This window comes from Streptomyces sp. NPDC088747 (assembly GCF_044751025.1).
Classification (GTDB): Bacteria; Actinomycetota; Actinomycetes; order Streptomycetales; family Streptomycetaceae; genus Streptomyces.
On record NZ_JBIVKZ010000011.1, the window covers coordinates 57,672 to 115,342 of the forward strand.

Annotated in this window: 39 protein-coding genes and 1 pseudogene (2 of these 40 cut by a window edge); 13 read left to right on the plus strand and 27 right to left on the minus strand. The window is 71.2% G+C overall.

All coding sequences use genetic code 11. The annotated features are described in order from the left end of the window. The 5 genes from ACIP79_RS24920 to ACIP79_RS24940 all read right to left on the minus strand — a co-directional run. Positions 1 to 1,292 carry the 5' portion of a beta-galactosidase gene (locus ACIP79_RS24920; protein WP_401226782.1) on the minus strand. It extends 676 nt beyond the left edge of the window, so the window shows 1,292 of its 1,968 coding nt (coding positions 1-1,292); it begins with the start codon at positions 1,290 to 1,292; its stop codon lies off the left edge, out of view. Next, a complete protein-coding gene (locus ACIP79_RS24925) occupies positions 1,292 to 3,502 on the minus strand; it encodes a 1,4-beta-glucanase (protein ID WP_401226783.1) in 2,211 nt (736 codons plus the stop codon). Before ACIP79_RS24925 ends, ACIP79_RS24920 begins: the two co-directional genes overlap by 1 nt. A gap of 234 nt (positions 3,503 to 3,736) precedes the next feature. Next, positions 3,737 to 4,702, minus strand: a complete 966-nt coding sequence (locus ACIP79_RS24930; protein ID WP_401226785.1) for a carbohydrate ABC transporter permease — start codon at positions 4,700 to 4,702, stop codon at positions 3,737 to 3,739. Next, positions 4,699 to 5,811 (minus strand): ABC transporter permease, encoded by a 1,113-nt coding sequence (locus ACIP79_RS24935; protein WP_401226787.1) that lies wholly within the window; start codon positions 5,809 to 5,811, stop codon positions 4,699 to 4,701. The genes ACIP79_RS24930 and ACIP79_RS24935 overlap by 4 nt, the downstream gene beginning before the upstream one ends. 4 nt (positions 5,812 to 5,815) lie before the next feature. After that, complete coding sequence (locus ACIP79_RS24940; RefSeq protein ID WP_401226788.1) at positions 5,816 to 7,498, minus strand: extracellular solute-binding protein; 1,683 nt, start codon at positions 7,496 to 7,498, stop codon at positions 5,816 to 5,818. Between the two features lie 372 nt (positions 7,499 to 7,870). Here ACIP79_RS24940 and ACIP79_RS24945 point away from each other — a divergent pair, with 372 nt between their 5' ends. Further along, entirely contained in the window at positions 7,871 to 10,735 is a 2,865-nt protein-coding gene (locus ACIP79_RS24945; protein ID WP_401226789.1) for a glycoside hydrolase family 3 C-terminal domain-containing protein, read from the plus strand. A gap of 121 nt (positions 10,736 to 10,856) precedes the next feature. On the opposite strand, the gene ACIP79_RS24950 is transcribed toward ACIP79_RS24945, so the two are convergent. From ACIP79_RS24950 to ACIP79_RS24960, 3 genes are all read right to left on the minus strand, one after another. After that, on the minus strand, positions 10,857 to 12,302 hold the full coding sequence (locus ACIP79_RS24950) for an aldehyde dehydrogenase family protein (RefSeq protein ID WP_401226790.1): 1,446 nt from the start codon (positions 12,300 to 12,302) through the stop codon (positions 10,857 to 10,859). A gap of 332 nt (positions 12,303 to 12,634) precedes the next feature. Then, a complete protein-coding gene (locus tag ACIP79_RS24955) occupies positions 12,635 to 14,290 on the minus strand; it encodes a PucR family transcriptional regulator (RefSeq protein WP_401226791.1) in 1,656 nt (551 codons plus the stop codon). 261 nt (positions 14,291 to 14,551) lie between these two features. Beyond that, the gene (locus tag ACIP79_RS24960; RefSeq protein WP_401226793.1) at positions 14,552 to 16,678 is read right to left on the minus strand and encodes an ATP-binding protein; all 2,127 of its coding nucleotides are present in this window, start codon (positions 16,676 to 16,678) and stop codon (positions 14,552 to 14,554) included. A 321-nt stretch (positions 16,679 to 16,999) separates the two neighbouring features. Here ACIP79_RS24960 and gabT point away from each other — a divergent pair, with 321 nt between their 5' ends. Further along, positions 17,000 to 18,334 carry a 4-aminobutyrate--2-oxoglutarate transaminase gene (gene gabT / locus ACIP79_RS24965; RefSeq protein ID WP_383682727.1) on the plus strand — a complete coding sequence of 445 codons (1,335 nt, stop codon included), beginning with the start codon at positions 17,000 to 17,002 and terminating at the stop codon, positions 18,332 to 18,334. A gap of 327 nt (positions 18,335 to 18,661) precedes the next feature. Then, positions 18,662 to 19,369, plus strand: coding sequence for a phosphatase PAP2 family protein (locus ACIP79_RS24970; protein WP_401226795.1), 708 nt, complete (start codon positions 18,662 to 18,664; stop codon positions 19,367 to 19,369). Here the strand turns inward: ACIP79_RS24970 and ACIP79_RS24975 are convergent. The 8 genes from ACIP79_RS24975 to ACIP79_RS25010 all read right to left on the minus strand — a co-directional run bounded on the left by ACIP79_RS24975 (position 19,357) and on the right by ACIP79_RS25010 (position 29,122). Continuing rightward, a complete protein-coding gene (locus ACIP79_RS24975) occupies positions 19,357 to 21,084 on the minus strand; it encodes a chitinase (RefSeq protein ID WP_401227029.1) in 1,728 nt (575 codons plus the stop codon). The genes ACIP79_RS24970 and ACIP79_RS24975 overlap by 13 nt on opposite strands. A 193-nt stretch (positions 21,085 to 21,277) precedes the next feature. Further along, entirely contained in the window at positions 21,278 to 21,730 is a 453-nt protein-coding gene (locus ACIP79_RS24980; protein WP_383682732.1) for a hypothetical protein, read from the minus strand. A gap of 195 nt (positions 21,731 to 21,925) precedes the next feature. After that, complete coding sequence (locus tag ACIP79_RS24985; protein ID WP_401226797.1) at positions 21,926 to 23,344, minus strand: NAD(P)/FAD-dependent oxidoreductase; 1,419 nt, start codon at positions 23,342 to 23,344, stop codon at positions 21,926 to 21,928. Positions 23,345 to 23,381: 37 nt separating this feature from the next. Further along, the gene (locus ACIP79_RS24990; RefSeq protein ID WP_383682737.1) at positions 23,382 to 24,182 is read right to left on the minus strand and encodes an ABC transporter permease; all 801 of its coding nucleotides are present in this window, start codon (positions 24,180 to 24,182) and stop codon (positions 23,382 to 23,384) included. After that, positions 24,183 to 25,106 (minus strand): ABC transporter permease, encoded by a 924-nt coding sequence (locus ACIP79_RS24995; protein WP_401226798.1) that lies wholly within the window; start codon positions 25,104 to 25,106, stop codon positions 24,183 to 24,185. Continuing rightward, a complete protein-coding gene (locus ACIP79_RS25000) occupies positions 25,106 to 26,266 on the minus strand; it encodes an ABC transporter ATP-binding protein (RefSeq protein WP_383682777.1) in 1,161 nt (386 codons plus the stop codon). The genes ACIP79_RS24995 and ACIP79_RS25000 overlap by 1 nt, the downstream gene beginning before the upstream one ends. Positions 26,267 to 26,271: 5 nt before the next feature. Continuing rightward, a complete protein-coding gene (locus ACIP79_RS25005) occupies positions 26,272 to 27,519 on the minus strand; it encodes a spermidine/putrescine ABC transporter substrate-binding protein (protein WP_387186409.1) in 1,248 nt (415 codons plus the stop codon). A gap of 76 nt (positions 27,520 to 27,595) precedes the next feature. Continuing rightward, a complete protein-coding gene (locus ACIP79_RS25010) occupies positions 27,596 to 29,122 on the minus strand; it encodes a gamma-aminobutyraldehyde dehydrogenase (protein ID WP_401226799.1) in 1,527 nt (508 codons plus the stop codon). Positions 29,123 to 29,329: 207 nt separating this feature from the next. On the opposite strand from ACIP79_RS25010, the gene ACIP79_RS25015 reads away from it, so the two are divergent. Further along, positions 29,330 to 29,890, plus strand: a complete 561-nt coding sequence (locus tag ACIP79_RS25015; RefSeq protein WP_401226800.1) for an NADAR family protein — start codon at positions 29,330 to 29,332, stop codon at positions 29,888 to 29,890. 152 nt (positions 29,891 to 30,042) lie between these two features. Here ACIP79_RS25015 and ACIP79_RS25020 read toward each other — a convergent pair whose 3' ends face one another. Beyond that, positions 30,043 to 30,699, minus strand: coding sequence for a DUF4190 domain-containing protein (locus tag ACIP79_RS25020; protein ID WP_401226802.1), 657 nt, complete (start codon positions 30,697 to 30,699; stop codon positions 30,043 to 30,045). A 1,440-nt stretch (positions 30,700 to 32,139) separates the two neighbouring features. Here ACIP79_RS25020 and ACIP79_RS25025 point away from each other — a divergent pair. Further along, positions 32,140 to 33,257 (plus strand): annotated as a pseudogene (locus tag ACIP79_RS25025) (adenosine deaminase). Positions 33,258 to 33,278: 21 nt separating this feature from the next. Next, entirely contained in the window at positions 33,279 to 33,962 is a 684-nt protein-coding gene (locus ACIP79_RS25030; RefSeq protein ID WP_401226804.1) for a glycerophosphodiester phosphodiesterase, read from the plus strand. 123 nt (positions 33,963 to 34,085) lie between these two features. On the opposite strand, the gene ACIP79_RS25035 is transcribed toward ACIP79_RS25030, so the two are convergent. Beyond that, on the minus strand, positions 34,086 to 37,220 hold the full coding sequence (locus tag ACIP79_RS25035) for an AfsR/SARP family transcriptional regulator (protein WP_401226806.1): 3,135 nt from the start codon (positions 37,218 to 37,220) through the stop codon (positions 34,086 to 34,088). Positions 37,221 to 37,765: 545 nt separating this feature from the next. Between ACIP79_RS25035 and ACIP79_RS25040 the strand changes: the two genes are divergently transcribed. Further along, complete coding sequence (locus ACIP79_RS25040) at positions 37,766 to 38,929, plus strand: serine hydrolase domain-containing protein (RefSeq protein WP_401226807.1); 1,164 nt, start codon at positions 37,766 to 37,768, stop codon at positions 38,927 to 38,929. A gap of 93 nt (positions 38,930 to 39,022) precedes the next feature. Here the strand turns inward: ACIP79_RS25040 and ACIP79_RS25045 are convergent, their stop codons facing one another. From ACIP79_RS25045 to ACIP79_RS25065, 5 genes are all read right to left on the minus strand, one after another. Next, positions 39,023 to 39,550, minus strand: a complete 528-nt coding sequence (locus ACIP79_RS25045; protein ID WP_401226808.1) for a hypothetical protein — start codon at positions 39,548 to 39,550, stop codon at positions 39,023 to 39,025. 57 nt (positions 39,551 to 39,607) lie between these two features. Further along, the gene (locus ACIP79_RS25050; protein WP_401226810.1) at positions 39,608 to 40,132 is read right to left on the minus strand and encodes a hypothetical protein; all 525 of its coding nucleotides are present in this window, start codon (positions 40,130 to 40,132) and stop codon (positions 39,608 to 39,610) included. Next, positions 40,116 to 40,607, minus strand: a complete 492-nt coding sequence (locus ACIP79_RS25055) for an RNA polymerase sigma factor (protein ID WP_383682760.1) — start codon at positions 40,605 to 40,607, stop codon at positions 40,116 to 40,118. The genes ACIP79_RS25050 and ACIP79_RS25055 overlap by 17 nt, the downstream gene beginning before the upstream one ends. 152 nt (positions 40,608 to 40,759) lie before the next feature. Continuing rightward, positions 40,760 to 41,413, minus strand: coding sequence for a class F sortase (locus tag ACIP79_RS25060; RefSeq protein WP_401226811.1), 654 nt, complete (start codon positions 41,411 to 41,413; stop codon positions 40,760 to 40,762). Next, on the minus strand, positions 41,410 to 41,751 hold the full coding sequence (locus tag ACIP79_RS25065) for a sortase-dependent protein (protein ID WP_401226812.1): 342 nt from the start codon (positions 41,749 to 41,751) through the stop codon (positions 41,410 to 41,412). The genes ACIP79_RS25060 and ACIP79_RS25065 overlap by 4 nt, the downstream gene beginning before the upstream one ends. Positions 41,752 to 42,059: 308 nt before the next feature. On the opposite strand from ACIP79_RS25065, the gene ACIP79_RS25070 reads away from it, so the two are divergent. Next, positions 42,060 to 44,840: a hypothetical protein gene (locus ACIP79_RS25070; protein ID WP_401226814.1), complete on the plus strand. Its 2,781-nt coding sequence runs from the start codon at positions 42,060 to 42,062 to the stop codon at positions 44,838 to 44,840. A 120-nt stretch (positions 44,841 to 44,960) separates the two neighbouring features. Here the strand turns inward: ACIP79_RS25070 and ACIP79_RS25075 are convergent, their stop codons facing one another. Beyond that, positions 44,961 to 45,800 (minus strand): GntR family transcriptional regulator, encoded by an 840-nt coding sequence (locus tag ACIP79_RS25075; RefSeq protein ID WP_401226815.1) that lies wholly within the window; start codon positions 45,798 to 45,800, stop codon positions 44,961 to 44,963. A 419-nt stretch (positions 45,801 to 46,219) separates the two neighbouring features. On the opposite strand from ACIP79_RS25075, the gene ACIP79_RS25080 reads away from it, so the two are divergent. Together ACIP79_RS25080 and ACIP79_RS25085 are read left to right on the plus strand one after the other, a co-directional pair. Further along, positions 46,220 to 47,734 carry a beta-N-acetylhexosaminidase gene (locus ACIP79_RS25080; RefSeq protein ID WP_401226816.1) on the plus strand — a complete coding sequence of 505 codons (1,515 nt, stop codon included), beginning with the start codon at positions 46,220 to 46,222 and terminating at the stop codon, positions 47,732 to 47,734. A 48-nt stretch (positions 47,735 to 47,782) separates the two neighbouring features. Continuing rightward, the gene (locus ACIP79_RS25085) at positions 47,783 to 49,210 is read left to right on the plus strand and encodes a cellulose binding domain-containing protein (protein ID WP_401226818.1); all 1,428 of its coding nucleotides are present in this window, start codon (positions 47,783 to 47,785) and stop codon (positions 49,208 to 49,210) included. Positions 49,211 to 49,344: 134 nt separating this feature from the next. Here ACIP79_RS25085 and ACIP79_RS25090 read toward each other — a convergent pair whose 3' ends face one another. Then, entirely contained in the window at positions 49,345 to 52,356 is a 3,012-nt protein-coding gene (locus ACIP79_RS25090; protein ID WP_401226819.1) for an ABC transporter substrate-binding protein, read from the minus strand. Between the two features lie 147 nt (positions 52,357 to 52,503). Here ACIP79_RS25090 and ACIP79_RS25095 point away from each other — a divergent pair, with 147 nt between their 5' ends. Further along, the gene (locus ACIP79_RS25095) at positions 52,504 to 53,265 is read left to right on the plus strand and encodes a hypothetical protein (protein ID WP_401226821.1); all 762 of its coding nucleotides are present in this window, start codon (positions 52,504 to 52,506) and stop codon (positions 53,263 to 53,265) included. Between the two features lie 85 nt (positions 53,266 to 53,350). On the opposite strand, the gene ACIP79_RS25100 is transcribed toward ACIP79_RS25095, so the two are convergent. Both ACIP79_RS25100 and ACIP79_RS25105 read right to left on the minus strand, forming a co-directional pair. Continuing rightward, positions 53,351 to 54,559 (minus strand): PotD/PotF family extracellular solute-binding protein, encoded by a 1,209-nt coding sequence (locus ACIP79_RS25100; RefSeq protein WP_401227030.1) that lies wholly within the window; start codon positions 54,557 to 54,559, stop codon positions 53,351 to 53,353. Positions 54,560 to 54,948: 389 nt separating this feature from the next. Then, entirely contained in the window at positions 54,949 to 56,397 is a 1,449-nt protein-coding gene (locus ACIP79_RS25105; protein ID WP_401226822.1) for a gamma-aminobutyraldehyde dehydrogenase, read from the minus strand. A 196-nt stretch (positions 56,398 to 56,593) separates the two neighbouring features. Here ACIP79_RS25105 and ACIP79_RS25110 point away from each other — a divergent pair, with 196 nt between their 5' ends. Both ACIP79_RS25110 and ACIP79_RS25115 read left to right on the plus strand, forming a co-directional pair. Continuing rightward, positions 56,594 to 57,130: an Lrp/AsnC family transcriptional regulator gene (locus ACIP79_RS25110; RefSeq protein WP_401226824.1), complete on the plus strand. Its 537-nt coding sequence runs from the start codon at positions 56,594 to 56,596 to the stop codon at positions 57,128 to 57,130. Continuing rightward, positions 57,115 to 57,671, plus strand: the beginning of a protein-coding gene (locus tag ACIP79_RS25115) for an aspartate aminotransferase family protein (protein ID WP_383681711.1). It continues 826 nt past the right edge of the window; 557 of the gene's 1,383 nt are visible here — the first part of the coding sequence; it begins with the start codon at positions 57,115 to 57,117; the stop codon falls past the right edge of the window. Before ACIP79_RS25110 ends, ACIP79_RS25115 begins: the two co-directional genes overlap by 16 nt.

A 57,671-nucleotide genomic window follows, 5' to 3' on the forward strand; every position in this document is an offset into this window, starting at 1 on the left:
GCGCGGTGCCAGGCGCTCAGGACCTGGGGGTAGTCGACCTCGGAGGAGAGACGGCCGTCGTGGGCGCCGGCCCACCAGGAGTTCCAGTCGTGCAGGACGGCGATGTCGGCGGTGACCTGACTTCTCGTCACTTCGGGGCCGATAAGTGCGAGTTCGGCGCCGATCCGCTTGATCTCCTGGAAGGTGCGGCCCCGCTCCCCCGCGTGGCCGACCATCCCCGAGTGGAACTTCTCCGCGCCCTGCCGGGACTGGCGCCACTGGAAGTAGCAGACGGCGTCGGCGCCGCGCGCCACCGCCTGGAGGGACCAGAGGCGGTTGAGGCCGCGCGGTTTGGGGTGGTTGACGCCACGCCAGTTGACCGGTCCTGCCGCCTGCTCCATGAGCATCCAGGGGGCGCCCGCGGCCTGGGAGCGCGTCATGTCCTGGACGAGCGCCGCGCTCTGGGCGCCGAGGGGATCGCGGGGGTCGGGGTAGATGTCGACGGAGACGACGTCCTCCTCGGCGGCCCACCGCCAGGCGTCCTGGCCCATCCACATCGGCATGAAGTTGCTGGTCACGGGGGTGTGCGGGGTGTGACCGCGGACGATGTCCCGTTCAGCGCGGTAGCACTCCAGGAGCATGTCGGAGGTGAAGCGCCTGAAGTCGAGAACGTGCGTCGGGTTCTTCAGGTAGTGGGCGTGGCGCGGCGGGAGGATCTCGTGCCAGCCGTCGTAGCTCTGACCCCAGAAGGCCGTTCCCCAGGCCTTGTTGAGGACTTCGGGAGTGCCGTACTTGTCCTGGAGCCAGCGGCGGAATCCGGCGGCCGCCTCGTCGCCGTAGTCGAAGGTGCAGTACTCGTTGTTGATGTGCCACATCGTGAGCGCGGGGTGGCTGCCGTAGCGGGCGGCCAGGTCCTCGGTGATGGCGGCGGCGTAGCGGCGGTAGGTGGCGCTGGAGTGCGAGAAGTGCTGGCGGGAGCCCCACCACTCGGTGCGGCCCTCCTCGTCGCGGGGCAGCGTCTCGGGGTGGAGGCGGCCCATCCAGGGCGGGGGCGCGGAGGTCGGTGTGGCCAGCACGACACCGATGCCGCTGTCGTGCATCAGGTCCATCAGCCGGTCGAGCCAGCCGAACTCCCTTGCACCCGGGCGTGGTTCGAGTTTCGCCCAGGAGAAGACGCCGAGGGTGACGGAGTTGACGCCCGCCTCCTTCATGAGGCGTACGTCCTCGTGCCAGGTCTCCTCGGGCCACTGCTCGGGGTTGTAGTCACCGCCGAAGAGGATGCGGCCTCGGGTCGCCTCGCCGAGTTCGGGCATCAGGCGGGCTCCCCGTACTGGATTCCGCGGCCGTTGGTGCCGAGGTACACGCGGCCGTGGACACGTGGGTCGCCGACGATGACCTCACCGGTCCAACCCCACTGGTGGGCGTCGTCGTTGATCCGCACCCAGGTCCTGGCCTCGTCGTCGGAGCGGAGGACGGCGGTGATCGCCTCGGTGGAGCCGACCTGGTAGATCGCCGGGTAGCCCGCGCCGGGAGCCGCCTTACCGAAGCCGAGGGTGTACGAGGCCCAGCAGCTGTCGACCTTCGTGAAGGTGGCACCGCCGTCGGTGGAGCGGTGGAGGCCGTTCCACTTGGCCGAGAGCCACAGGTCACCGTTGCGGCCGGGCGCCGCGACCACCTTGAACTGGCTGTCCCCCGCGGGCAGCCCGGTCGCACGGGCTGTGAACGAGAGGCCACTGTCAGTGCTCGCGTACAGCGTTCCTGTGTCGGTGTCGTACGCGTAGAAGAGCGTCGGGTCGGCCGGGTCGGCGACCGGCGTGGCGCCCTTCGGGAAGGAGGAGATCTCGGACCAGGTCGTGCCGTTGTCCGCCGAGCGGTGAGCGGGGTACTTCGTGCCGTCCCAGTGCACGAAGGACCAGAGCAGGACGCTGCCGTCGGCGTCGGTGGCGATCGGCCCCGGTGCGTTCTTGGCGATGTCGGGTTGGGCCGCGAAGGGTGCCCAGGTCCTGCCTCCGTCGCCGGAGTGCGCGCCGTTGCCGTTGTCGCCCCAGCCCGCCCGGACGACGTACGCCGGCCTGGCCGCGGCCTGCGCGAGTCCCGTCGCCGACCCGGACACGGGGTTCGTCGCCATGCCGCGCGACGGAGACGCCGTGAGCCGCTCGTGGTACATCACGCCGATGTCCCCGAGTCCGCTGATCAGATGTGCCTCCCCGGCCGGGGGCGAGATCAGCTGGCGCACGGCCGTCTCCTCCAGACCGCGGACCCGCGGCGCCCAGTGCCTGAGGTCGCGGGTGCCGTAGAGGGTCGCGCCCGTGCCGTACACGACGTGTTTCGAGTCGTACGGGTCGACCGCGAGCGCCTGGATCCACCAGCCGAACTTCGGCTCGTCGCCGCCCCACTTGAGGAAGGGAGTCTCGGACACGTCGAACACGGCCACGTCCTTGAGGGACGTCCAGGTGCGACCGCCGTCGGTGGTCCTGAACAGCGTGTCGACGTCCGCCCAGCGGTTGTTGGTGGAGACGACGACGGTACCCGCGCGGCGGGCGTCGACGGCGACCCCGCCGTAGCCGAAGGTGTCCGAGGCGCCGTCCGGCCTCGTGCCGCCCGGCTCGACGGGGGTCACGTCGGTCCACCGGCCGGTGGTGGTGCGCAGCTTGTGCACGCTGCCGTCCGACTGGCCGTTGGGTCCGGGCGCGTCGGCGTAGGTCACGTACAGCTCGCGGGTGTGCGTGTCGTAGGCCGCGCGGACCGGGACCTTGGCGGCGGTACCGGAGGGCTGTCCGGGTACGGCCTGCCAGGTCGTGCCGTCGGTCGTGCGGTAGAGGTTCGCCGTACCGGAGGTGCCGTCGGCGTCGCCCCAGCCCGCGTAGACGGCGCGTCCGGCCGCGACGAGGAAGGTGATGCCCTGCCCGGTCGGGGTCGCGGTCGCCGGGAAGCCGGTGACGGCCGCCCAGCCGGCGCCGCGGTCGGTCGACTTCAGCAGTCCGTCGTGCCGGGTGCCGAGCCACAGGGTGTCGCTGTCGCGCGGGTCGACGAGGAGGCGTTCGCCGGTGCCGCGCCCGTCCTCGTTGGCGCCGAGTTTCACGTTCAGGTCGGTGCGGGTCCAGGTGGCTCCGCGGTCCTCGGAGCGCAGCACGGCGCCGTCGCCGGCCCACGACTGGGCGTACGTGCCGAGCGCGGCGTAGAGCCGGTCGGGGTGCGCGGGGTCGACCGCCAGCGCCTCCACCCCGAGGAGGTTCCAGTCGTCCCAGCCGATGTGGTCGGTGAGCGGGGTCCAGCGGGCGGCGCGCTCGTCCCAGCGGTAGGCGCCGCCGATGTCGGTACGGGCGTAGGCGAGTCCGCGTACGGCGGGGTGGAAGAGGACGCCGGTGACGAAACCGGTTCCGCCGATGACGACGTTGCGCCAGCGGTACGCGGCGCCTTCGGCGGCGACGGCCCGGCTCCCGAACGCGGGAACGGCGGTGAGCGCGGCCACGGCGGCGGTTCCGGCGAGAACGGCCCGTCTGCTCGGGCGGGGCGTGCGCATGACATACCTCGTTCGGAAGGAGGGGGTAGGGGAAGCGCCCCTTCAGGGGCGCGGGGAACCGCGCGGCCGGCCACAGCCGGACCCGCGGCCGAAGGACGGCCCCCGGCGCTAGGCGAACAACGCGGAGCGAACCCCGCGGAGCGAACCCGTTGGGGGCCGCCACGGCCGACCGCCGATCAGGAGCAGGTCGGCCGTGGCGACGACAGTGGGCCGGGGACAGCGGGCCGGCGCGAGTCAGCCCTTCACCGCCCCGGTGAGCATGCCCTTCTTGAAGTGCCGCTGGACGAAGGGCGAGAGGAACGCGACGGGCAGCAGCGCCAGCACCATGACGGCCATCTGCACGGCGAGCGCGGACAGTTGGCCGGTCTTGATGGCCTGCCCCATGCCGACCGGCGGCTCCTGCTTCTGGACCAGCTGGATCATGACGTTCTGCAACGGCATCATGTCCTGGTCGCTCAGATAGATCGACGCGTTGAACCAGGCGCTCCAGTAGCCGACGGCGTAGAAGAGCGTGATCACCGCGATGACCGCGCGGGAGAGCGGCATCACGATCGTCCAGAGGATCCGCCAGTCGCCCGCGCCGTCGATCCGCGCGCTGTCGGTGAGTTCCGGCGAGATGCCCATGAAGAACCCGCGCAGCACCAGGATGTTGAAGACGCTGATCGCGCTCGGCAGGATCAGCGCCAGATAGGTGTCCGTCAGACCCAGCGCCTGCACCAGCAGATACGTGGGGATGAGGCCGGCGCCGAAGAACAACGTCGCGAGCAGCGTCATCAGCATCCAGCGGTGCCCGACCGACCCGATCCGCGAGAGCCCGTACGCGGAGAGGATCGACACGGCCATCGAGAAGAGCGTGCCGACGAGGGTGACGCCCAGACTGACGAGGGTGGCCCGGGTGACCTGGCCGCCGCTCAGCAGTTCCTGGTAGGCGATGAAGGTGACGCCCTTGGGGATCACCACCAGTCCGCCGGCCTCCGTGATCGCCTGTTTCGTGGACAGGCTGGTGACGACGACGATCCACAGCGGGAACAGGACGGCGAGGCAGGCGCCGACCAGCACTATGCCCTTGCCGGCGAGACCGGCCCTGCCGGGTTCCTCCTCCCAGACGGGTCTGGGCGGGGCCGCCCAGCGGCCGGGTGCCCTCGGTGACCGTTCGTCGGAGACGGAGGCCGCGGAGGACTCCGTGATCGTGGCACTCACTTCTTGTACACCCCCTGCTCGCCCATGAGATGGGCCACCTTGTTCGCCGCGAGGACGAGGCCGAGACTGACCACGCCCTTGATCAGGCCCGCCGCGGCGGCGTAACTGAAGTCCTGGTTGCGGACGCCGTTCCACCACACGTAGGTGTCGAGGACCTCGGCCGCGCCCGGTCCGACGGCGTCGCGTTGCAGCAGGATCTGTTCGAAGCCGACAGTGAGGGCGTCACCGACGCGCAGCACCAGGAGCAGGGCGATCACCGGGCGCAGCGCGGGCAGCGTGACGTGCCACATCCGGCGCCACCGCCCGGCCCCGTCCATCGCCGCGGCCTCGTACAGGTCGGGGCTGACCGAGGCCAGCGCGGCGAGGAAGACGATGATGCCCCAGCCCGCGTCCTTCCAGATGCCCTCGGACGTCACCAGGAACTTGAAGATACCCGGGTCGGTCATCAGGTCGAAGCCCTCGTAGCCGTGCTGTCGCAGGGTCTGCGCGATGATGCCGGCGCCGCCGAAGATCTGCTGGAAGACGGTGATGACCAGCACCCAGGAGAAGAAGTGCGGCAGGTAGAGGATCGCCTGCGACACCGCTCGGACCCGGGGCCTGATCACGCTGTTGATGAGCAGCGCGAGCAGGATCGGGATCGGGAAGAACAGCAGCAGTTGGAGGGAGAACAGCACGAGCGTGTTCCGCACGGCGTCCCAGAACGCCGAGTCCTCGAAGAGCCGGGTGAACTGCTCCAGCCCCACCCAGGGGCTCTCGAAGATGGCGACGAAGCCGTTGTCGCTGACGTAGGGGTCGTACTCCTGGAAGGCGACGACGTTGCCCAGGATCGGGATGTAGTTGAAGACCAGGACCAGCAGGATCGCCGGCAGGGTCATCAGGATCAGCGTGCGGTCCCGCTTGAAGCGGTTCCTGAAGGTGCCGCCCCTGGCCGCCTTCCCGGACGTCGAGGCCCGGGCTCTCCCGGAGCCCTTGGTCACCCCGGAACCCTTGGCCACCCCGGACCACTTGGACGTCGGCGAGGGCTCGCCGTCGGCGGCGTCGGTCACCGAGGACGGGGCCGAGGCTGGCGCCGCGCCCTCGGCGGCGCCCGGTGTGGTGCTGTGTGCCACCTCGTCACCCCTGCGCCGAACCGTTGTCGTCGAGCAGCTTCTTGTACCAGTCGCGCAGTCCGTCGCCGCCCTGGCTCTTCCAGTCCGAGACCGCCTGCTGCATGTCGCTGATCTTCTTGCGGCCGCGGACGATGTCGTCCTCCAACTGCTCGAAGTCGTTGGAGAGGTTGGTGTAGCGGGCCGGCTCGGTGATCTGGAGGCCGTAGAACGAGGACTTCTTGGTGAACGCGCCCATCCGCTGCTGCCACTCGACCTGTTCCTTCGCGATATCTGGGAAGTCCGGGTGCGCGATGGTCGAGGCGGGGCTCGCGAGCATCACGAAGGCGTTGACGACCTCCTGGTTGCCCTTGTCGTTCTTGGTGGGCGTGCCGTCCTTGACGGTGTAATGCGTGCCCTCGACCCCGTAGTTGGTGAGCATGTACTCCTCGGTGCCGTACGGGGCGGCGGTGACGTTGGCGGCGGCCAGGATGTCGTGGACCGCGGCCTTCGACGCCTTCCGGTTGACGAAGGCGAAGATGCCGGCGGGCGATCCGGCCCACAGGGTGGGGTCGCCGCCGTCGTGGCCGATGATGTCCATGCCGCCGATACGGAACTGCTTGTTCTGGGTGGACTGTTCGGCGGTCTTGCCCCACCAGGTCGAGATGTCGTTGTTGAAGAAGAGCACCTCGCCCGAGGTGAAGCGCAGCCCGGAGTCGCCCTGGTTCTGCGCCCTGGCGTCCGGGTGCACGACGCCCGCGTCGTACAACTTCCGCGTCCACTCCAGCGCTTCGAGGTACTCCTCGGTCTCCACGCGGTAGACCAGCTTGCCGTCGACGAGGTTCCAGCCGAGCGGCTTCTCGCTGCCGGACAGGACGCCGAACATGTTGAAGGCGGTCCACTTCAGGTCGTCGCAGGCCCAGACCTTGGCCTTCGCGTTGGTGATCTCCTTGGCGAGGGACAGGAACTCGTCCGCCGTGGTGGGGAGTTGGTAGCCCTTCGCGTCGAAGATGTCCTTGCGGTAGTACGGCACGATGTTCGGCACGTACGAGGAGGGCATCGGCAGGCCGCGCAGCTTGCCGCCGAAGATCGAGCGCTGCCAGGCGTCGGTCGGGATCGCGGCGAGGTTCGGGTAGTCCTTGACCTTGTCGCCGGACAGGTACGGGCCGAGGTCGGCCATCTTGCTGATGATGGCGCTGGGTATCTTGCCGCCCATGTTCCAGCTGGGGATGACGACGACGTCCGGCATGTCGCTGGAGGCGAGTACCGCGCCCAGCTTCTCGTCGTAGGTGTTGCCGTCCTGGTTCTGCCAGACGACGTCGGCGCCGATCCTCTCGTTCATCGCCGTGTAGTAGGCGTTGTCGCCCTTGGGCGGCGAGCCCCAGAACGGCGACATGATCTTGATGGAGCCGCCCTTGCCGAGCTTCTGGGGCACCGAGGTCTTCAGGTCGTCGAGGACGAGCTTGCCGGTGAAGCCGAGGGAGGAACCGTTCTTCGACGGGATGTCCGGCGTCACCACGTTCTGTGCCACGAAGGTGGGGAGGATCTTCTGCGCGTCCTTGCCCGAGGTCGTGCCGTCCTTGGAGCCGCCGTCGGAGCCGCCGCAGGCGGTCAGCAGCGGCATCCCGCCCGCCACCGCTGCGGCGGCGACCGCCGTGGAGGCGAGGAAGCTTCTCCGGCTCGGAGCGGAGATGGCGGAGTTCGGCGTCATTGCGTCAACCCTTCATGGCGCACCAGGACACCCGGCGGTAGGGCCGTCGGCTGCGGTGTCTTGAGTGGAACTGGCTGAGCTGAAACGGTCCTCGGAGGACTGCACGCCCCAGGCGGCGATCCCGTTCAGTCGAAGCGCTTCGATGTTGCTGCGAGGTTAAGTGAACGTGTGGGGGTGCACAAGGGTCGATTCCAAGATTCCTCGGAGGCGTACCAGGGCTCCAGAGGACTGGATCGGCCCCGTGCGGCACTTGATGTGCCGATGAGGAGACGGAGTTGTTGCGGCTGGGTGTCTTGACACCCAGCCCTCAGTCGACTGAGCATCGAAGCGCTTCGAAAGCGCCCCGTCGCTCCATCGCAAAGGGATCACCACGTGACCGCACAAACGCCGCCTACGCCCCCTTTCCGTGATCCGCAGCTGCCGTTCGCGAAGCGCATCGACGACCTGCTGGCCCGGCTCACGCTCGACGAACGGATCGCGTTCCTGCACCAGTTCGCACCGGCCGTCGAGCGGCTCGGCGTCGCCGCCTTCCGCACCGGACAGGAGGCGCTGCACGGCGTGGCCTGGATGGGCCCGGCGACGGTGTTCCCGCAGGCCGTGGGGCTCGGCGCGACCTGGAACGACGAGCTCGTACGGCGTATCGGGGAGGCCGTCTCGACCGAGACCCGTGCCATGCGCGCCCGCGACGAGCGCGTCGGCCTCAACGTGTGGTCCCCCACGGTCAACCTGCTCCGCCACCCGCTGTGGGGCCGCAACGAGGAGGGCTACTCGGAGGACCCACGGCTCACGTCGGCGATCGCGACGGCGTACACCCGCGGTCTGCGCGGCGACCACCCGGTGTACTGGCGCACGGCCCCGGTCCTCAAGCACTGGCTGGCCCACAACAACGAGACGGACAGGGACACCTCGTCCGCCTCCGTCCGCCCGCGCGTTCTGCACGAGTACGACCTGCGCGCCTTCCGCGAGACGGTGGAGGCGGGCGCCGTGGCCGGTGTGATGCCCGCGTACAACCTGGTCAACGGCCGCCCCAACCACGTCTCCCCCTATCTGCGCGAGCACCTGCGCACCTGGACCGAACAGGACCTGCTGGTCTGCTCGGACGCGGGCGCGCCCTCCAACCTGGTCGATTCCGAGCACTACTTCGACACCCACGAGGAGTCGACCGCGGCCGCGGTCCTCGCCGGAGTGGACAGCTTCACGGACCACGGCACGGACGGCTCGCGGATCGCCGAACGCGTCCGAGGCGCTCTCGTCCAGGGCCTGTTGAGCGAGGCCGACATCGACGCGGCGGTACGCCGGCAGCTCGCGGTCCGGTTCCGGCTGGGCGAGTTCGACCCGGGGCTCGACCCGTACGCGGGCGCCGCGGACTTCGACACCCCGGCCCACCGCGCCCTCGCCCAGGAGGCCGCGGAGCAGGCGGTCGTGCTGCTCAAGAACGACGGCCTGCTGCCGCTGGCCCCCGGTGTCCGCGTCGCCGTCGTCGGACTCCTCGCCGACGAGTGCAAGCTCGACTGGTACAGCGGCACGCTCATCCACCGGTCCACTCCCCTGGAGGGCCTGTACGAGCGTTTCGGCGCCGAGTACGTCGACTTCGCGGAGGGCGTGGACCGCGTACGCCTGCGGACTTCGTCGGGCGCCTACCTGTCGGTGCCCCTGCACGGGGAGGCGGACGACGAGGCGGACGACGAGGCGTGCGGCGCGGAGGGCGCGCTGGACCCGGCGCTCCTCGCGGGCCGTACGGACCTGCCCCCGCTCACCACCGACGCGGCCGGCACCGAACTCGCTCTCATCGACTGGGGCGACGGAGTCCTGACGCTGCGCGCCCCCGACGGCCGCTATCTCTCGGTCGCCGACGACGGCTTCGTACGGGCCTCCGCGGACCAGCCCGGCGGCTGGGTCGTCCAGGAGACATTCCGCCTGGAACCCTCCGGAACCCACGAGAGCGGCCACCTCCTGAAGCACATCGGGACGGGTAGGTACGTCTCTGTCGCCGCCGACGGCGTTCAGGTTGCCGCCGAGGACGCGGCCGAAGGGGAAATCCTCCAGCTGGAGTTCACCGAGCGCGGCGAGGACGCGGTGGCGCGCGCGGCGGCCGGCGCGGACGTCGTCCTGGTGGTCGCGGGGAACGACCCGCACATCAACGGCCGGGAGACGCAGGACCGTACGACCCTGCGGCTCCCGGCCCACCAGGAGCGGCTGCTCCGGTCGGCCCGCGCGGCGAACCCGCACACGGCCCTGGTCCTGGTCAGCGCGTATCCGTACGCGGTGGACCACACGGACCTTCCCGCCGTCCTGTGGACCGCGCACGGCGGGCAGGCCGCGGGCACCGCCCTCTCCCGCGTGCTGGCCGGAGACGTCTCCCCCGCAGGCCGCCTCCCGCAGACCTGGTACGCCTCCGACGAGGACCTGCCCGGCCTCCTCGACTACGACGTGATCGGCGGCCGTCAGACGTATCTGTACTTCGAGGGCACGCCGCTGTTCCCGTTCGGACACGGCCTTTCGTACGCGCGGTTCTCGTACACCGGCCTCGAAGTCAGCACTCCCACCAGTGGGTTGCGGGTCTCCTTCACCGTCACCAACACGGGCACGGTGGCCGCCGACGAGGTCGCCCAGCTCTACACCCGTGCCGTGGACCCGTCCGTCCCGCGTCCCCGCCGGGAACTGGCGGCACACCGCCGCGTCCACCTCGCTCCCGGCGCCGCGACCACGCTGACCTTCGAAGTCCCGCTCTCCGCACTGGAGTTCTGGGATGTGGCACACGGCCGTCCACGTCTGGAGCCGGGCCCTCACGAACTGCTCGTGGGCGCCTCCAGCGAGGACATCCGGCTCCGCGCGACGGTCGAACTCGACGGCGAACCGGCCGCCCCTCGCCCGGTCCGCGAACTGGGCCTCGCCGCGGCCGACTTCGACGTGCAGCGGAACACCTCGATCGTCGACCGTACGAAGGTGACGGGCGACTCCGTGACACCGGTGGACGGCGGGGCGGGCGAACTCGTCTTCCACGCCTGCGACTTCGGGGACGGCGTCCGGCGGGTCACCGTCGAGGTGGCGGGCGAGGGCGTCGTGGAGATCTCCCTGGACGGCGGCTCCCCGATTACTCCAGTGACCCTCGACGCGACCAAGGGACCCTACGAGTACACGACGCTCGCCGCCGAGTTCACCGCCGCCGGCGTGCGTGACGTACACCTCGGACTGCGCGGCCCCTTGCGGCTCGCGCACGTCGGCTTCTCCGGTTGAGGGTCCGGGCAGGCCGGCACGACGGGGCCCGGCACCGGAAGGCATCGGCGCCGGGCCCCGCACCGGGAGCCTATATGAAAATGGTTCCCATGAGCTAGGGACGGAAAACTGAGGGCGGACGTCAGAGGGCGAGACCCGTCAGCACCAGCACCCGCTCGTAGGTGTAGTCGTCCATCGCGAACTTCACGCCCTCGCGGCCGACACCGGACTGCTTCACACCGCCGTACGGCATCTGGTCGGCGCGGTAGGACGGCACGTCGCCGATCACGACACCGCCCACCTCCAGCGCGCGGTGCGCGCGGAAGGCGGCCTGCAGGTCGTGCGTGAACACACCTGCCTGGAGGCCGTACTTGGAGTCGTTGACGGCGGCGAAGGCGGCGGCCTCTCCCTCCACCTTCCGTACCGTGAGGACCGGTCCGAAGACCTCCTCGCAGGAGATGGTGGCGTCCGCCGGTACGTCGGCGAGCACGGTCGGCGCGTAGGCGGCGCCGTCGCGCTTGCCGCCGGTGAGCACGCGGGCACCCGCCTGGGCGGCCTCCTCGACCCACGCTTCGACACGCTTGGCGGCGTCCTCGCTGACCAGCGGGCCCACGTCGGTCCTGTCGTCCGACGGATCGCCGGTGACCTGCGCCTCGACGGCAGCGACGATGCGCGGCAGCAGCCGGTCGTACACGGAGGCGTCCGCGATCACCCGCTGCACGGAGATGCAGGACTGGCCGCCCTGGTAGTTGGAGAAGGTGGCGATGCGGGTGGCGGCCCAGTCCAGGTCCTCGTCGCTCGCCCAGTCGGCCAGCACCACGGCCGCACCGTTGCCGCCGAGCTCCAGCGTGCAGTGCTTGCGCGGCACGCTGTCCATGATCGCGTAGCCGACCTTCTCGGAGCCGGTGAAGGAGATGACCGGCAGCCGCTCGTCCTGCACCAGCGCGGGCATCCGCTCGTTGGACACCGGCAGGATGCTCCACGAACCGGCGGGCAGCTCCGTCTCGGCCAGCAGCTCGCCGATGATCAGGCCCGACAGCGGGGTCGCGGGCGCCGGCTTCAGGATGATCGGCGTGCCGGCGGCGATGGCCGGGGCGATTTTGTGGGCGCACAGGTTGAGCGGGAAGTTGAAGGGCGCGATGCCCAGGACGACGCCCTTGGGGAACCGCCGGGTCAGCGCGAGCCGTCCCTGACCGCCCAGGTCGGTGTCGAGCCGCTGAGCCTCTCCGCCGTTGAACCTGCGGGCCTCCTCGGCAGCGAACCGGAACACCGACACCGCGCGGCCGACCTCGCCGCGGGCCCACTTGACCGGCTTGCCGTTCTCGGCGGAGATGAGCCGCGCGATCTCCTCGGTGCGTTCGACCAGGCGCCTCGACACGTGGTCGAGGGCGGCGGCGCGGACGTGGGCCGGGGTGGCGGCGAACTCGTCCCGTACGGCGTACGCGGCGGCGACGGCCTCCTCGACCTGGGCCTCGGTCGGCACGCTGACCTGGCCGACGAGGCGGCCGTCCCACGGGGAGGTGACGTCGAACGTGGTCTCGCCCGTGGCCTGGCGGCCGGCGAGCCAGAAGGCGTGGGTGGAAGTCATGTGTGGTCCCGGCCCTTCCGAGGTTGGGGTGTGGGCGTGGCTTTCTTCGTCCACGGTAGGGGTGGGGCGGCCGGGGGTCGTTTGTCCGAGTCGTAGCAGTCGGGGGGTGGGGTGTGCCGGTTTGGAACGGTGGGGGTGGCCGGGGGTGCTTTTTTCGCCCCCTCCGCCCCTTCCCGTCCCGTCTCTCGGGGGCTCCGCCCCCGAACCCCCGCTCGGGATCTTTCAGCCCGTCCGGCGTTTGAGGACGAGCGCGTCAGCGCGAAGCGGGGGTCTGGGGGCGGCAGCCCCCAGAAACAAGGGACGGGAAGGGGCGGAGGGGGCGAGAAAACCCCCTACTCCCCCGCCGCCGCCGTCGTCTTCAGCGCCAGCCACAGCTCCATGCGCACATCCGCATCGTCCAGCGACCGCCCGAGGATCTCCTCGACCCGCCGCATCCGGTACCGGAGCGTATGCCGATGCACCCCCAGATCGGCGGCGGCCGCGTCCCACTGCCCGTGCCGGGACAGCCACGCCCGCAGGGAGGCGACCAGATCCCCCCGCCCCGTCGCGTCATGCTCCCGCAGCGCCCGGAGCAACCCGTCGGCGAACGCCCGCACCGCGTCGTCGGCGAGCAGCGGCAGCACGGACCCCGCGGCCAGCTCCTCGTGCTCGACGAGGAACCGTCCCCGCCGCCGGGCGACGGACAGCGCCTGTTCGGCCTGCTTGTACGCGGCACCGGCCGCTATCGGCCCGGCGGGCGCCGACAGTCCGACCACCAACTCGTCCTCGTCCGCGGCGGCCTGCTCCCGCACGGACGCCCGCACGGCCTCCAGCGCCGCCGCGTGCTCTCCGCAGGCGGCGACGGCGGCACCGCCGTCGACGGCGAGCACGACGAGCCGGTCCCCGTCGGGCACGACGAGCACCGCCTCACCGGAGCGGGCCGCCGCCGACTCGACGACCTCGGCGAGCGCGCCGAGCGGATCGCCGCCGGTGTCGGGCACGGCGAGGGCGACGGAGGAGACGGCCGCGGCCACGCGAGTCCGGCCGTCGGCGTGCGCCCGAGCAGCCGAGGCGGAGGCCGACTCGGCGAGGATCAGCCGGAAGGGCGCGTCGAGGAGCGCGCCGAACAGGTCACCGGCGACGGCCCTGGCGTGGTCGGACTCCCCGGCGAGCAGCATGCGCAGCACCGCCGCGCCGATCCGCTGCTCGGCGGCCTGAAGGGAGCGCGAACGCTCGGTGGTGAGGGTGAGCAGGGCGATCGCCGAGTGCAGCGCGTACCGTTCGGCGGTGCCGAGGGCGGCGGCCGTGCCGACGGCGAGCGCGGCGCGCGGCCGGCGTCCCGTGCCCAGCGAGTGCAGCTCCACCCGGTCCTCACCGCCGACCACCGAGCTCGCGGGCGCGGGCCGGTCCCGCAGCCGCTCCACGTCCGGCGTCAGCCGGGCGGCCCGGCGGCCCGCCCAGTCCGGCGCGGTGGCGACGACGGCGCCGGACGCGTCGTACAGCGCGGCCCATCCGTCGACCTGCCCGGCGAGCGAGGCGAGCAGCCCCTCGGGCCCGTCGTTCAGGGCCTGCCTGGTCAGCTCGCGCTGTGCGGCGAACCCCGCGGTCACGGCCCGGTACTGGTCGGCCGCGATAGCGGCGGAGACGGCCTTGCTGATGGCCAGGAAGGGCGTACGCCGGGGCACCTCCAGGAGCGGCAGGGCCTCCTCCTGTGCCGCGTCGACGAGTGCCTTCGGGATCTCCTCGTAGTGCACCCCGACGGCGAAGCCGAGTCCGGCCACACCCGCCCCCGCCAGCCGCTTCACATAGCGGCGCATGGCCTCGGGGTCGTCCGCGTCCAGCTTGAGGGCGGTGATCAGCAGGAGCTCCCCGCCCTCCATGTACGGCACGGGGTCGGCGAGTTCGCTCGCGTGCGCCCAGCGGACGGGGGTGTCCAGCCGTTCCTCGCCCGCGCGCACGGTGAGCTTGAGCGCGGAGTGGTGGACGAGCGAGGCGAGCGTGGGGGGCATGGGACCTTCAGGCCTTCGGGTTCTCAGGTCTTCACAGGATCTTGGTCTTCACAGGATCTTCGACGATCACTGGCGGTGTGATCTTTTGGCCGCCACGTATGAACGACCCATGTCGATTCTGCCTCACCGTACGGTACGGGCGTGACCGTATGTCCAGACGTAGAGGTCAGGATGTCCAGGCGTAGAGGCCAGGATGTCCAGACCTACAGGTCAGCGCCGCACCCCCCGGGACGGGACCGTCGAACGCGCGGCCCGTCGGCGTCAGCCGCGCAGGTCCACCAGCAGCGGCGGCGCGTGCTCGCCCCGCACGCTCGTGAGCGACAGCACGGCGTGCCCCGGGGGCACCCCGTGCGCCAGCTCGGACGCGGACCACCGCTCCCGCTCGACCTGGCGCACGGTGACGGCACGGGCGGTCGGCGCGTGCCCGGTGATCACCCGGCGCACCATGTGCAGGGCCTTGCCCGCCGGGGTCTCCGCGATGATCTGCCGGTCGGTGACGTCGCGCGCCTCGATCCACTCCTTGCCCCAGACCTCGGCGAAGTCCTGCCCGTCCCAGGGCGTGAGGCCTGACAGTGCCATCCGGCACCCGATGGCCCCGAGCAGCGGAGTGCGCAGCGTGCGCGGCACGTCGTCGAGGGTGCGCAGCGTCAGGACGGCGCCGGCGTTGCCGGAACGCAGCCGCTGGATACCCCGTACGGCCTCGGGTGTGACGACGCCGGTCGCGTCGTCGAGGACCAGGCAGGCGAACAGCGACCGGTCCTCGCGCACCGCGACGCTCGCCGTGAACTGGGCGAGCACCAGCCGCGCCAGGATCCGCGAGGCGTCGGCGTGGCCGCGCGCGGGCAGGTCGATCCGTACCCGCACCGGATGGTCCAGGGCCCGCAGCGAGAAGGGGCGGGACTGACCCGACGTGTCGAAGAACCCCGCGAACGCCGGCCTGTCGAGCAGCGCGACGCGGTCCGAGAGAACACCGCCCAGATCTCCCGGCTGGCCCAACTGGCGCTCCCGCGCGTCGAGTTCGCGCAGCAGGGATTCCTTCCCGCTGTCTTCCAGGGCCTTGCGCAGCGCCCCGAGCGGACCGGGGGTGCCGTCGAGGAGCTGCCGCAGCTCGGGCACCGAGGGGAACCGCCCGTAGACCGAGCGGAAGGGGCCGAGGAGCTGGGCGAGGACGGTGGTGGACCGGCGGCTGTCGCCCCCGGGGTGGGGGTCGGCCAGATCGCCGACGAGCGCCTCCGCGAGTACGGCGGCGGCCTCGTCGGGGTCGGTGGTACCGCCGTACAGGTCGAGGTCGTACACGGATGCGGGGTTCCCGATCCGTACGACGACGTCGTAGGCGTCGGGGGCGCCGAGCCCTGCACCGGCGGCGCCGACCACGACCACGGCGGCCCGGCCGGCGAGCGCCTGGAGGCAGAGCGACTCGGCGAGCGGCCAGACGACGCCGCCGGTCTTGCCCGATCCGGGCGGGCCGACCGCGAGCAGCGAGGTGCCCAGCAGGTCGGGGCCGAGACCGAGTCCGGTGGCGCGGTAGGCGTACGGGTTGCGGGCGTCGTCGGCTGTCGTGCCGAGGCGCACCTGGCCGGTCACGAGGTCGTGGAGGGCGTGCCTGCCGGGCAGGTCACGGGCGCCGGAGGGATGCAGACAGGCGGCGGACCCGTCCTTGAGGACCGCACCGGTGAAGGTGGCGAGGCTGTGCCGTCCGCTCCGTACGCCCTGCCAGGCGCGGGTGATCCGGGCGTGATCGACGTCGCGCATCAGCCCCTGGCGGGCCTCGGTGGCGAGCCGGTCGGCGGCGTCGGCGGCTCCGGCGGCGCGGAGCTGGTTCCACTGGGCGGGGTCCTCCTCGGGTGCGGGCAGCCGCTCGTTCACGGGAGCGGCACGGCGCCAGGCGGGCGGTCCGTAGCGCCGCCAGACCTCGCCCCAGCGGCCGAGGCGGCCGACGCCGAACATGATCCCGAGGGCGATCAGCGTGTAGTAGCCGTACCAGAGGAACGCGTTGCCCACCGCGTCGTCGCTGCGGCGCCAGGAATCGGGGGTGAAGAGGTCGAGCGGGATGATCCACCAGCCGCCCAGGTAGCCGTTCCAGAGGAGCGACCAGATCAGCCACCCGACCAGGAACGCGATCACGGCGCCGCTCAGCAGCTGGCGCGCCGGGATCTCCTCGGGCTCCTCGTCCGGCCGCGGCCGGTGCCCGAACCGCCACACCCCGGGGGCCGCCTCCGGCCTGGCCGTCCGGACCCACGTCAGGAAGTCGGCGCCGTCCGGCAGCGGCGGCATGCCGGGCGCCCGGGTGGGCCTCGGCGGCGTCGTCGGCACGTCCGGCGGCCCCGCCGGACGCGGCACAGGATTCGCGTGCGTGCCCCGCGCGTCCCGCGTCCCGTCGCTGTCCATCGCCCTGCCCCCTGACCAGCCGCTCCGTGCGTCGTCCGCGAGCCAATCTAGTGCCCCTGCCCGGGGAGTTCACCGCTTACACGGCCGGACCTGCCCGAAGGCGCCCGCCGGACCGGGTCCCGCGCCGCCCCGCGGGCCCCTCCCCTCTATGTCCACCACGGACAACCGGAAGCCCGAACATCTCCCCCGTGGAGCATGCCCACCCCCCTCCCCCGGCCCTAACCTGCGAAGAAAGCAGTGAAGCGTCCGAAAACACCCCCACCCGGTGCGCCCCCGTCCGCCGGGGACCGTCCGGTTCGTAGGAACATCAGGGAGCCCCTCATGACCGCACTTCCGCAGGAGCGCCGCGTCGTCACCGCCATCCCCGGCCCGAAGTCGCAGGAGTTGCAGGCCCGCCGTACCGCCGCGGTCGCGGCCGGTGTGGGTTCGGTGCTCCCCGTGTTCACCACGCGCGCCGGCGGCGGCATCATCGAGGACGTCGACGGCAACCGCCTGATCGACTTCGGCTCCGGCATCGCCGTGACGTCGGTCGGCGCGAGCGCCGAGGCCGTCGTACGCCGGGCCTCCGCCCAGCTCCAGGACTTCACCCACACCTGTTTCATGGTCACGCCGTACGAGGGGTACGTCGCCGTCGCCGAGGCGCTCGCGGAGCTGACGCCGGGCGACCACGCGAAGAAGTCGGCCCTGTTCAACTCGGGCGCCGAGGCCGTCGAGAACGCCGTCAAGATCGCGCGGGCGTACACCAAGCGGCAGGCCGTGGTCGTGTTCGACCACGGTTACCACGGCCGCACCAACCTCACGATGGCGCTGACCGCCAAGAACATGCCGTACAAGCACGGCTTCGGCCCGTTCGCCCCCGAGGTCTACCGCGTGCCGGTGGCGTACGGCTACCGCTGGCTGACCGGCCCGCAGAACGCCGGCGCCGAGGCGTCCGCGCAGGCCATCGACATGATCAACAAGCAGATCGGGGCCGAGAACGTCGCCGCGATCATCATCGAGCCGGTGCTCGGCGAGGGCGGCTTCATCGAGCCGGCCAAGGGCTTCCTGCCCGCGCTCAGCAAGTTCGCCACCGACAACGGCATCGTCTTCGTCGCCGACGAGATCCAGTCCGGCTTCTGCCGCACCGGCCAGTGGTTCGCCTGCGAGGACGAGGGCATCGTCCCGGACCTGATCACCACCGCCAAGGGCATCGCGGGCGGCCTTCCGCTCGCCGCCGTCACCGGCCGCGCCGAGATCATGGACGCCGCGCACTCGGGCGGCCTGGGCGGCACCTACGGCGGCAACCCGGTGGCCTGCGCGGGCGCCCTCGGCGCGATCGAGACGATGAAGGAGCTCGACCTCAACGCGCGGGCGAAGCACATCGAGGGCGTCATGAAGACCCGGCTGGGCGCGATGGCCGAGAAGTTCGACATCATCGGCGAGGTCCGCGGGCGCGGCGCCATGATCGCCATCGAGCTGGTCAAGGACCGCGAGTCCAAGGAGCCGAACAGCGAGGCGACCGCCGCGCTCGCCAGGGCCTGCCACCAGGAGGGCCTGCTGGTCCTGACCTGTGGCACCTACGGCAACGTCCTCCGCTTCCTGCCCCCGCTGGTCATCGGCGAGGACCTCCTCAACGAGGGCCTCGACATCATCGAGCAGGCCTTCTCCCGGATCTGACACCGCCAGCCCGCCCTCCGGGCGGAGTCCGGACGCCCCTCACGCCGGATTCCGCTTGGCCCGCCGGGCGGGGCGGCGGCCGTCAGGCCGTGTGAAGAAGGTGTGCGAGGTGCATGACGGGACGCGATTCCGTCTGTCGGACCCCGATCCCCTGTCGTAGGTTCTACCCAGATGAGAGATACACCCCGCCCACAGGGGACTGTGGGCGACGCCGGGTCGGGGCCTCCCCAGCTTCGCCCTGGTCGTGCCCTCGCGCACACACCCGGAGCTTCCAGCTCCGATTCTCCTCACCGATCGGACAGTCGCCCGCCCCAAACCCCCCGGGGCGTGCGACGATCCGGTCCGGACGGCCACTCCGGAACCACCCCCCCTGTTCCGGGGTGGCCGACCTTCCTCCTCCTTCTCGGCCTTCCGGCCCTCCTCTTCGCGCTGTTCACCTGGCAGGTAGTGGCCCACGGCCCCCTCGCCCGCACGGACGAACGGCTCAGCGGACATCTCGTGAGCCCGGCCCGGATCTACGAACTCCTCGCCGACCTCGGCGGCATCGCGGTCGCCGTTCCCGTGCTCGCGGTCGTCCTCGGGTACGTCGCCCTGCGCGGCCGTCGGGCGGGGCTGGACCGCTGGTGGCTGCCCTCCGTCGCGGCGGCGGTGCTGATGGCCGTCGTACCGGCATTGGTCGTGCCGGTGAAAGAACTCGTCGCCCGGCCGGGTCCACCGGTGATGGGACCGGGCACGGGCTTCTATCCCTCGGGCCACACGGCGACCGCCGCCGTCGCGTACGGCGCCGCGACCCTGGTCCTCCTCCCGTGGCTCCGCACCGCCCTCGCCCGGCGCGCACTCGTCGCCGGCTGTCTCGTCCTGAACCTCGCCGTGCCCTTCGGCCTGGTCCGGCGCGGCTTCCACTGGCCGCTGGACGTGGTGGCGAGCTGGTGCCTGTGCGCGGTGCTGCTCTCCGCGCTGTGGATGCTGCTCGGCCGGACCGGCTCCGTGGACACCGGGCGGCCGAGCAGTCCCGCCGCCGCTCAGCCGAAGTAGCCGTCGAAGTTCCGCTGGAACTCCCAGCCTCCGAAGCGGTCCCAGTTGATCGACCAGGTCATCAGGCCGCGCAGGTCCGGCCAGGTGCCGTGGGTGGCGTACGAGCCGCAGTTGGTCTTCTTGGTGAGGCAGTCGAGGGCCTTGTCGACCTCGGACGGCGTCACGTATCCGTTGCCCGCGTTCGTCGTCGCCGGCATGCCGATGGCCACCTGGTCGGGGCGCAGGGCCGGGAAGACGTTGCTCGCGTTGCCGGCGACGGGGAAGCCGGTGAGGAGCATGTCGGTCATGGCGATGTGGAAGTCGGCGCCGCCCATGGAGTGGTACTGGTTGTCGAGGCCCATGATCGGGCCCGAGTTGTAGTCCTGGACGTGCAGGAGCGTCAGGTCGTCGCGCATGGCGTAGATGACCGGGAGGTAGGCCCCGGCGCGCGGGTCCTGGCCGCCCCAGGGGCCGGTTCCGTAGTACTGGTAGCCGAGCTGCACGAAGAAGGTCTCCGGGGCCATGGTCAGCACGAAACCGGCACCGTACTTGGCCTTCAGCGTCTTCAGGGCCGAGATGAGGTTCACGATCACGGGGGTGGTCGGGCTCTTGAAGTTGGTGTCGCTCGCGTTCAGGGAGAGCGAGTGGCCCTCGAAGTCGATGTCCAGGCCGTCCAGACCGTAGGTGTCGATGATCTTCGACACCGAGGTGACGAAGGTGTCACGGGCCGCCGTCGTCGTGAGCTGCACCTGGCCGTTCTGGCCGCCGATGGATATCAGGACCTTCTTGCCGGCCGCCTGCTTGGCCTTGATGGCCGCCTTGAAGTCGGCTTCGCTCTCGACGGTCGGGCACTCGGTCACCGGGCAGCGGGTGAAGCGGATGTCGCCCGAGGTGGTGGAGGTGGGCTCGCCGAAGGCCAGGTCGATGATGTCCCAGCTGTCGGGGACGTCGGCGAGGCGGGTGTACCCGGCGCCGTTCGCGAAGCTGGCGTGCAGGTAGCCGACGAGTGCGTGTCCGGTGGAGCCGCCTCCGCCGCCCGCTGTCGTCGTCGCGGTGACGGTCGCCGACTTCGGCGACTCGCCCGCGTCGTTGACCGCCGCGACCTGGAAGGCGTACGCCGTAGAGGCCGTGAGCCCGCTGACCGTGGCCGAAGTCCCGGTCACCGTCTGGATTTTGACGCCGCCGCGGTAGACGGCGTATCCGGTCGCGCCGGTCACCGGGGACCAGGACAGGGCGACGGACGAGGACGTGACGGTGCCTGCCGCCAGGCCGGTGGGCGCGGCCGGGGGCTGGCCCGGGGTGGCGGCGGGGCCGAACAGGGAGATGTCGTCGGCGTAGTACGCGCCGGTGCCGTACCAGCCGTGGGTGTAGATGGTGACCTTGGTGGTGGACGCGCCGGTGCGGAAGGTCGTGGTGAGCTGCTGCCAGCCGGTCGCGGACTGGGTCCAGGTGGAGACGTCGGTGGTGCCGGTGCCGCTCGCGCCGAGGTAGACGTAGCTGCCCCGGACGTAACCGGACAGGGTGTACTGGGAGTTGGGCTGGACGGTCACCGCCTGGGAGCACTGGGCGTGGTCGCTGCCGGCCGGGGTCGCCTGCAACGCGGAACTGCCACTCCGTACGGGTGAGTTGACGGTGGTGCCCGCTGTGCAGGTCCAGTTGTCCAGGCCCGCCTCGAAACCGCCGTTCCTCGCGATGTCCGCGTCGGCCGCACGGGCGGCCGACGAGAGCGCGGTCATGCCGGGAACGGCCAGGAGGATGGCCGTGCACACGGCGAGAAGTCTGTGACGTACGACTGATCCGTTGCGTCGGGTTCGATCCACGACTGCCTCCGTGCAGGGGGGAATTGGAGGGTGAAGCGCGCCCAATTTGGTCCAGACCAATCCTGTTGTCAAGACCTCTGACTGTTACCGGGGTCCGGCCCCGGCACGGCTACCGGTCCTCGTTCCCGGCGATACCCGCCGCCGCCTCGTGCATGGCCAGCTCCAGCAGCGCCGGGTCGGTGAGCGTGCCGGAGCCGTCCGGCGGGATCAGCCAGCGGACCCCGCCGGTCGTCCGTCCCGGGTACGGCACCACGATCCAGGTGCCGCGGCCCGCCGTGCGCACCCCCGTGCCGAGCCACCGGGCCGCGGTGCCCGCGGGCACGAAGAAGCCCATCCGGGCGTCCCCGAAGTCGACGAGGACCGGACCGAGTTGGTCGATCACCCGGGTCAGCACGTCGAGCGTGGGGTAGCCGAGTTCGCCGGGCAGGATCAGTACGTCCCAGGCCTTGCCCGCGGGCAGCAGCGCGATCCCCAGCGGATTGCGCTCCCATTCCCAGCGGCAGGCCTCCGGATCCGGAGCTACGGATGCCAGCCAGTCGACCGCCGTCTTGGCCCCTGTCATGGCGGAACCTCCCTCTCTCATGTCGACGCTGGTCGCGTCACAGGAGAGAGCGAGGTTCGGCCCGGCCATTACGCGGGTTCTGAACATTTGTTGACAGCGCGGGGATCACAGCGGCTGAGCAGGGCGTACGCCGTGGATCAAGAACCGGCGCACGCGCCCTGCCGCGCCGTAGGAGCCCTCGCCCGTCGGTGCTCCTCAGCTGTCGAAGCCGAGCCCCACCCTGTCCATCGCCTTGAGCCACAGATTTCGCCGGCCGCCGTTCGAATCCGCCCGCGCCAGCGACCACTTGGTGAGCGCGATGCCCGTCCAGGCGAAGGGCTCGGGCGGGAACGGCAGCGGCTTCTTACGGACCATCTCCAGCTCGGTGCGTTCCGTGCGCTCCCCCGCGAGCAGGTCGAGCATCACGTCCGCCCCGAACCGGGTCGCGCCCACACCGAGCCCGGTGTAGCCCGCCGCGTAGGCCACCTTGCCCTGGTGCGCCGTACCGAAGAAGGCGGAGAAGCGCGAGCAGGTGTCGATCGCGCCGCCCCAGGCGTGCGTGAAGCGGACGCCCGCCAACTGCGGGAAGCAGGTGAAGAAGTGCCCGGCGAGCTTCGCGTACGTCTCGGGACGGTCGTCGTACTCGGCGCGCATACGGCCGCCGTACGGATAGATCGCGTCGTAACCGCCCCACAGGATCCGGTTGTCGGCGGAGAGCCGGAAGTAGTGGAACTGGTTCGCCGAATCCCCCAGTCCCTGGCGGTTCTTCCAGCCGATGGACGCCAACTGGTCGGAGGTCAGCGGCTCGCTCATCAGCGCGTAGTCGTAGACGGGGACGGTGTACGCGCGCACTCGCCTGACCAGGTTCGGGAAGATGTTCGTACCGAGGGCCACGCGGCGGGCGCGGACCGAGCCGTACGGGGTGCGTACGGCCATTCCGGCGCCGTGCGGCCTCAGTTCGAGTGCGGGAGTGTGCTCGTAGACGCGGACGCCGAGTTCCCGGCACGCCCGCTTGAGGCCCCAGGCGAGCTTGGCGGGGTGCAGCATCGCGACGCCCCGGCGGTCGTACAGACCGGCCAGGAACGTCGGCGAGTCGACCTGTTCCCGCACCGCCTCCGCGTCCAGGAATTCGGTGCCGTCCGCCAGCCCCTCGCGGCGCAACTCCTCGTGCCAGTCGCGCAGTTCGGCCGCCTGGTGCGGCTCGGTGGCGACGTCGATCTCGCCGCTGCGCTCGAAGTCGCAGTCGATGGAGTAGCGGGCGACGGCCGCCTCGATGCCGTCGAGGTTGCGGGCGCCCAGCTCCTCCAGCTTCCTGATCTCGTCCGGCCAGCGGGTGAGGCCGTTGGCCAGACCGTGGGTCAGGGACGCGGCGCAGAAGCCGCCGTTGCGGCCGGAGGCGGCCCAGCCCACCTCACGGCCTTCCACCAGGACCACCTCGCGCCCGGGGTCACGCTCCTTGGCCAGGAGCGCGGTCCACAGTCCGCTGTAGCCGCCGCCGACGACGAGCAGGTCGCAGGTCTCGGCGGTGGTGAGGGCGGGTTCGGGGCGGGGCCTGCCGGGGTCGTCCAGCCAGTAGGACACCGGCTGTGCGTCGGAAAGAGACTCGGTCCAACGGGTCATGGCGCCTGGGGCCATGATTTCCACTCCCTTACACGTGCTTTTCTCTCGGGGCTTATGCCTTCTGGCGGTTGCGGCGGTTACCGACCACCATTCCGGCCAGCACGAACAGTACGGCGACGACGAACATGGCCGTACCGATGACATTGATCTGAACGGGTGTTCCGCGCTGTGCCGATCCCCAGACGAACATGGGGAAGGTGACGGTCGAGCCCGCGTTGAAGTTGGTGATGATGAAATCGTCGAAGGAGAGCGCGAAGGCGAGCAGCGCGCCCGCGGCGATCCCGGGGGCCGCGATCGGCAGGGTGACCCGGACGAAGGTCTGCACCGGTCCCGCGTACAGGTCCTGGGCCGCCTGCTCCAGACGCGGGTCCATCGACATGACGCGCGCCTTGACCGCCGTCACCACGAAGCTGAGGCAGAACATGATGTGGGCGATGAGGATCGTCCAGAAACCCAACTGTGCGCCCATGTTGAGGAACAGGGTGAGCAGCGAGGCTGCCATCACCACCTCGGGCATCGCCATCGGCAGGAAGATCAGCGAGTTGACGGCGCCGCGCGCGCGGAAGCGGTAGCGGACCAGGGCGAAGGCGATCATGGTGCCGAGGACGGTGGCACCCAGGGTCGCCCAGACGGCGATCTGGAGGCTGAGCGAGAGCGAGCCGCACATGTCGGCGACGCCGCACGGGTCGGTCCAGGCGTCCGTGGAGAAGTTCTGCCACTCGTAGTTGAAGCGCCCCTTCGGTTTGTTGAAGGAGAACACCGTGACCACGACGTTCGGCAGGAGCAGATATCCGAGTGTCAGCAGTCCCGCGATGACGACGAGATGGTGCTTGAGCCAGCGTACGAAGGCCATTTAAACCAGATCCTCCGTCCCGGACTTGCGAATGTAGAAGGTGACCATGATGAGAATGGCGGCCATGAGAATGAAGGAGAGCGCCGCGGCCGTCGGATAGTCGAGAATTCGCAGGAACTGCGTCTGGATAACGTTTCCCACCATCCGGGTGTCCGTCGAGCCGAGCAGATCGGCGTTGACGTAGTCGCCGCTGGCCGGGATGAAGGTCAGCAGGGTCCCGGAGACCACACCGGGCATCGACAGCGGGAAGGTGACCTTCCTGAACGTCGTGACCGGCTTCGCGTAGAGGTCGCCGGCCGCCTCGTGCAGGCGTCCGTCGATGCGTTCCAGCGAGGTGTAGAGCGGCAGGATCATGAACGGCAGGAAGTTGTACGTGAGACCGCAGATCACCGCGAGCGGGGTCGCGAGGACCCGGTCGCCCGCCGTGACGCCGAGCCAGCTCGTGACGTCCAGGACGTGCAGCGAGTTGAGGGCGCCGACCACCGGGCCGCCGTCCGCGAGGATCGTCTTCCAGGCCAGCGTGCGGATCAGGAAGCTGGTGAAGAACGGCGCGATGACCAGGATGAGGACGACGTTGCGCCAGCGGCCCGCCCGGAAGGCGATCAGATAGGCGAGCGGGTATCCGAGGATCAGGCACAGGATCGTCGCGGAGCCCGCGTAGAGGACGGAGCGCAGGAACTGCGGCCAGTAGTCCGCCAGCGCGTCCCAGTAGGTCGCGAAGTGCCAGGTGACCTTGTAGCCCTCCTCCAGGGAGCCCGTCTGCACGGACGTGGAGGCCTGGTAGACCATCGGCAGCGCGAAGAAGACCAGCAGCCAGAGGATGCCGGGCAGCAGCAGCCAGTACGGGGTGAGCCGGCGGCGTTTGCGGGGCGGCTTCTCGGCCGGTTGCGGAGCCAGTGGCGGCGCCTCGGTGACGGTGGCCATCAGGCGGCCGCCCCCTTCTCCGGGTCCACCGACTCGACCCCGGCGTCGATGTCCTGGGCCGCGTCCAGCCCGAAGGTGTGCGCCGGGTTCCAGTGCAGGACGACGTCCGTGCCGGGCCGGAGCCGGGAGTCGCGGTCGATGTTCTGGGCGTACACCTCGAACTCGGGGCAGACGGCGCTGTCGATGACGTACTGCGTGGAGACGCCGATGAAGCTGGAGTCGGCGATCTTGCCGGTGATCCGGTTGCGGCCCACCGGGATGTCGCCCGCGTCGTCGGCGTGCGTGAGCGTGATCTTCTCGGGGCGGACGCCGACCAGCACCTTGCCGCCGGTCGTCGTGGGCGCCGAACATCGCGCCGCGGGCAGCGACAGCTTGCCGCCGCCCGCCTTGAGGACGATCTCGTCGCCGCTCGTGGAGTCGACCTCGGCCTCGATGAGGTTGGAGGTGCCGAGGAAGTTGGCGACGAACGTGGTGTTCGGGTTCTCGTAGAGGTCGGCGGGCGAGCCGAGTTGTTCGACGCGGCCCGCGTTCATCACGGCGACCGTGTCGGCCATCGTCATGGCCTCCTCCTGGTCGTGCGTGACGTGCACGAACGTGATGCCGACCTCGGTCTGGATGCGCTTGAGCTCCAACTGCATCTGGCGGCGCAGCTTGAGGTCGAGAGCGCCGAGCGGCTCGTCGAGGAGCAGCACCTTGGGGGTGTTGATCAGCGCGCGGGCGACGGCGACGCGCTGCTGCTGGCCGCCGGAGAGCTGATGCGGCTTCTTGCGGGCCTGCTCGCCGAGTTGTACGAGCTCCAGCATGTCCTCGACCTGCTTCTTCACCGACTTGATGCCGCGCCGGCGCAGGCCGAAGGCGACGTTCTCGAAGATGTCGAGATGCGGGAAGAGCGCGTAGGACTGGAAGACGGTGTTCACCGGCCGCTTGTAGGGCGGCAGGTTCGTCACGTCCTGGTCCCCCAGGTGCACGCTTCCCGAAGTGGGCTCCTCCAGGCCGGCGATCATGCGCAGCGTGGTGGTCTTGCCGCAGCCCGACGCCCCGAGGAGGGCGAAGAACGATCCCTGCGGCACGGTGAGGTCGAGCGGGTGTACGGCCGTGAAGGCGCCGTACGTCTTGCTGATCCCGGAGAGGCGGACGTCGCCGCTGTTGTCTGTCGTCATCATGGTCACGCCCCTGTGAGCTTCGCGAACTTCTCTTCGTAGGCCGTCTCTTCCTTGCTGCTGAGCAGGCGGAAGGCGTGAGACTTGGCGGCCATGGCCTGGTCGGGAATGATCAGCGGGTTCTCCGCCGCCTCCTTGTCGATCTTCTCCAGGTACGGCTTCACTCCGTCGACCGGACAGACGTAGTTGATGTAGGCGGCGAGCTGGGCGGCCGGCTCGGGCTCGTAGTAGTAGTCCATGAGCCGCTCGGCGTTCGTCTTGTGGCGCGCCTTGTTGGGGATCAGCATGTTGTCGGTCGAGGTGATGTAACCGCTGTCCGGGATGATGAAGTCGACGTCCGGGCTGTCCGCCTTGAGCTGGACGACGTCGCCGGCCCAGGCGATGCAGGCCGCGAAGTTCCCGCTGGTGATGTCGGACGTGTAGTCGTTGCCGGTGAAGCGGCGGATCTGACCCTTGTCGACGGCCTTCTGGAGACGGGCGATCGCCGCGTCGTAGTCGTCGTCCGTGAATTTGGCCGGGTCCTTGCCCATGTCGAGCAGCGTCATGCCGATGCTGTCGCGCATCTCCGTCAGGAAGCCGATCCGCCCCTTGAGCTTGGGGTTGTCGAGCATGTCGGAGACCGACTTCACCTCGACACCGTCGAGCGCCTTCTTGTTGTAGGCGATGACGGTCGAGATGCCCTGCCAGGGATAGGAGTAGGCGCGTCCGGGGTCCCAGTCGGGGTTGCGGAACTGCTGCGACAGGTTGGTGTAGGCGTGCGGCAGGTTGGCCGGGTCCAGTTTCTGGACCCACCCGAGGTTGATCAGCCGGCCGGCCAGCCAGTCGGTGAGGACGATGAGGTCACGGCCTGTGTCCTGGCCCGCGGCGAGCTGCGGCTTGATCTTGCCGAAGAACTCGGCGTTGTCGTTGATGTCCTCGGTGTACTTGACGGTGATGCCGGTGCGCTTGGTGAAGGCGTCCAGCGTGGGGTGGTGCTTCTCGCTCTCGTCGACGTCCATGTACTCGGTCCAGTTGGAGAAGTTGATCGTCTTCTCCTTGGCCGAGAGGTCGTCGGCGGAGACCCCGCCCTGGGTCTTGCCGGCCGCGGGGATCCCGCAGGCGCTGAGCGCCCCGAGTCCGCCGATGGCCAGCGCACCGCCCGCCGAGGCGCGCAGCAGGGAACGGCGGCCGAGGGAGGCCCTGCCGTTCCTGAGGCTGCGCCGCATGGCGGCCAGTTGGACCGGGGACAGAGGTTCGGGCTCGTACTGCTCCATGCTCCTGGTGCCCTTTCGGAAGGATCGCGGCCGTGGTCGCGGCCTGGTCTGTCTCGGTGCCGGCCGAACGTGCCGACTAGCTCCGGTCCCCGAAGATCGTGCGGTGCCAGTCCTTCCCGGCAACCCCAGTGTTGTCGAACATGACGTGCTTGAGCTGTGTGTACTCCTCGAACGAGTACGCGGACATGTCCTTGCCGTAGCCGGACGCCTTGTAGCCGCCGTGCGGCATCTCGCTGATGATCGGAATGTGGTCGTTGACCCAGACGCAGCCCGCCTTGATCTCGCGGGTGGCGCGGTTGGCGCGGTAGACGTCGCGGCTCCAGGCGGAGGCGGCCAGTCCGTACGGTGTGTCGTTGGCCAGCGCGATGCCCTCGTCGTCGGTGTCGAAGGGCAGTACGACCAGCACGGGCCCGAAGATCTCGGACTGCACGATCTCGCTGTCCTGGGCGGCGTCGGCGACGAGGGTGGGCCGGTAGTACGCGCCGCTCTTGAGGTCCCCCTGCGGGGCGGCCCCGCCGGTGACCACGCGCGCGTAGGCGCGCGCACGGTCGACGAATCCGGCGACGCGGTCGCGCTGGGCGTGCGAGATCAGCGGCCCCAGGTCGGTGTCCGGGGCGAAGGGGTCTCCCACCCGGACGCTCGCCATGAGGTCGGCCGTTTTGGATACGAACGCCTCGTAGAGGGGCCTCTGCACGTACGCGCGCGTGGCCGCCGTGCAGTCCTGCCCGCTGTTGATGAGGGAGCCCGCGACCGCGCCGTTGACAGCGGCTTCGAGGTCCGCGTCGTCGAAGACCACGAAGGGCGCCTTGCCGCCCAGCTCCAGGTGGAGCCGCTTGACGGTGGAGGTGGCGATCTCCGCGACCCGCTTGCCGACGGCGGTCGAACCGGTGAAGGAGGTCATGGCGACGTCGGGGTGGCCGACGAGGTGCTCACCGGCGTCCTTCCCCGCTCCGGTGACGATGTTGACGACACCGTCGGGGATACCGGCCGCGGTGGCCGCCTCGGCGAAGAGGAGGGAGGTGAGCGGGGTGAGCTCGGCGGGCTTCAGGACGATCGTGTTGCCGGCCGCGATCGCGGGGAGGATCTTCCAGGCCGCCATCTGGAGGGGGTAGTTCCAGGGGGCGATGGAGCCGACGACACCGATGGGTTCACGGCGTACGTACGAGGTGTGGTCGCCGGAGTACTCGCCCGCGGACTGGCCCTGGAGGTGGCGGGCCGCGCCGGCGAAGAACGCGATGTTGTCGATGGTCCCCGGGACGTCGAACTCCCGGGTGAGCTTGAGCGGCTTGCCGCACTGGAGGGATTCGGCGCGGGCGAACTCCTCGGCGCGCTCGGCGACCACGGCGGCGAAGCGGTGCAGCGCGTCGGAGCGCTCGCCGGGGGTGGCGCCCGACCAGCCGGGGAACGCGGCGCGGGCTGCCGCGACGGCGGCGTCCACGTCTGCGGTGCCCGCGAGTTCGTACGTGTAGACCTCGTCGCCCGTGGCCGGGTCGACGACCGCGTACGCATGGCCGGAGGTGCCCTTGGTCAGCCGGCCCGCGATGTACTGCGCGCCGTCCGCGAAACGGTCCTGCGCCTGGAAGCGATGGCCCGGATTGTGCATGTCGCTCTCCTCCGCCGTCCTCCCCGTCCAGCGGGGGTCGGCGTAGCTCCGGCTCGATTTGAGTGCCGATCCTGACAGAGCAAAGGGACTCCAACAAGTGATTCCGTTGTTGCCTTTTGGTTACGCGACGGAATCTGTCGACCAGGTGTCGAGTCGGCGAGGAAAAGGCAGGACGGAGTGTCAGTGGTGGATGCCAGACTCGCGTGCATGGGGAAGATCGATTCACGGGACGCGCTGGTCAGCGAGGTCCGGTCCGGGGCGAGGGTGAAGTATCTGCACTTCTGGGGACACCGGGAGCGGCAGGACGGCCAGGTCGGCGCGAGCTGTCTCAGCCAGTGGTGGCCGTCGCCGTTCACGGTGGACGGCGTGGCGTACGCGACGGCCGAGCACTGGATGATGGCTCGCAAAGCGCGGCTCTTCGGGGACGCGGAGGCCGAGCGGCGCGCTGTGGACGCGGCGAACCCGGCGCTGGCCAAGAAGGCGGGGCGGCTCGTACGCGGCTTCGACGAGGGCACATGGGAGCGCGAGCGGTTCGCGATCGTGGTCGAGGGCAGCGTCCACAAGTTCGCCGCGCAGCCCGAACTGCGGGCGTTTCTGCTGGCCACGGGCGAGCGTGTGCTCGTCGAGGCCAGCCCGATGGACCGGGTCTGGGGCATCGGACTGGCCGCGGACGACGAGCGCGCAGCGGATCCGCAGCGGTGGCGGGGGTCGAATCTTCTGGGGTTCGCCTTGATGGAGGCCCGGGAGCGGCTCCGCGGGGTGGCCTAGGACGGGGGTCGGGGTCTGGCGGGGTGACGGTGGGGGACGGGGGCGGGGCGGCGCGTTGTCTGGGTCCCGCGGGGGGGCCTGGTCCCGCGGGGTCTGGTCTCCGCGGGAACCTTGTCTCCGCGGGGCCTGAGCCGGAAGGTCCGGCTCGCTCGCTAGCGGAGTTGCTCCACGACGAGTGACGTGGAGAAGCCGTCGCCGTCCGTGCCCGAGTCGGTTCCGGACTCGGAGTCGTCCGCGAAGACGACGATCAGCACGACCAGGGCGATGCCCAGGAGAATGCCGACCGCTCCGCAGATGATCCCGGCCAGCGCCTGGCCCGGGTTCGTCGCCTCGCCACGGCTCGCCTTGCGACGGCCGATCGCGCCGAAGACGATACCGAGGATGCCCATCACGATGGTCAGCGGCCAGACGCAGAACGCGACCGCCGAGGCGATGCCGAGGATCAGGGCGGCGGTGCCCATGCCGTTGCTGGGCGCGGGGGGCATGAGCGACCAGCCGCCGTAACCGGGGGCGCCGGGGTGGAAGGGCTGTTGCGGGTAGCCCGGGTAGCCGTATCCGTACGGGGGTTGCTGGCCGGGGCCCCCGGGAGCGAAGGGCGGCGGCGGGACAGGCTGACCGTGGACGGGCGGCTGCGGGTAGGGCGTGTGCCCGGCGTTCGGCTGGGGGTAGGGCGGGTGGCCCGCGGGCGACTGGGGGTAAGGCGTGTGGCCCGCGGGCGGCTGCGGGTAGGGGATGCGGTCGGCGGGGGGTGCGAAGGGGTTGCCCCAGGTCGGGGGGTTGGCGGCGCCCGTGCCTGGCGGGACTGGCATGGCCGTCCGCTGATCGTGCGCGGGAGCACCGGAGAAACCGTTCGCCGGGGAGGGAGCGGTCTCCGCCGGCGCCGCCCAGGGGTCCGGCGCGGGGCGCGGTGCGGCGGCGGGTTTGTCCAGCGGGACCCTCGACGCGGGGGGTGCGTCCTCGGGCGCGGAACCTGGCCCGTGGCCGACCGTGGGAGACGGCTCCGGTATCGGCCCGGACACCTCCGCGCGCTCGCCCGACGCGGCCCCGGTGGGAGCGGGTGCGGACCCCGCCGGTTGCTCCCAGGAAGGCGTCGACTCCGACCGAAGCGCGCTGACCTCCACGGACTCGCCGGAGGGGGGCCCGGGGGCGCCGGACACGGAGGCCGGCGCGTGGTCGGCCGGGGGTGTCGTGCGCGACGGGGTCGCGTCGGCGGGGGTCACGTTGGCGGGCGTCGCACCGGCGGGCGTGACGCCGGCAGGCGTCGCATCGGCGGGAGGCACCTCCGCAGGCGCCGCGTCGGCGGGAGGCACGTCCGCAGGCGCCGCGTCGGCGGGAGGCACGTCCGCAGGCGCCGCGTCGGCGGGTCTCGCGTCCGTTGGCGTCGCATCCGCGGGCGTCGCCTCGGCGGGAGACACGTCCGCGGACGCTACGTCGGAGGGCGCCACTACGGCGGGCCTCACACCGGCGGGCGTCACGTCGACAGGTCCCGCATCCGCGGGCGGCACGTCCGCAGGCGTCGCATCGGCAGGAGACACATCCGCAGGCGCCGCGTCGGCGGCTCTCGCGCCCGTAAGCGTCGCATCCGCGGAGGTCGCCTCGGCAGGAGACACGTCCGCGGGCGCCACGTCGGAGGGCGCCACTTCGGCGGGCCTCACACCGGCGGGCGTAACGTCGGCAGGCGTCACATCCGCAGGCGCCGCGTCAGCGGGAGACACATCCGCCGACGCCACTACGGCGGGCCTCACACCGGCGGGCGTGACATCGACAGGTCCCGCATCCGCAGGGCTCGCATCGGCGGGCGTCGCGTCCGCGGACGTCACATCCGCGGGCGTCGCGTCCGCAGACGCCACGTCGGCAGGCGCCGCGTCGGCGGGCGTGACGTCGGCAGGCGCCGCATCCGCAGGCGCCACGTCGGCGGGTCTCGCGTCCGTAGGCGTCACCCCCGCGCGTATCGCCTCCGCCGGCTCGCCCGGCCCGGCCGCCTGGGCGGGAGGCGCGTTCTCGGGTGCCGGTGTCGGTGCGGGTGTCGGTGCCGGTGGCCGGTCCTCCGGGGGAGTCGCGTCGGGGGGCGGCTGCGAGGGTGTCTCTCCCCTGGCGACCCACGCGCCCGCGTCCTGCGGTGCCCCCGGCATCTGCGCGTCGTCGGACATGCGTGCGCCCCCCTTTGTCGTACGTTCCGTCATGCTACGGCCGGAGCCTGTGTCGCGCGGGCCGCCGCCTACGATGATCCCTGAACCACCGATCAGCCGATCACCCGCGTCCCCCGTCAACCGCGTTCCGGGGACGCCGTTCCGGGGAGGAACCCTTGACCGACCACCACACCCCACGCGATGACGCCCGCGACCTGCACGCCTTCATCGCCGGACTGCCCAAGGCCGAACTGCACGTGCACCACGTCGGATCAGCCTCCCCGCGCATCGTTTCCACGCTGGCCGCCCGCCACCCCGACTCCAAGGTGCCGACCGACCCCGAGGCCCTCGCGGACTACTTCACCTTCACGGACTTCGGGCACTTCATCGAGGTGTACCTGTCCGTCGTCGACCTCATCCGCACCCCGGAGGACGTACGGCTGCTGACGTTCGAGGTCGCGCGGGACATGGCCCGCCAGCGGGTCCGCTACGCCGAGCTGACCGTCACCCCGTTCTCCTCCACCCGCCGTGGCATCGACGAACGCGCCTTCATGGAGGCGATCGAGGACGCCCGCAAGGCGGCCGAGGCCGAGCTCGGTGTCGTACTGCGCTGGTGCTTCGACATTCCCGGAGAGGCGGGCCTCGAAGCCGCCGAGGAAACGGTACGGCTGGCCACCGAGGACCGGCTGCGCCCCGAAGGGCTGGTCTCCTTCGGGCTCGGCGGGCCCGAGATCGGCGTACCGCGACCGCAGTTCAAGCCGTACTTCGACCGCGCGATCGCGGCCGGCCTGCACTCCGTGCCGCACGCCGGGGAGACGACGGGTCCGGAGACCGTCTGGGACGCGCTGAACGACCTGCGTGCCGAGCGCATCGGGCACGGCACCACCTCCGCCCAGGACCCGAAGCTGCTCGCGCATCTCGCCGAGCACCGCGTCGCCCTGGAGGTCTGCCCCACCTCGAACATCGCGACCCGCGCGGTCCGCACCCTCGACGAGCACCCCATCAAGGAGTTCACCCGGGCCGGAGTCCTGGTGACCATCAACTCCGACGACCCGCCGATGTTCGGCACCGACCTCAACAACGAGTACGCCGTCGCCGCCCGCCTCCTCGAACTCGACGAACTCGGCCTCGCCGCCCTCGCGAAGAACGCTGTCGAGGCGTCCTTCCTCGACGCGCGGGGCAAGGCGAGGCTCGCCGAGGAGATCGACACGTACGCCTCGACCTGGCTCGCACCCTGACCCAGACATCACAATGGGCCCATGCGCACCGTTACTGCCGTGGCCCATCGCGGCGACCCCTACCGCGTCCGCGAGAACACGATCGACTCGCTGCGTTCCGCGTTCGAACTGGGCGCGGACGCGGTGGAGATCGACGTACGACTCACCCGTGACGGCGTCCCCGTCCTCCTGCACGACGAGACGCTGAAGCGGCTGTGGGAGCACGACCGGCCGCTCCGCTCGCTCTCCTGGGACGAGGTGCGCGGGCTCACGGACGGCGGGGTGCCGACGCTGGCGGACGCGCTCGCCGCGACCGGGGACGGCCGGATCATGGTCGATCTGCCGGGCGCCCCCGACGATGGGTCCGTGAGCCGGATCGTCGGTGTCATCCGCGACTGCGGAGCGCGGGAGCGCGTGTACTACTGCGCCGGTGCCAGGGCCATGCTCGCCGTGCGGGCCGCCGACTCCGCCGCGGAGATCGCGCTGACCTGGACGACGCTGGCGCCACCGCGCCCGGCCCTTCTCGACGCGGTACGCCCTCGCTGGCTCAACTACCGCTTCGGCCTGGTCGACCGTGCCCTCGCCGCCCAGGTCCACCGCCAGGGCTACTTGCTGTCGGTGTGGACACCCGACACCCGGCGCTCCATGCGGCGGCTCCTCGACGTCGGCGTCGACTCGATCACGACGAACCGCGTCGACGCGTTGGGCGCGCTGCGCAGGGTGTAGCCACGGGGGACGGGGAGCGCGGCTCCCCGTGGCCCGTGACCCGTGACCGCGGGGGCGGCGGTCATCGATCGTCAGGACCAGCGGGGTCGGCCGGGTCAGCCGGGTCAGCCGGGTCAGCCGGGATCAGGGGAGGTCCGCGCCACCCGTGCCACCCGTGCCACCCACGCCACCCGAGGGGTCCTCCGCGTCCAGCGCCGCCAGCGCCTCGCTCACCCCCGTGGCTCGCGGTGAACCGAGGGCGCTGTAGAGGGCCAGAGCCTCCTGCCAGTGGGCGCGGGCCTTCGGCAGGTCCGTGCCGGTCCGGTGGATGCGGGCCAGACCGATGTGGGCGCGGGCCTGCTCCTCCTTCTCCTCGATCTCCGTGGCCAGGGCGAGCCCGGAGCGGTGTGCCGCTGCGGCCTCGTCCAGTCGGCCCGAACCGTGCAGGGCCTCGCCGAGACCGTTGAGGCTGCCCGCCTCGCCGTAGCGCTCGCCGGTCCGCTGGAACAGCGCGAGGGCCGCCCTCTGGTGGGTGGCCGCCTCCTCGTGGTGGCCCAGCCGGTGGCGGGCGTCGCCGAGGTTGCTGAGGGCGTGTGCCTCGCCGCCGCGGTGGCCGAGCCGCCGGAACAGGGCGAGTGCCTGCTCGAAGTGGTCGGCAGCCGTGGCGTGTTGGTCGAGCCGGGACAGGACGATGCCGAGGTTGCCGAGGGCGCTGGCCTCGCCGAAGGTGTGGCCGGTGGCACGGTAGAGGGTGAGGGCCTGGCGGTGCTGGACGGCGGAGGTGTCGTAGTCCTCCAGCAACTCGTGCACGATTCCGAGGTTGTTGAGGGCGTCGGCCTCGCCGCCGACGTCGCCGACCTTCCGGAAGAGGACGACCGCCTCGCCGTGCCGCTGGGCGGCCTCGCGGTACCTTCCGCGCAGTTCGTGCAGGACACCGAGGTTGGTGAGGTTGCGGGCCTCGGTCACCGGCAGCCCGATCCTGCGGCAGAGGTCGAGTGCCTCGGTGTGGTGCCTGACCGCCTCGTCGTACCGCGCCAGCCGCCGGTGGGTCATCCCGAGGCAGGTGTGCACCTCCGCCTCGCCCTGCTGGTCACCCGCGGCGCGAGCGGCACGGAGCGCGTTGCCGTGCACGACGAGCGCGTCGGTGAAGAGGCCGCGGCTGTCGAAGTGGCGGTGCAGGGTGGTGGCGATGTCGACGGCGTACTCCGCACGCCCGCGCGCGGCCTCGGCCGCGGTGACGGCCGTCAGCACGCCGTGCTCGGCCGCCAGCCACTCCTGGGCATGGGTCGCCGTGGAGAAGGGCGGCAGTTCGGTCGTGGGCGCCTGGATCCGCGGCCGCAGATGGCTCTCGGCAGGCAGCAGCACGTCCATCGCGGCGCAGGACGCGGCCAGGTAGTGGGTCAGCAGACGGTCGAGCGCGGCCTCGCGGTCGTTCGCGCCATCGTGCCGTTCGGCCTGCCAGGCCGCGTACACCCGCAGCAGGTCGTGCATGCCGTAGCGGCCGGGCCGGGTGGGCTGGATCAGATGGCTGCGGGCGAGCAGGTCCAGCGTCTCCCGGGTGTCGGCGACGGACCGCCCGCACAGGGCGGCCACCGCGTACGCGTCCACGTCGGGTCCCGGGTGCAGTCCGAGCAGCCGGAACGTGGTGGCGGCGTCGGCGGGGAGCCGGTCGTAGGACCAGGAGAAGACGGCCCGCACGGCCGCGCGCGGGTCGTCGTCGGAGTCCAGCAGCTCCAACCTCCCCCGCCGGTCCTCGAGTTCGGCGGTGAGGGCGCTCAGGGGGGACGCGAGCCGGGAGAGTGCCAGCTCCGCGGCGATGCGCAGGGCGAGGGGCAGCCGTCCGCACTGCTCGGCGAGGACGGCCGTCGCCTCCGGTTCGGCCGCGGCCCGGGGGCCGATGAGCCGGTACAGCAGTCGTACGGCGTCCTTGGGCGGCAGCACGTCCAGTACGAGCCGGTGCGCGCCGTGCAGGGAGACCAGCGAGCTCAGGGTGTCCCTGCTGGTCACCACGGTTCTGCACAGGGGCGCCCCCGGCAGCAGCGGGCGTATCTGCTCGCTGGAGGAGGAGTTGTCGAGCACGACGAGCATGCGGCGCCGGCTCAGCTCGGTGCGGTAGCGGGCGGACCGGTCGTCCAGGCGCAGCGGGATCTCCGGGCCGGGTACGCCGAGGGCGACGAGGAAGCCGGTGAGGACGTCCGCGGGGGACACCGGTTCGTCCGTGGTGTAGCCGCGGAGGTCGGCGTAGAGCTGTCCGTCCGGGAACCGCTCGCGCATACGGTGCGCCCAGTGGACCGCCAGGGCCGTCTTACCGACTCCGGCGGTACCGGACACGGCGGAGACCACGACCGTGGTGGTGGGGTCGGCCTCGTCCTTGACGGTGAGCAGGTGCCGGGAGAGTTCGTCCAGTTGGGACTCGCGGCCCGTGAACACCCGCACGTCGGCGGGCAGTTGCGCGGGGCCGGCGGACGGCGTGCGTGAACCGCCCGGCGTGCTGCCGGACTGTTCGCCGGTGGTGGCCGTGGGACGGTCGCGCAGGGTCTCGTCGTGCGCCCTGCGCAGCTCCTCGCCGGGGACGGCGCCGAGTTCGTCGGCGAGCCGACGGCGTACCTCGGTGTAGTGGTCGAGCGCCTCGGCCGTTCGGCCCGTTCGGGCCAGGGACCTGATGAGCAGGGCGGCGAGGGGTTCCGCCAGGGGGAACTCGTCGGTCATGGACCGCATCCGGCCGATCGCCTGCGAGGTGTTCCCCGCCGCCGACTCGGCCCGCGCCCACAACAGGGCTGCTTCCAGGCGCTCGTTCAGCCAGGCCGTCCGGGTCCGCTCGGCCCAGGCGCCCGGCAGGTCGGCCAGCGGGGAGCCCCGCCACAGGTCCAGGGCGTCGCGCAGGAGGCGGCCACGCTCGGGGTCGTCGGGACGCAGGCCGCGCGCCTGAAGCACCAACGCCCGGAAGCGCAGCAGGTCGATGCTGCCGCCCGCCGCCTTCAGGACGTAGCCGCCCGACGCTCGGACCAGTTCCAGCGGCGGATGTCCCGTCGTGCCGCCCTCGCGGGGCGTCGCCTCGTCCAGGACCCGCCGGATCCGGCTCACATGGGAGTAGAGCGTCGAGCGTGCGGAGTCGGGGGGAGTGTCGTCCCAGATCCGGTCCACCAGGGAGCCCACGGTCAGCAACCGGCCGGAATTGGCCGCCAGGACCGCCAGCACCACGCGCTGCCTGGGCTGCCCCAGCTCGATGTAACGACCACCGGCCCACAGTTCCAACGGGCCCAGTAATCGAAGCTCCACGTCCCCACCCACGATCGGCCGCTCCACCTGCCTCAACCCCCCGATCCCGCCCAGGATTTCACAATTGTGGAGCCGGTGTCGCCGCGACGGTGATCGCGTCGGAACGCTCCGCGATCACGACTCCGCCCCGGGCCTCGGGCGGGCCTCAGGAACCACCGTGCTGGATCATCGGCGCGCGACAAGGTTTTCGCAAGGTTCCTCTCGCAGGCTGAGAACAGTCGCTCGATCGTCCCGGTGGGTCGTACCCCCTTCACACCGGGGCGGTCGGTCGCGACGACGGCCGGTTCGGTACTTGGCCGTGCCCGTCCACGCTCTCCGATCCGTCGCCGCTGAACGGGGGTCAGCAGCGCCGGATCGGAGGCTGGGCGGCGGCGCGACGCGCCCTCCCGGCTCCCCCACTAGGGGAAATTCCTGACAACACCCTTGCTCGGTAAGGAAGTTGGTCAGGGTCGGCACCAGGGTCCCGGCCCTCCCTGATGAGGATCCCCCGGCCCGCGCATCGCCGCACGATGATCGCAGACACCCGCGTTCATCAGGAGCCGCTCATGCGCACACGCACCCTCACCGCCGTCGCCACCGCCGTCGCCCTGGCCTCTGCGGCGGGTCCACTGACCGTGCCCGCCGTCGCCTCCTCGTCCGTGGCCGCCCAGCCCGCAGCCGGTTCCACCGCGGGCCCGGACGCCGACGCCCTGGCCGCGGCGATCGCCGGGCTGCCGGACTCGGACGCGACGGCCGCGCTCGTACGGGTCGGGGGCACCGACGGGAGCTGGCGCGGGAGTTCCGGTGTGCACGATCTCGCGAGTGGCCGGGCGGCGGACCCGGACGCGTTGTTCCGGGCGGGGTCGACGACGAAGGTGGTCACGGCGGCGCTCGTGCTCCAGCTGGCGGCGGAGGGCAGGGCCGACCTCGGCCGCCCCGTCCGGGACTATCTTCCGGAGCTGATCCCGGAGACGTACGGACAGGTCACCGTAAGGCAGTTGCTGAACCACACCAGTGGCATCCCGGCGGCCGACCTCCCCGGTGACACCTTCGAGGAGTGGTACGCGCACCGCTTCGACCTCCACACCCCGCGGCAGATGCTCGCCTCGGCCACCGCGAAGGAGCGGGAGTTCGAGCCGGGCACCCGGCAGCACTACCTCAACATCAACTACACCGTGCTCGGGCTGCTGGTCGAGCGGCTCACCGGCCACTCGTACGAGCGGGAGGCGGCACGCCGGATCCTCGTCCCGCTGGGGATGCGGCACACGCACTTCCCCGGCGCGGACCCCCGCATCGCCGGGCCGCACAACCACGGTTACCAGAGCGTCGCGCGCGCCGACGGTACGACCGAGTTGCGTGATGTCACCGTCTGGGGCGCCTCGGAGAGCTGGGCGGCGGGCGACATGATCTCCACGACGGCGGATCTGGAGCGGCTCCTGAAGGGCCTCTTCCGTGGACAGGTCGTGCCGCGGAGGCAGTTGGAGGAGATGTTCACGGTCCCGGCCGGTGTCCCCGGGGCCACGATGAGCGCGGGTCTCCAGCGGTATGTCACCGACGACGGCACGGTGTTGTGGCTGAAGACGGGGGGCCGCTGGGGTTACAACACGTTCCTCGGCGGCACCCGCGACCTGTCCCGGACCCTCGTCTACTCCGTCAACGCGACCGACGCCAAGGGGCAGGGCATGAACCCGGTCGCCGAGCGCGTCGTACGAGCGGCGTTCGGCTGGTGACGGCGGCGGGCGGTAGGCCGGTCACGGTCGTTCGGCTGGTGACGGCGGCGGCCGGCCGGTCACGGTCGTCCGCCCGGTGACAGCCACCGGCGTTCACGCGGTGACGGCGGACGTCGTCACAGGCGCGAGGGTGAGCGCCTCCAACCGCTTGATCTTCCGGCGGACGGCGTACAGCGGGAGCACCCCGAGGATCCCGAACGACATGTCGATGACCGTCCACCAGAAGGGAATTCCGCGGATCGGCCCGCAGATCAGCGCGAGCGGGATGATCCCGGCGCAGGCGATCATGCCGAACTCGATGACCCAGATATTGCGGACGGGGTCGCGGTAGGGCCCGTAGAAGGCGACGGCGATGGCCAGATGGGCGAAGGCCAGCCAGTCCGTGCCGTACAGCAGGAAGGGGTACTCCGCATCGGTGGCGTCGAGCCCTCGGCGTACCCGCTCGATCCACTCCATCAGCCCGGGAAGGTGTTCGGGCACGGACAGCGCCCTCAACGCGTCCTCGGTCCAGCGCAGTTCGTGCACCAGGGGAAAGGCCGTGGCCCCGCTGAGGACCAGGCAGACGACGAAGAAGGCCAACCAGGCGCGGATGCCCCTCAGAAGGGCGGGTCTGTCGCTCATGACAGCAGCGTACGCCCACAGTTGAACACGTTCAAAAGTGGCCCCGAGTGTGGCTCGTCACTCCTCAGAGGCGGGGCGGACGGCCTCGCCGACGCTCGGTTCCGCCGACGCCCGCACGGAGGACCTGGTCGGCGAGGTCGTCGGCGCGGCCGGGACATCCGCCGTCGTCGGGGTGCGCGAACCGCTCGTCCGGGGACTCGTGGCGGGCTGGGATTCCCGGGGCCCGGACGTCTCCGACGGAGTGGGCGCCTCGGTGCGATCGTCCGTGGGCGAGGGTTCGGGCGTGGCCGGAGGGCTGCTCAGGGGGCGCGGACTGCTCGCGGACGGCGGCGCGAGGGGCACCGTCGGGGACACGGGCGCGCCCGGTGTCGCCAGCACGACGGGCAGCGTGATGATCGCGGCGACCGCGCACGACAGGCCCACCCCCGCCGCGGCGCGGAGCAGCCTGCGGCGGGCCGCGCCGCGGCGGATCGCCTCGTACCGGCCGGGAGGCGGGCCGAGGTACTCGGAGGAGGGCCGCAGGATGACGGCGAGCGGGTCGTCGGGGTCGGAGTCCGGACCGTGGTCAGAGTGTGTGATCAAGGCTTCTCCTCAGGTGGGCGCGCAGCAGTTCTCGGGCCGCGTGGAGGTCGGCCTTGACGGTTCCTTCCTTACGCCCGGTCAGCACGGAAACCTCCCGGATCGGCATGTCAGCGTAGTAATGCAGCAGGATCGGCACGCGAAGCCGTTCAGGCAGGGACTGCACGAGCAGGCGTACCGAGGGGTCGGCCTGCTCGGGCTGCGGGCGGACGGCGGCCTCGGCGGTGGCACGGTGCATGGCTCTGCGTTCGCGTTCGGTCTTGCGCCAGTGGTCCCGGACGAGGTTGGCGGCGGTGACGTAGAGGAAACCGCGCGGCTCCTCCACCGACGTCCAGCGCGCCCAGAGCCGGGTGAACGCCTCGGAGGCGATCTCGTGCGCCGTCTCGTCGTCGTCGACGAGACGGCGGCACCAGCCGGCGAGGCGCGGGTAGAGGGCGGCGAACAGCTCGGACGCTGCCTTCTCGCGGGACCGTTTCAACGCTCTCCATGGTCGTCGTGACGCACTCGTGGGGGATCCCGGGCGGATCCCGGGCCGCCGGCGTGGGCTTCGTACGTCGGCCTCGTATGTCCGACGGCCCGGGATCCGCGAACTCGGGTAGCTCGGGTAGCTCGGGTAACTCGATGAATCGGCTAGGTCGGTGTACTCAGCGCGGCGAAGACGATCACGTTGTCGAGGTACCCGTCGTCGGTGAGGGTCCCGCCGCAGGTGATGAGCCGCAGCTCCGGACGGCCCACGTCACCGTAGACGTCGTCCGTCGGGAAGTCCGCCTTGGCGACCGTCCGTACGGAGGTGACGTCGAACACCGCCTCCGTGCCGTTCTCCAGGCGCGCCACGATCCGGTCGCCCCGGTGCAGTCCGGCGAGGTGGCGGAAGACCCCGTCACCGTATTCGCCGACGGTGACATGGCCGAGGATCACCGAAGGGCCGGTCTGGCCCGGCGTCGGCGAGTGCCGGTACCAGCCCGCCTGGTCGTGCGGCGCGATCGGCGGGACCTGCACGGTGCCGTCCGCGGCCAGCCCCAGTCGCATGACCGGGGTGTCGACCTCGATGGCCGGGATCCGCAGCCGGACCGGGACCGAACGCCCCAGGGGCGGCGACGCCTTCGTGGAAGGTGCCGTACCCGCGGTCGCTCCGGTACCCGTTTCCGAGCCCGTGGTCCCGCCCGTGGCCGCGCCCGTGCGTGCGGTCGCGGGCCCGTCGTCGGCCTGTTGACCGGCTCCGCAGCCCGCGAGCAGGGACGCCACCGCCGCCGTGGTGAACGCGCGCCTGGAGAGCGAGGTCATACTCCGGTCGCCCGGCGGCGCCGTACGAGGTAGACGGCCGCGCCCGCACCGGCGAACATCGCGGCGGCGCCTCCGCCGATCAGCGTGCCGTCGCTGCCGGACGACTCCGACACCGGCGCCGCACCGGTGTCGGGCGCCCCCTCCGGCACGGCGGACACCTCGCCGGTGCGCGGCGCCCTCGTCGGCGCGGGTGTCGCCGCCCTCGACGGGGCCGCGCTCTCTGCCGGGCGGGTGGTGGGGACCGGGCTCGGGGTCGCCCCGTCGGCGAACGCGGGCACCGTGCTCGCCAGTACGGCGGTGCACGCGAGTGCCATGGCGCTGAGGACAGTTCGGCGCATGAGTCGCTCTCTTCTCTTCGGCCGGCCCGCCGTCTTGCCGACGGGCCGCGTTACGGATCGGGAGGAGAGACGAGGCGGAATGGACCCGCGTTGCAAAGAGATGGCAAAGGCGTCGGAGCGGCCACTCGTCACGACTCCCCGCCCGTGACGCCGAGACCAACACGACTCCCCCCGTGACCGGTTCCCGCCCCCCGCGGCCCCCCTCCCCCGGACACAGGCAACCCACAGCTCCCCTTTCGCTTCCTCCGAGGCGTGAGGGGCTCCCGGTACCGCTGGGACGCCCGTGCTCGAAGTGTGAGGAGGGACCCTTGAACCGAACCCGGCGAATAGGCGTCACCGCCGTGGCCGTACTGGCGGCCCTGGCGGGTTCACCGGGCCTGGTGCAGGCCCAACAGCCGCCCCGGGCGACACAGTTGACTGCGGACGCGGATAGCGCGCTGCCACCGGGCTGGCGCGTCACCGGGGAGGGTGTCGCGCGTGAGCTGGTCTGGCGCTCGGACCGGGCCGTGCCGGTGGGTGACGCCCGTATCGAGTTCCACGCGGACGGCCGGCTGCTCGGCGTACCGGAACGGGCCGAGGACGGCCGCACGTTCCGCCTGGCCGTCAACCGCGCGACCTCGTTCGACGACCTCCAAGTCCTGGCGAGTGGACGCCGGTTGGACGCGGGCGCCGACAACGGGAGCAAGGCGCGGCGGAGTTCCCCCGCGGCCGGCCGCCCCCCGGCCCAACTCCCGGCACACTCCGTGGACCCCGGCAGGCCGGGCTCGTACGGCACGGTCGGCGGCGAGTACGACCTCGACCCGGTGAAACTGCCCGGCTTCGCCGAGCCGGTCGAGATGCGGGCCGTCGTCGTCGCCCCGAAGGGCGCAACCGGCAAACGGCCCCTCGCCCTGTTCCTGCACGGCCGCCACACCACCTGCTACAAGCCGGGCGGCACCGAGGACGACGTGACCCTGGAGTGGCCCTGCTCGGCCGGCACCCAGCCGATCCCGAGCCACCAGGGCTATCTGAAGGACCAGGAACTGCTGGCCTCGCAGGGCTACGTGACGGTGTCGATCTCCGCGAACGGCATCAACGGCCAGGACTGGGAGGCCGAGGACGGCGGCGCGCAGGCGCGCTCCTCGCTGGTGCGGCAGCACCTCGCCAAGTGGGCCGGCTGGTCCGCCCGTCCGGGCACCGCCCCGGCGGCCGTGCCGGGCGCGGGCGCGGCCGACCTCTCCCGTGTCCTGCTGGTCGGCCACTCGCGCGGCGGCGAGGGCGTCAACCGGGCGGCCCTGGACAGCCTCTACCCGGCGCCCGCCGCGCAGGACGGCTATCGGGGGCCGGTGCGCTGGAAGATCCGCGGGACCGTCCTCATCGGACCGACGATCTTCGGCCACAATCCGGTCGCCGACGTGCCCTCCACGACGATCCTCCCGGGCTGCGACGGCGACGTCTCCGACCTCCAGGGTGAGGTGTACGTCGACGGGACGCGCGGCGTCAGCCGGGGCGCCGCCCTGCACAGTGCCGTCTACGTCGTCGGCGCCAACCACAACTACTTCAACTCCGAGTGGACGCCGGGCCAGTCGCAGGCGCCGTCGTTCGACGACTTCTGGGAGTTCCCGGACGAGGAGCCCGACCCGGTGTGCTCCCCCGGCAGCGGCACCCGGCTGACCGCCGACCAGCAGCACCGGGCGGGCGCCACCTACATCGCCGCGGCGGCCCGGCTGTACGTCGCCGGTGACGACCGGGCGCGTCCGCTGCTCGACGGCTCCGGCCGGCGGGCGCCCTCCGCCGACCCGGCGCGGGTGCTCACCCACGCGGTCGGTGCCCGCCGCACCGGCGGTTTCCTGCCCGACACCCCGGTCGAGGTGACCGGCGGCGGCAGGCTGTGCTCGGCGATCGACCCCGACCCGGCCGTGGCCTGCCTGGACCCGGAGACCGAGGGTTCGTCGCCGCACTTCGCGTGGTGGCAGACGGAGAAGGAGGCCGGCCGGAACGCGGTCGCGCTGAAGTGGTCGGCGCCGGGCACGGCGGCCCGGGTCCGCCCCGCCACGCCGGTCTCGCTCTCGGGCACCAGGAGCCTGGCCCTGCGGGTGTTCGTGCCGCCGAACACGACCGGCACCGAACTGGACGTGGCCGTCACCGACTCCGCGGGCCGCCGGGCCGGACTCGGCCGGATCCGGGTCGACGGACTTCCGGGCTCGGTGCGCACCGCCTCCTACTGGGCGCGCGAACTGCGTGTCCCGCTGACCGCGGCCACCCGCGCCGGACTCGATCTCAAGCACGTCAAGTCCCTCGAATTGACGCCGCGTTCGGGCTCCGGACAGGCATGGCTGATGGACGCCTGGGGCTGGGCCCCCGGTACCCCGGCGGTGCGCGCGGCCGACCTGCCGCGCGTCGACATCGGCCGGCTCTCGGTCCAGGAGGGCGACTCGGGCACCCGGACCTACCACATCCCGGTCCAGGTCTCCGGGCACGGCAGCGGCAAGGTCCGCTTCTCCGTCCTGGACCCCGAGACCGGCGAGGCCACGGACAAGCTGGTCACGGTACGGCCCGGCAGCACGCCCCTCGACGTACCCGTGGAGGTGGAGGGCGACACGCGCTTCGGCTACGACGAGCAGTACGACCTCGTCGCCAAGGCGGTGCGCGGCGCCGTCATCGGCTCCTACCGCGGCGGGGTCACAGCGGTGAACGACGATCCCGAGCCCGTGATCAGCCTGACTCCGGTCAAGGACAGGGGAGTCGAGGGAGACGCGCTGACCTGGCGGATCTCGATCCCCGAGCCCGTCGACGTGGACCTCTACCAGCCGGTCCGGGTGTTCCCTGTCACCGAGGGCGCCGAACTGTCCACCAAGGACATCGACCCGCAATGGCTGCTCGACTACACCGGCGCGACCCCCGATCCGGAGCGCCCGCTCTCCGGAACGGGCCTGTGGGCGTGGGAGACGATCGCCGCCGGGACCACCGCGACCGAGTTCACCGTGCCGACGGTGCGGGACCAGGTGGCCGAGCCGGCCGAGTCGGTGAGCGTCGGCCTGACCGACTACGACGCCGAGCCGCTTCCCGGTCACCCGCCACTGACGGGCACGGTGGTCGACGCGCCGTAGCCGGCACCGCACCGCGGAGGGGCGTGGACCGGATGGTCCACGCCCACCCTGGACCGAGCCCGGTCCTTCGCCCAGTAGGCGACGTGCTGCGGGGCATGGGGGTGTGCTCGCCATCGTGACTCACGGCGCCGACTGGATGTCCCCGCGGGTGGAGGACGTGATGGTGTCGCGGTGGGCGAAGTCGCCCGGGGGGATGCCGGGGTGGTGCCCGAGGCGGGCCGTCGGCTGCGTGACGGAGGGGCCGAGAGTGAGCCGGGAGACGATGCGGTAGCGGTCGCCTCGGTAGAGCGAGTGGACGTACTCGACGGGCCGGCCGGCGGTGTCCGTGGTGAGCCGTTCGAAGAGCAACGCCGGGGAGAACTCGGGCACTTCGAGCAGTTCGGCCTCGGCCCGGGTGACGACGGTCGGCTCGATCGCCTGCACCGCCTCCTGGACGTGCACGCCGTGCTGTTCACGCAGGTGCTCGTACAGGTCGCCGTCCTCCAACTCCTGCGCGGACAGGCTGGGGACCAGATCGGCCCTGATGTGCAGGTGCTCGATGGCCATCGGGGCGCCGTCGACCAGCCGCAGCCGTGCCACGTAGACGATCTCGGCGGCGGGTGACATGCGCAGCTTGCGGCCCACACGGGCGCCCGCCGGGACGGTGGTGAACTCCAGCAGGCGGCTCGACCAGGTCCCGGAGGCCTGGGGCACCCCCATGGTCTGGCGGCCGGAGACGAGTTCCTGGGTGATCTTGGCGGGTGCCACGAACATGCCGCGGCCGTGTTCCCGTACCAGCAGACCGGCCGCGACGAGTTCGTCGACCGCCGCGCGCAGGGTCGGGCGGGACACATCCAGTTGGGCGCAGAGGGAGCGCTCGGAGGGGATGGCGTCCCCCGGGCGATGTGACTCGACGAGGTCGAGGAGGAAGTCGCGGACCCGCTCCCGCTTGAGCACCGCCCCTGGTGCGTCGGCCTTCATGCTGTGCTCCCTCGTCCGCGGAACCCGACTGACCAGTGACCCGGTGAACCAGTTGACCAGTTGTCGTTCTTTCCTGCCCTTTTGGTCAGGCGCAGTGTAGCCAGCACCGAGGGAGATCGTCCGACTTCCGGCCTGAGCATGTGTCATATCCCAGTGTGCACAGGGGATTGACGCCACAGATTGGTCTATGCCACCTTCGTCCACACGTCGACACGCGAGCTGTCCAGTGAGCCTCACTGGTCAGGTGGTCAAGTGCTCAGGTCATGTCTTCCCGAGGTGAACCATGAAGCTCCGTCTGCTCGCGGGCGTGTCCCCGCCCCTGACGACCGCCGGGCCCGGTGCCCGCGGCGGTTCCAGCTGACCTCCCGCACGACGCCCCCGTGACGACCCCGTCGACAACCCCGTTCCGGAGAAGATCCATGCCCGCACTCGTACCCCGTCCCACGGAAGCCGCGTTCCGGCCGGGCCACTTCACCCTCGACGACGACACCGCGCTGCGCGTCGGCGCGGGCGCCGAACCGGCCGCGGAACTCCTGCGGACCCTGCTCGCCCCCGCCACCGGAATACCTCTGCCGCCCTCTCCGGACGGGCAGTTCACCCTGGCCCTCGACTCCGGACTCGGCCACCTGGGCGAGGAGGGATACACCCTCACCGTCGACCCGCACACCGTGCTGCTGCGCGCCGCCCGCCCGACCGGCCTGCTCCGCGGCATCCAGACGGTCCGTCAACTCCTGCCTCCACAGGCCCTGTCGGAGAGTCCGCGGCCCGGCACGCGGTGGCTGCTGCCCTGCGCCGACATCACCGACGTTCCGCGCCACCCCTGGCGCGGCGCGATGCTGGACGTGGCACGCCACTTCCAGCCCGTCTCCTACCTGCGCAGATACGTCGACCTGCTGGCCCTGCACAAGATCAGCGTGTTCCATCTGCACCTCACCGACGACCAGGGCTGGCGCATGCCGGTCGCCGCCTACCCCAAGCTCACCGAGGTCGGCGGCCACCGCGCGCGGTCCCAGGTCGGCCCGGCGGGCAGCGACACGTTCGACGGTGTCCCGCACGGGGGGACGTACACGCGGGCCGAACTCGAAGGCCTGGTCCGGTACGCGGCGGCCCGCGGGGTCACCGTCATGCCGGAGATCGAGATGCCCGGACACGTACGGGCCGCCCTCGCCGCCTATCCCCACCTGGGCAACCACCCGGAACGCGCCCTCGACGTCTGGACCCGCTGGGGCGTGTGCGACACCGTCCTCGGCGTCCACGACGAGGTGCTCGACTTCTGCCGTACCGTCCTCGACGAGGTCATGGACGTCTTCCCCTCGCCGTACATCCACATCGGCGGCGAGGAGTGCCCCACCACCGAGTGGACGCGGAGCGTCGCCGCACGCGAACGAGCGGTGTCGCAGGGCCTGACGAGCCCCGAGTCCCTGCACGGCTGGTTCCTCGCCAGGATCGGTGACTTCCTGGTCCAACGCGGACGCCGTCCGGTCGGCTGGGCCGAGACGGGCGCCGAACTGCCCCTCGACTTCACGGTGATGACCTGGCGCGACCCCGCCCACACCCTGACGGCGGCCCGCCGCGGCCACCCCGTCGTCAGCGCCTACCACCGGGCCACCTACCTCGACTACGCCCAGTCGGACGCCCCGCACGAGCCGCCGGCCCAGCCGGGAGGCGTCGTGGACCTGCGCTCCGTCCACGCCCATGACCCGGTGCCCGAGGACGCGGACGACCTGGCGGCCGGGCGGGTTCTCGGCACCCAGGCCCAGCTCTGGACCGAGTTCGTCACGACGCCCGCGCACATCGAGTACCTCACCTACCCGCGGCTGTGCGCCCTCGCCGACCGCGGCTGGAGCGGCGCGAGCGACTGGGCCGACTTCGGCTCCCGCCTCGCCGAGCACACGGCCCGGCTCGACGCGCTCGGCGTCGAGCGACACCCCTGACCCGAGTCCCGTTCCGGGAAGCCCCCACCGTTCTGGAGAGGAACAACGATGAGATTCGCGAAGAACAGGCTGCGCACAGCGGCAGCCACCGCCATCGCCGCGGCCATGGGCGCCGCCGCGCTCACCGCACTCCCGGCCACCGCGTCCGCGGCAGGCGACGGACTGAGCGTCCAGTATCGTACGAGCGCCACCGGGGCCCGCGCCGACCAGAGCGAACCCTGGTTCAAGGTGCGCAACACCGGTACCACCACAGTGCAGTTGAGCGGCGTGAAGGTCAGGTACTACTTCAAGGCCGACTCGGCGAGCGCCAGTTACCGCTTCGCCTGCTCGTGGGCCGTCAAGGGCTGCGCCAACGTCACCGGCGTCTTCGGCACGCTCGCCAACCCGACCGCCACCGCCGACCGCTACCTGGAGATCGGCTTCACCTCGGGTGCCGGCTCGCTCGCCCCCGGCGCCGACACCGGCGACATGCAGCTGCGTTTCTATCAGTCGACGTGGGCGTCGCTGAACCAGAGCGACGACTACTCCTTCGGCGCCGCCCAGACCTCGTACGGCGACTGGTCGAAGGTCACCGCGCAGCTGTCCGGCACCACCGTGTGGGGGCAGGCCCCCGCGGGCAACGAGCCTACGGACCCGCCCACCGACCCGCCGACCGACCCCCCGACGGGCGGCGCCACCCTGTTCGACGACTTCAACTACAGCGGCCACACCGACCCGAGGATCTCGGCCAACGGCTGGAGCGTGCGCTCCAACTCGGGCGGCCCCGGCGTACCCGGCGCGACCTGGGCACCGGAGAACGTCACCTTCTCCGCCACGGGCGGCAACTCGATCATGAACCTGGAGACCTCGACCGCCGGCACCGGAGCGAGCACCGAGCAGACCGAAATCCTCACCAAGGCCACCAAGTTCAAGAACGGCACCTACGCGGCCCGGGTCAGGTTCAACGACGCGCCCAAGTACGGCCCGGACGGCGACCACCTCGTCCAGACGTTCTTCACCATCAACGACCTCAAGGCACCGCTGGCGGACGACTACGCCGAGTACGACTTCGAGTACCTGCCCAACGGCGGCTGGGGCGAGCCGTCGAACATCCTCTACACGACGTCCTGGGAGACCTACCAGGCCGACCCGTGGGTGGCGGTCAACCAGCACACCGAGAGCCGCCAGAGCTACGCCGGCTGGCACGACCTGGTGCTGACCATCGACAACAGCAGTATCAAGTACTACGTCGACGGCACGCTGTTCGGCACCCATGACGCCGCGTACCTGCCGGAACGGCCCATGTCCATCAACTTCAACCAGTGGCTGATCGACCTCGCGGGCCAGACCAGCACCACGGCACGGGCGTACGACCAGCAGGTCGACTACGTCCTGCACGTCAAGGACCAGGCACTCACGCCGGCCCAGGTCGCCGCCAAGGTGACCACGTACCGCGGTTCCGGCACGACGTTCCAGGACACCGTCCCCAACAGCTGATCCCGGGTCCCGGGTCCCGGGTCCCGGGTCCGGCTCCCGGCTCCCCGGTGACGGGGCCAGGAGGGTCACGACGTCGGCGCGCCCGCACCGACGGCGTGGCCCTCCCCCGGTCACACGGCCAGCCGGTAGCCCGGTCACCCGGCCGCGGCCACGTACGCGTTGAGCGGCGACAGGCCGTCCAGGTCCGCCTGGAGCCCCTTCACCCTGGAGCTGTGCAGGAACGTGCGCACCGGCACGTACACCGGGACGGCCGCCGCCTGTTCCATCACCCGGCGGTCGACGGTGGACCACTTCTCGCCCGCGGCGGCCAGGTCCGCCGTCGCGTTGGCCTCGTCGATCGCGGTGTCGACAGCCGTGCTGTCGAGCCGGGAGAAGTTCGAGGTGGTCGGGTAGGTGAAGCGGCCGTCGAAGGAGTCCGGCAGGTACGCCGACGCCAGCGGGAGACCGCTGACGTTCATCGGCAGGCGGACCAGGTCGTACTCGCCCTCGCCCACGCCCTCGTAGAGGTCGGAGACGTCCACATTCTTCAGGGTCACCCGGAAACCCGCCTTGTCCAGGCCCTTCTTGACCGCCTTCGCCCGCGCCTCGTCGGCTGCCGTCGCGTAGGCGAGGAGAAGCGGGTAGCCCGTCTCACCGGCCTCGGCGAGCAGCGCGCGGGCGCGGGCGGGATCCCCGTGATCGCCGGCCCCGTACAGGTCGAAGTCGCGCGCACCGGGGATGCCCGGCGGCATCAGGTGGTGCGTGGCGAAGCCGTCCTCGCCGCTCGCGGCCAGGACGTCCGCCGCCGGATACGCGGTGGCGATGGCCTGCCGGACCTTCAGCTTCGGTACCCGCTCGGTGTCGACGGTGTACGCGTGGACATAGGGGGCCGGTGACGTGACACGGACCGTGCCGCTGCCCGCGGCGCCGTCCGCCGCGCCCAGCCCGTCCTTGTCCAGCGAACCGGAGAACGTCATCACGGCGGAGCGCGAACCGCCCGCGCGGACACGGGTCTTGATCTCGTCGAGGGTGAGTGCGCCGGTGATCTCGTAGCGGTCGGGGTACGCCGTGCGCACCGGGTCCGTGTCCGCGCGCCACTTCGGATTGCGGGTGAGCGTCAGGTCCTTGGCGCCGGTGAAGGAGTCGACCTGGTACGGCCCTGTCGACGGCAGGAGTGTCGAGGTGCCGGAGATGTCGGCGACGCGCTCCGGTACCGGTGCGCCGTTGGGGCCTGCCAGGACCACGTTGAAGTCGGGGTGTGCGCCGTCGAGATGGAAGACGATCGTGCGGTCGTCCGGGGTCTCGATGACGCCCGGCGGCATCTCGTGCTCGTCACCGATGCCGTCCGCGTCCTCGGGACCGAGCAGGAAAGCGCGCAGGGTGCGGTCGCCCATCGGGAACTCGTCGGGGTCGAGGGCACGCTCGACCGCGTACGCGAAGTCCTGGGCGCGTACGGGTGATCCGTCGTTGTAGGTGAGGCCCGGCTTGAGGGTGAACGTCCAGTCACGGCCGCCGAGGCCCGACCGGCCGGTGTCCTCGGCGAGGTCTCCCACCAGGCGGACGGAACCGTCGGGCTGGGTTCTGAGGGCGGTCAGGCTGCGGTGCACGAGGCGGGAGATCAACCGGTCGGACCCGGACCACATGTTGCCCGGGTCCACGGTGGTGATACCGCCGGGTTCGAGGACCGTGACCGTGCCGCCCTTGCGAGCGGAGCGCACCGCCGGTGCCGGGCCCCTGGAGTCGGCGACCGAACCGAGCGTCAGGGTCTCGGTCTTCGCCACGGGTGCCACGGCCGCGCCCTTCGCCCCACCGGGGCCGCCCTTCGCCCCGCCCTCCTCGCCGTCGTCGCCGTCGCCTCCGCCGAAGGGCAGAACGACCGACAGCACGATCGCGAGCGCGGCGACGACCGCACCGGCCCCGAGCCACGCCACGCGACGCCTGCGACGCCGGGCGGCCGGAGCAGCGGAGGGCGGATGCCCGGGGCGAGGCGGCGCCAGCAAGTACGAGGTGGGGTCGGACCCGGGAGGCCGCCCGGCGTCCGTGGCGAGTCGCCCGGGTACGGGGAGCCGCTGGTCCGGGGCCACGTCGGCAGGGCTCTGCGACGCGGCCGAGGCGGAGCCGTGGGTTGGGAGGGCGGGGTGATCCGGGGAGTAGGCCTTGGGTGGGGTGCGATCCGGGGACCCGGGCGCAAGCGCGGCGTGATCCGGGGAGGGGGCGTCGGGCGCGGCGTGATCCGGAGGCCGGGAGCCAGGCGCCACCAGGTCCAAAGACCCTGCCCCGCACCCTGAGCCGGGTGTGGGTGCGGGTGTGGCAGGCTCGCGGTGGTGCGGCGCGGGCAGGGCCAGTGTCTCGAACGCCGCCCGTGCCTCCTCGGCGGTCGGCCGTTCCCTGGGCGGCTTCGCCAGCATCCGGCCCATCAGGTCGTCCCACTCGGGTGCGAGTCCCGGGCGCCGTGACGACGGCTTGGGCGGCGTCTCGTACACGTGGCAGTGCATCAGCGCGGGCGCCGACACCGCGTCGAAGGGCGGCGTGCCGGTGAGCATCTCGTACACCGTGCAGCCCAGCGCGTACACATCCGTACGGCCGTCGTCCGCGCCCCGGGTGAAGCGCTCCGGCGCCATGTAGGCCAGGGTGCCGATGGGCGAGTCGGCGGTCACGGTGAGCCGGCCGCCGGTCGTCGCGTCGAGGAACTTGGCGATGCCGAAGTCGAGCACCTTCACCATGCCCTCGTCCGTGACCATCACGTTCGCCGGCTTGATGTCGCGGTGCACGATGCCGGCCCGGTGCGCGGTCGCCAGCGCCCGGCAGACCTGCGCCGCGAGCACCGCGACCCGCTCCGGCGGCAGCGGACCTCCGGCCAGCAACTCACCCACGGTCAGGCCCGAGAGCAACGGCATGACCAGGTACGGGACTTCACCGTCCGTCCCGTGGTCGAACACCGGCACGATGTAGGAGCTGTCCAGCGCGGCGGCGGCCCGCGCCTCCCGCCCGAACATGGCGAGCAGCCGCTTCCGCTCGTCACCGTCCGTGCCCGGCGGCAGGCTCAACAGCTTGACGGCCACAGCGCGTTCGAGCCTCGCGTCATCGGCGCGCCACACCACGCCCATGCCGCCCGCGCCGATCCGCTCCGTCAGCGTGTACCGGCCGTCCAGGATCGTGCCGCGCATCCCCGCCCCCACTCGCCCACACATTCGGCAACCTCAATGTACCTACGCACAAAGCGAGTTGACCGGTTCCCGGGTGAGGGGCGGGGCTTGCGTGACCGAGGCGAACGTCCCATGCTGGCCGCAACTCCGAGGCGGGGAGACCTTGAGATGCGGTTCGGGCACGGCGTACGAGCTGCCGCCGTCGTGGCGGTGCTGGTGTGGGCCGTCGGCTGCTCGGACGGCGGCGACGGAGCGAGTGGAGCGTCGTCCTCGCCCGCCGTGTCGACCCCGGCCGCGACCGGAACCGGGACGGGAACGGGAACAAGTACCGGAACGGGAACCGGGACCGGAACGCCGTCGAGCGGTCCGCCCGAGTCGCCGTACACCGACAGCGACACCGTGCTGATGGCCGAGGGCGACTGCTACGGATCGGTGACGGGCAGCGCGCCGGGTCGTGTCGAGGAGGTGGCCTGCGACGACCCCGACGCCATGGGCAAGGTCCTCAAGCGCGCCGAGGAGAGGACCACCCAGAACACCTACATCGACTGTCCCGGCCCCACGGACGACGTGCTCGGCATCAGCGACGCCGGCGGACCGGAACTCGCGGGCCCACGTGACTACGCCCAGTACGTGAACGGCGTGGGCTACGCCTGCGTCCGCAACCTCAGGGCCCCGCACCCCGGCGACCCGGGCGGAGGCGGCATGGAGATCCGCGTCGGCGACTGCCTGTGGACCTCGGGCCCGGCCGACCAGTACGAGGAAGTCCCCTGCGAGGGGGAGACGTTGCCCGACGTCAGGATCGTCGGCCAACCCGACCTGGACGGCAACTGCCCGCGCGAGGACGACATTCAGCTGACGGAGGACTCCATCCTGGACGTCGCCGGCCTCGGCGGCCCGACCTACTGCGCGAGGCGTCCCACAAACCCGTGAGCGGGTGAGCCCGCCCCCGCTGAAGCCCCGCCTCCGCTATAGCCCCGCCCCGCTGAAGCCCGGTCTCCGCTGAAGCCCTGCCCCCCTAAAGCCCCGCGATCGCGTTCCACCGCTTCGCGAACTCCGTGCGTTCCGTGGACTCGATGTCGCGGGCGATCGCGAGGCGCTTGCGCATGGTGGAGTCGGGGAAGATCAGCGGGTCCTCGGCGAGGGCGGCGGTGTCCTCGTCCTTGGAGGAGGCGAGGACGTCCTGGGCGGCGGGGACGGGGCAGACGTAGTTGACCCAGGCGGCCAGTTCCGCGGCGACCTCGGGCTGGTAGTAGTAGTCGACGAGCTCCTCCGCGTTGGCCTTGTGGCGGGCCAGGTTGGGGATCATCAGGGACTCGGCCCACAGTTCGGCGCCCTCCTCGGGGACGACGAAGCGGATGTCCGGGTCGTCGGCCTGGAGTTGGATGACGTCACCGGAGTACGCCTGACACGCCAGGACGTCGCCGCTGGAGAGGTCCTTGATGTAGTCGTTGCCGGTGAAGCGCCGGATCTGGCCGCTGTGCACGTACTTCTCGACCTGATCGCAGACCCGGTGGAAGTCGTCCGCCGTCCACTTGGTGATGTCGACGCCGTTGCCCTGCATCAGCAGCGCGAAGGCCTCGTCCAGGCCGGACAGGAGGGTGACCCGGCCCTTGAGGTCGTCCGCCCACAGATCGGAGACGTGCCTGATCTCGCGGCCGACCTTGCGGCGGTTGTACGCGATGCCGGTGATCCCCGACTGCCACGGCACCGTGGATTTGCGACCGGGGTCGAAGGCAGGCGAACTCAGCAGCGGGTCAAGGTACTTGGTGACGTTCGGCTGCCTGGACCGGTCCATCTCCTGGACCCAGCCGAGGCGGACGAAGCGCGCGCACATCCAGTCGCTGATGACGATGAGGTCGCGGCCGGTCTGCTGGTGGTTCATCAGGGACGGGCTGATCTTGCCGAAGAACTCGTCGTTGTCGTTGATCTCCTCGACGTAGTCGACCGAGATCCCGGTGCTCTTCTCGAAGGCGTCCAGCGTCGGCCGCTTCGTCGAGTCCTCGTCGTCCGTGTCGATGTAGAGCGGCCAGTTCGCCCACGTCAGCCGTCTGTCACGGCCGGACAGGTCGGCGCCGGCCCGGTCGCCCGGCGCCACGTACGCGGCGGGCACCCCGCACCCCGCCAGGGCGCCGAGCGCCGCGCCGCCGCCCACGGCGCGCAGCAGGGACCGGCGGGACAGCGAGGCGGCGCGGTTCGTGGCCGGAGAGGGCGAGGTCCTGCGAATCACTGGCACCCGGGCAGCATGCCGCGACCGTCCCGACCGGAACAATGGACGCTGCGTCGAGCGCTCGGGCACCGACCCGACACCCTGTCGATCAGTTCGTACGCAACCGGCGCCGGGCGGCACCCGAAAGACCCCGCCCGCTGAAGAGCACCCCACCGGAAACCCCGACCCGCCCGGACACCCCACCCCGGCCACCCCGGACACGCCACCACGGCCACCCCAGCCGCCCCCGGCCACCCTCCCGAGAAGCCGCCTCACTCACCCACGCCGCCAGGCCCTCCAGACCATCGCGCGGGAAAAACCGCGCGGCCCCGGACGGATCAACTCCCGTCCGGGGCCGCGCTCTCGACGTACGGCACCTCAGAGCAACCATGAGGCGCCCCGCCAGGCTACGCGTCCAGCGACGTCATCACGTGCTTGATCCGCGTGTAGTCGTCGAACCCGTACGCCGAAAGGTCCTTGCCGTAGCCGGACTTCTTGAAGCCGCCGTGCGGCATCTCGGCGACCAGCGGGATGTGGGTGTTGATCCACACGCAGCCGAAGTCGAGGGACTTCGACATGCGCATCGCCCGCCCGTGGTCCTTCGTCCACACCGAGGAGGCGAGGGCGAACTCGACGCCGTTCGCCCACTCGATCGCCTGCGCCTCGTCCGTGAAGGACTGGACGGTGATGACCGGGCCGAAGACCTCGTTCTGGATGATCTCGTCGTCCTGCTTCAGGCCCGACACGACGGTCGGCGCGTAGAAGTAGCCCGTCTCGCCGACCCGGTGGCCGCCCGTCTCGACCTTCGCGTGGGCGGGGAGGCGCTCGATGAACCCGGAGACCTGCTTGAGCTGGTTCGGGTTGTTCAGCGGGCCGTACAGCACGTCCTCGTCGTCCGGCTGCCCGGTCTTCGTCTCCGCGGCGGCCTTGGCGAGCGCGGCCACGAACTCGTCGTGGATGCCCTCCTGGACCAGCACACGGGTCGCGGCCGTACAGTCCTGGCCGGCGTTGAAGAAGCCCGCCACCGAGATGTCCTCGACGGCCTTGGCGATGGCCGCACTGTCGAGGTCCCCGAAGACCACGACCGGAGCCTTGCCGCCCAGCTCCAGGTGGACCCGCTTGACGTCCTTGGACGCCGACTCGGCGACCGAGATGCCCGCGCGCACCGAACCGGTGATGGAGGCCATCGCCGGGGTCGGGTGCTCGACCATCGCGCGGCCGGTGTCGCGGTCCCCGCAGATGACGTTGAAGACGCCCTTGGGGACGATGGAGCCGATGATCTCGGCGATCAGGACGGTGGAGGCGGGCGTGGTGTCCGACGGCTTCAGGACGACGGTGTTGCCGGCCGCGAGCGCGGGGGCGAACTTCCACACCGCCATCATCATCGGATAGTTCCACGGCGCGACCTGCGCGCAGACCCCGATGGGCTCGCGGCGCACGATGGAGGTCAGACCCTCCATGTACTCGCCGGCGCTGCGTCCCTCCAGCATCCGGGCGGCGCCCGCGAAGAAGCGGATCTGGTCGACCATCGGCGGGATTTCCTCGGAGCGGGTGAGCCCGATCGGCTTGCCGGTGTTCTCCACCTCGGCCGCGATCAGCTCCTCGGCCCGCTCCTCGAACGCGTCCGCGATCTTCAGGAGCGCGCGCTGCCGCTCGGCGGGCGTCTGGTCGCGCCAGGCCGGGAAGGCCGCGGCGGCGGCGGCCATCGCGGCGTCCACGTCCGCCCCGCCGGACAGCGGCGCCGTCGCGTACGCCGCACCGGTCGCGGGGTTGACGACCTCGGTGGTCCGCCCGTCGGCGGCATCCCGGAACTCACCATCGATGTAGTTGCGCAGACGACGCAGCTCGGTGCTCACTGCCGGCCCTCCAGGTTGGGTGTCCGTTGACCTCAGGTGTCCATACGCTGAGACACCCACCCTAATCCGTGCACCCACGTTTTCAACACCCCCGATCGCCCCAGAACTGCGAAATCCGCAAGACTCGCACCCGTAAACAACGAATTTCATCGCCGCGACCTTGCGGATCCGTCGAACCGTCGGGCACAGTGAAAGCGTGGCCAGTCGAAGCGCAGACCCCAGGGACTCCCGCGAGTCCAGGACCGGGACCAGGACCGAGTCCAGGACCGAGTCCAGGAACGGCAGTCCTTCGTTGGACACCGTCTCCCTCGCCATCATCGAGCAGCTCCAGCAGGACGGACGGCGCCCGTACGCCGCGATCGGCAAGGCCGTCGGCCTCTCCGAGGCGGCCGTGCGCCAGCGCGTCCAGAAGCTGCTCGACCAGGGCGTGATGCAGATCGTGGCCGTCACGGACCCGCTCACCGTGGGCTTCCGCCGGCAGGCGATGGTCGGCATCAACGTGGAGGGTGATCTGGAACCTGTCGCGGACGCCCTGACCGCGATGGCGGAAGTCGAGTACGTGGTGATGACCGCGGGCTCGTTCGACCTCCTCGTAGAAGTCGTCTGCGAGGACGACGACCACCTGCTGGACGTCATCAACAAACGCATCCGGGCGCTGTCCGGAGTGCGCTCCACCGAGAGCTTCGTCTACCTCAAGCTCAAGAAACAGACCTACATGTGGGGAACCCGATAGCCGTGAGCACCAAGGACCTCAGCAAGACCGCGTACGACCACCTGTGGATGCACTTTACCCGCATGTCCTCGTACGAGAACGCGCCCGTTCCCACCATCGTGCGTGGTGAGGGCACCTACATCTACGACGACAAGGGCAAGCGCTACCTCGACGGTCTCGCGGGCCTGTTCGTGGTCCAGGCGGGCCACGGCCGCACGGAACTCGCGGAGACGGCGTTCAAGCAGGCGCAGCAGCTGGCCTTCTTCCCGATCTGGTCCTACGCCCACCCCAAGGCCGTCGAGCTCGCGGAACGCCTCGCGCACTACGCGCCGGGCGACCTGAACAAGGTGTTCTTCTCCACCGGCGGCGGCGAGGCCGTGGAGACCGCGTGGAAGCTGGCGAAGCAGTACCACAAGCTCACCGGCAACCACACGAAGTACAAGGTCATCTCGCGCGCGGTCGCTTACCACGGCACCCCGCAGGGCGCCCTGTCCATCACCGGCCTGCCGGCCCTCAAGGCACCCTTCGAGCCGCTGGTTCCCGGCGCGCACAAGGTCCCGAA

Bases quoted from the DNA above. Each gene is read 5' to 3' on its own strand.
- ACIP79_RS24925 (WP_401226783.1), bottom strand. From the start codon at position 3,502: ATGCGCACGCCCCGCCCGAGCAGACGGGCCGTTCTCGCCGGAACCGCC.
- ACIP79_RS24940 (WP_401226788.1), bottom strand. From the start codon at position 7,498: ATGACGCCGAACTCCGCCATCTCCGCTCCGAGCCGGAGAAGCTTCCTC.
- ACIP79_RS24950 (WP_401226790.1), bottom strand. From the start codon at position 12,302: ATGACTTCCACCCACGCCTTCTGGCTCGCCGGCCGCCAGGCCACGGGC.
- ACIP79_RS24955 (WP_401226791.1), bottom strand. From the start codon at position 14,290: ATGCCCCCCACGCTCGCCTCGCTCGTCCACCACTCCGCGCTCAAGCTC.
- ACIP79_RS24960 (WP_401226793.1), bottom strand. From the start codon at position 16,678: ATGGACAGCGACGGGACGCGGGACGCGCGGGGCACGCACGCGAATCCT.
- gabT (WP_383682727.1), top strand. From the start codon at position 17,000: ATGACCGCACTTCCGCAGGAGCGCCGCGTCGTCACCGCCATCCCCGGC.
- ACIP79_RS24975 (WP_401227029.1), bottom strand. From the start codon at position 21,084: ATGACCGCGCTCTCGTCGGCCGCCCGTGCGGCCGACGCGGACATCGCG.
- ACIP79_RS24980 (WP_383682732.1), bottom strand. From the start codon at position 21,730: ATGACAGGGGCCAAGACGGCGGTCGACTGGCTGGCATCCGTAGCTCCG.
- ACIP79_RS24985 (WP_401226797.1), bottom strand. From the start codon at position 23,344: ATGGCCCCAGGCGCCATGACCCGTTGGACCGAGTCTCTTTCCGACGCA.
- ACIP79_RS24990 (WP_383682737.1), bottom strand. From the start codon at position 24,182: ATGGCCTTCGTACGCTGGCTCAAGCACCATCTCGTCGTCATCGCGGGA.
- ACIP79_RS24995 (WP_401226798.1), bottom strand. From the start codon at position 25,106: ATGGCCACCGTCACCGAGGCGCCGCCACTGGCTCCGCAACCGGCCGAG.
- ACIP79_RS25000 (WP_383682777.1), bottom strand. From the start codon at position 26,266: ATGACGACAGACAACAGCGGCGACGTCCGCCTCTCCGGGATCAGCAAG.
- ACIP79_RS25005 (WP_387186409.1), bottom strand. From the start codon at position 27,519: ATGGAGCAGTACGAGCCCGAACCTCTGTCCCCGGTCCAACTGGCCGCC.
- ACIP79_RS25010 (WP_401226799.1), bottom strand. From the start codon at position 29,122: ATGCACAATCCGGGCCATCGCTTCCAGGCGCAGGACCGTTTCGCGGAC.
- ACIP79_RS25015 (WP_401226800.1), top strand. From the start codon at position 29,330: ATGGGGAAGATCGATTCACGGGACGCGCTGGTCAGCGAGGTCCGGTCC.
- ACIP79_RS25020 (WP_401226802.1), bottom strand. From the start codon at position 30,699: ATGCCAGTCCCGCCAGGCACGGGCGCCGCCAACCCCCCGACCTGGGGC.
- ACIP79_RS25030 (WP_401226804.1), top strand. From the start codon at position 33,279: ATGCGCACCGTTACTGCCGTGGCCCATCGCGGCGACCCCTACCGCGTC.
- ACIP79_RS25040 (WP_401226807.1), top strand. From the start codon at position 37,766: ATGCGCACACGCACCCTCACCGCCGTCGCCACCGCCGTCGCCCTGGCC.
- ACIP79_RS25045 (WP_401226808.1), bottom strand. From the start codon at position 39,550: ATGAGCGACAGACCCGCCCTTCTGAGGGGCATCCGCGCCTGGTTGGCC.
- ACIP79_RS25060 (WP_401226811.1), bottom strand. From the start codon at position 41,413: ATGACCTCGCTCTCCAGGCGCGCGTTCACCACGGCGGCGGTGGCGTCC.
- ACIP79_RS25065 (WP_401226812.1), bottom strand. From the start codon at position 41,751: ATGCGCCGAACTGTCCTCAGCGCCATGGCACTCGCGTGCACCGCCGTA.
- ACIP79_RS25075 (WP_401226815.1), bottom strand. From the start codon at position 45,800: ATGAAGGCCGACGCACCAGGGGCGGTGCTCAAGCGGGAGCGGGTCCGC.
- ACIP79_RS25080 (WP_401226816.1), top strand. From the start codon at position 46,220: ATGCCCGCACTCGTACCCCGTCCCACGGAAGCCGCGTTCCGGCCGGGC.
- ACIP79_RS25085 (WP_401226818.1), top strand. From the start codon at position 47,783: ATGAGATTCGCGAAGAACAGGCTGCGCACAGCGGCAGCCACCGCCATC.
- ACIP79_RS25090 (WP_401226819.1), bottom strand. From the start codon at position 52,356: ATGCGCGGCACGATCCTGGACGGCCGGTACACGCTGACGGAGCGGATC.
- ACIP79_RS25095 (WP_401226821.1), top strand. From the start codon at position 52,504: ATGCGGTTCGGGCACGGCGTACGAGCTGCCGCCGTCGTGGCGGTGCTG.